This is a genomic window from Moritella sp. F3 (assembly GCF_015082335.1).
Taxonomy (GTDB): Bacteria; Pseudomonadota; Gammaproteobacteria; order Enterobacterales; family Moritellaceae; genus Moritella.
The window spans coordinates 115,344-171,242 of the sequence record NZ_BLRL01000010.1 but is presented as its reverse complement, the minus strand read 5'-3'; the positions used below and the strand labels follow the sequence as shown (position 1 = coordinate 171,242).

At 41.1% G+C, this 55,899-nt stretch carries 53 protein-coding genes, 1 rRNA gene and 1 riboswitch (1 of these 55 cut by a window edge); of the genes, 17 read left to right on the top strand and 37 right to left on the bottom strand.

Annotated features, from left to right (window positions below; all coding sequences use genetic code 11):
- Positions 1 to 67, bottom strand: a 16S ribosomal RNA gene (locus tag JFU56_RS16405); the annotation flags it as partial.
- Between the two features lie 547 nt (positions 68 to 614).
- Here JFU56_RS16405 and JFU56_RS16400 point away from each other — a divergent pair.
- The gene (locus JFU56_RS16400) at positions 615 to 2,549 is read left to right on the top strand and encodes a methyl-accepting chemotaxis protein (RefSeq protein WP_242065988.1); all 1,935 of its coding nucleotides are present in this window, start codon (positions 615 to 617) and stop codon (positions 2,547 to 2,549) included.
- 41 nt (positions 2,550 to 2,590) lie between these two features.
- Here the strand turns inward: JFU56_RS16400 and JFU56_RS16395 are convergent, their stop codons facing one another.
- The 4 genes from JFU56_RS16395 to JFU56_RS16380 all read right to left on the bottom strand — a co-directional run bounded on the left by JFU56_RS16395 (position 2,591) and on the right by JFU56_RS16380 (position 5,806).
- Positions 2,591 to 3,127, bottom strand: coding sequence for a DUF924 family protein (locus tag JFU56_RS16395; RefSeq protein WP_198438342.1), 537 nt, complete (start codon positions 3,125 to 3,127; stop codon positions 2,591 to 2,593).
- 178 nt (positions 3,128 to 3,305) lie between these two features.
- Positions 3,306 to 4,049 (bottom strand): hypothetical protein, encoded by a 744-nt coding sequence (locus tag JFU56_RS16390; protein ID WP_198438341.1) that lies wholly within the window; start codon positions 4,047 to 4,049, stop codon positions 3,306 to 3,308.
- Positions 4,050 to 4,295: 246 nt separating this feature from the next.
- Positions 4,296 to 5,519 carry an HlyD family secretion protein gene (locus JFU56_RS16385; RefSeq protein WP_198438340.1) on the bottom strand — a complete coding sequence of 408 codons (1,224 nt, stop codon included), beginning with the start codon at positions 5,517 to 5,519 and terminating at the stop codon, positions 4,296 to 4,298.
- The gene (locus JFU56_RS16380; RefSeq protein ID WP_198438351.1) at positions 5,513 to 5,806 is read right to left on the bottom strand and encodes an MFS transporter; all 294 of its coding nucleotides are present in this window, start codon (positions 5,804 to 5,806) and stop codon (positions 5,513 to 5,515) included. Before JFU56_RS16380 ends, JFU56_RS16385 begins: the two co-directional genes overlap by 7 nt.
- A gap of 269 nt (positions 5,807 to 6,075) precedes the next feature.
- On the opposite strand from JFU56_RS16380, the gene JFU56_RS16375 reads away from it, so the two are divergent.
- Complete coding sequence (locus tag JFU56_RS16375; protein ID WP_198438339.1) at positions 6,076 to 7,278, top strand: GAF domain-containing sensor histidine kinase; 1,203 nt, start codon at positions 6,076 to 6,078, stop codon at positions 7,276 to 7,278.
- Entirely contained in the window at positions 7,271 to 7,864 is a 594-nt protein-coding gene (locus tag JFU56_RS16370) for a response regulator transcription factor (protein WP_198438338.1), read from the top strand. The genes JFU56_RS16375 and JFU56_RS16370 overlap by 8 nt, the downstream gene beginning before the upstream one ends.
- A gap of 228 nt (positions 7,865 to 8,092) precedes the next feature.
- On the opposite strand, the gene JFU56_RS16365 is transcribed toward JFU56_RS16370, so the two are convergent.
- The 10 genes from JFU56_RS16365 to rluD form a co-directional block, all read right to left on the bottom strand.
- Entirely contained in the window at positions 8,093 to 9,448 is a 1,356-nt protein-coding gene (locus JFU56_RS16365; protein ID WP_198438337.1) for a BatD family protein, read from the bottom strand.
- The gene (locus JFU56_RS16360; protein ID WP_242065987.1) at positions 9,445 to 11,112 is read right to left on the bottom strand and encodes a VWA domain-containing protein; all 1,668 of its coding nucleotides are present in this window, start codon (positions 11,110 to 11,112) and stop codon (positions 9,445 to 9,447) included. Before JFU56_RS16360 ends, JFU56_RS16365 begins: the two co-directional genes overlap by 4 nt.
- Positions 11,113 to 11,174: 62 nt before the next feature.
- Positions 11,175 to 12,299 (bottom strand): VWA domain-containing protein, encoded by a 1,125-nt coding sequence (locus tag JFU56_RS16355; protein ID WP_198438335.1) that lies wholly within the window; start codon positions 12,297 to 12,299, stop codon positions 11,175 to 11,177.
- A complete protein-coding gene (locus JFU56_RS16350) occupies positions 12,277 to 12,870 on the bottom strand; it encodes a DUF4381 domain-containing protein (RefSeq protein ID WP_242065986.1) in 594 nt (197 codons plus the stop codon). The genes JFU56_RS16355 and JFU56_RS16350 overlap by 23 nt, the downstream gene beginning before the upstream one ends.
- A complete protein-coding gene (locus JFU56_RS16345) occupies positions 12,867 to 13,874 on the bottom strand; it encodes a DUF58 domain-containing protein (RefSeq protein WP_198438334.1) in 1,008 nt (335 codons plus the stop codon). Before JFU56_RS16345 ends, JFU56_RS16350 begins: the two co-directional genes overlap by 4 nt.
- 4 nt (positions 13,875 to 13,878) lie before the next feature.
- On the bottom strand, positions 13,879 to 14,934 hold the full coding sequence (locus JFU56_RS16340; RefSeq protein ID WP_198438333.1) for a MoxR family ATPase: 1,056 nt from the start codon (positions 14,932 to 14,934) through the stop codon (positions 13,879 to 13,881).
- 174 nt (positions 14,935 to 15,108) lie between these two features.
- Positions 15,109 to 16,656, bottom strand: a complete 1,548-nt coding sequence (locus JFU56_RS16335) for a sodium:alanine symporter family protein (protein WP_242065985.1) — start codon at positions 16,654 to 16,656, stop codon at positions 15,109 to 15,111.
- A gap of 125 nt (positions 16,657 to 16,781) precedes the next feature.
- Positions 16,782 to 16,877: riboswitch (glycine riboswitch) on the bottom strand.
- A gap of 296 nt (positions 16,878 to 17,173) precedes the next feature.
- Complete coding sequence (gene clpB / locus JFU56_RS16330) at positions 17,174 to 19,747, bottom strand: ATP-dependent chaperone ClpB (protein WP_198438332.1); 2,574 nt, start codon at positions 19,745 to 19,747, stop codon at positions 17,174 to 17,176.
- 166 nt (positions 19,748 to 19,913) lie between these two features.
- Positions 19,914 to 20,669 carry a peptidoglycan editing factor PgeF gene (gene pgeF, locus JFU56_RS16325; RefSeq protein WP_198438348.1) on the bottom strand — a complete coding sequence of 252 codons (756 nt, stop codon included), beginning with the start codon at positions 20,667 to 20,669 and terminating at the stop codon, positions 19,914 to 19,916.
- Positions 20,670 to 20,675: 6 nt separating this feature from the next.
- Complete coding sequence (gene rluD, locus JFU56_RS16320; protein WP_198438331.1) at positions 20,676 to 21,656, bottom strand: 23S rRNA pseudouridine(1911/1915/1917) synthase RluD; 981 nt, start codon at positions 21,654 to 21,656, stop codon at positions 20,676 to 20,678.
- 137 nt (positions 21,657 to 21,793) lie between these two features.
- Between rluD and bamD the strand changes: the two genes are divergently transcribed.
- Entirely contained in the window at positions 21,794 to 22,531 is a 738-nt protein-coding gene (gene bamD, locus JFU56_RS16315; protein WP_198438330.1) for an outer membrane protein assembly factor BamD, read from the top strand.
- Positions 22,532 to 22,685: 154 nt separating this feature from the next.
- Here the strand turns inward: bamD and hemE are convergent, their stop codons facing one another.
- The gene (hemE, locus tag JFU56_RS16310) at positions 22,686 to 23,750 is read right to left on the bottom strand and encodes a uroporphyrinogen decarboxylase (protein ID WP_198438329.1); all 1,065 of its coding nucleotides are present in this window, start codon (positions 23,748 to 23,750) and stop codon (positions 22,686 to 22,688) included.
- Between the two features lie 517 nt (positions 23,751 to 24,267).
- On the opposite strand from hemE, the gene rsd reads away from it, so the two are divergent.
- On the top strand, positions 24,268 to 24,756 hold the full coding sequence (rsd, locus tag JFU56_RS16305) for a sigma D regulator (protein WP_198438328.1): 489 nt from the start codon (positions 24,268 to 24,270) through the stop codon (positions 24,754 to 24,756).
- A gap of 180 nt (positions 24,757 to 24,936) precedes the next feature.
- On the opposite strand, the gene fkpA is transcribed toward rsd, so the two are convergent.
- Positions 24,937 to 25,680 (bottom strand): FKBP-type peptidyl-prolyl cis-trans isomerase, encoded by a 744-nt coding sequence (gene fkpA / locus JFU56_RS16300; RefSeq protein WP_019441399.1) that lies wholly within the window; start codon positions 25,678 to 25,680, stop codon positions 24,937 to 24,939.
- 274 nt (positions 25,681 to 25,954) lie between these two features.
- Between fkpA and JFU56_RS16295 the strand changes: the two genes are divergently transcribed.
- Entirely contained in the window at positions 25,955 to 26,176 is a 222-nt protein-coding gene (locus JFU56_RS16295; RefSeq protein ID WP_101064090.1) for a SlyX family protein, read from the top strand.
- A gap of 105 nt (positions 26,177 to 26,281) precedes the next feature.
- Here the strand turns inward: JFU56_RS16295 and JFU56_RS16290 are convergent, their stop codons facing one another.
- From JFU56_RS16290 to JFU56_RS16280, 3 genes are all read right to left on the bottom strand, one after another.
- Positions 26,282 to 26,848, bottom strand: a complete 567-nt coding sequence (locus JFU56_RS16290) for a VC2662 family protein (RefSeq protein WP_198438327.1) — start codon at positions 26,846 to 26,848, stop codon at positions 26,282 to 26,284.
- 401 nt (positions 26,849 to 27,249) lie between these two features.
- Positions 27,250 to 27,822 carry a peptidylprolyl isomerase gene (gene slyD, locus JFU56_RS16285; protein WP_198438326.1) on the bottom strand — a complete coding sequence of 191 codons (573 nt, stop codon included), beginning with the start codon at positions 27,820 to 27,822 and terminating at the stop codon, positions 27,250 to 27,252.
- 55 nt (positions 27,823 to 27,877) lie between these two features.
- Positions 27,878 to 28,084 (bottom strand): YheV family putative zinc ribbon protein, encoded by a 207-nt coding sequence (locus tag JFU56_RS16280; protein WP_017222587.1) that lies wholly within the window; start codon positions 28,082 to 28,084, stop codon positions 27,878 to 27,880.
- Positions 28,085 to 28,274: 190 nt separating this feature from the next.
- Here JFU56_RS16280 and JFU56_RS16275 point away from each other — a divergent pair, with 190 nt between their 5' ends.
- Entirely contained in the window at positions 28,275 to 30,188 is a 1,914-nt protein-coding gene (locus JFU56_RS16275) for an ABC transporter ATP-binding protein (RefSeq protein WP_198438325.1), read from the top strand.
- A gap of 82 nt (positions 30,189 to 30,270) precedes the next feature.
- Here the strand turns inward: JFU56_RS16275 and JFU56_RS16270 are convergent, their stop codons facing one another.
- The 7 genes from JFU56_RS16270 to JFU56_RS16240 form a co-directional block, all read right to left on the bottom strand.
- Entirely contained in the window at positions 30,271 to 30,630 is a 360-nt protein-coding gene (locus JFU56_RS16270) for a nuclear transport factor 2 family protein (RefSeq protein WP_198438324.1), read from the bottom strand.
- Between the two features lie 88 nt (positions 30,631 to 30,718).
- A complete protein-coding gene (locus JFU56_RS16265; RefSeq protein WP_198438323.1) occupies positions 30,719 to 32,080 on the bottom strand; it encodes a lipopolysaccharide assembly protein LapB in 1,362 nt (453 codons plus the stop codon).
- Entirely contained in the window at positions 32,067 to 32,771 is a 705-nt protein-coding gene (locus tag JFU56_RS16260) for an energy transducer TonB (RefSeq protein WP_198438322.1), read from the bottom strand. Before JFU56_RS16260 ends, JFU56_RS16265 begins: the two co-directional genes overlap by 14 nt.
- Positions 32,743 to 33,144, bottom strand: a complete 402-nt coding sequence (locus JFU56_RS16255; protein WP_198438321.1) for a biopolymer transporter ExbD — start codon at positions 33,142 to 33,144, stop codon at positions 32,743 to 32,745. Before JFU56_RS16255 ends, JFU56_RS16260 begins: the two co-directional genes overlap by 29 nt.
- Positions 33,145 to 33,651 (bottom strand): MotA/TolQ/ExbB proton channel family protein, encoded by a 507-nt coding sequence (locus JFU56_RS16250; protein ID WP_198438320.1) that lies wholly within the window; start codon positions 33,649 to 33,651, stop codon positions 33,145 to 33,147.
- Positions 33,652 to 33,653: 2 nt separating this feature from the next.
- Positions 33,654 to 35,084, bottom strand: coding sequence for a MotA/TolQ/ExbB proton channel family protein (locus tag JFU56_RS16245; RefSeq protein ID WP_198438319.1), 1,431 nt, complete (start codon positions 35,082 to 35,084; stop codon positions 33,654 to 33,656).
- Positions 35,084 to 35,881, bottom strand: a complete 798-nt coding sequence (locus tag JFU56_RS16240; protein ID WP_198438318.1) for a DUF3450 domain-containing protein — start codon at positions 35,879 to 35,881, stop codon at positions 35,084 to 35,086. Before JFU56_RS16240 ends, JFU56_RS16245 begins: the two co-directional genes overlap by 1 nt.
- A 211-nt stretch (positions 35,882 to 36,092) precedes the next feature.
- Here JFU56_RS16240 and JFU56_RS16235 point away from each other — a divergent pair, with 211 nt between their 5' ends.
- Together JFU56_RS16235 and JFU56_RS16230 are read left to right on the top strand one after the other, a co-directional pair.
- Positions 36,093 to 36,320 carry a YheU family protein gene (locus tag JFU56_RS16235; protein ID WP_101064100.1) on the top strand — a complete coding sequence of 76 codons (228 nt, stop codon included), beginning with the start codon at positions 36,093 to 36,095 and terminating at the stop codon, positions 36,318 to 36,320.
- An 86-nt stretch (positions 36,321 to 36,406) separates the two neighbouring features.
- Complete coding sequence (locus JFU56_RS16230; protein WP_019441387.1) at positions 36,407 to 37,276, top strand: phosphoribulokinase; 870 nt, start codon at positions 36,407 to 36,409, stop codon at positions 37,274 to 37,276.
- Positions 37,277 to 37,353: 77 nt separating this feature from the next.
- Here the strand turns inward: JFU56_RS16230 and JFU56_RS16225 are convergent, their stop codons facing one another.
- Together JFU56_RS16225 and JFU56_RS16220 are read right to left on the bottom strand one after the other, a co-directional pair.
- Positions 37,354 to 38,253: a lysine exporter LysO family protein gene (locus JFU56_RS16225; RefSeq protein ID WP_198438317.1), complete on the bottom strand. Its 900-nt coding sequence runs from the start codon at positions 38,251 to 38,253 to the stop codon at positions 37,354 to 37,356.
- An 89-nt stretch (positions 38,254 to 38,342) separates the two neighbouring features.
- Complete coding sequence (locus JFU56_RS16220; protein WP_198438316.1) at positions 38,343 to 39,308, bottom strand: bifunctional precorrin-2 dehydrogenase/sirohydrochlorin ferrochelatase; 966 nt, start codon at positions 39,306 to 39,308, stop codon at positions 38,343 to 38,345.
- 196 nt (positions 39,309 to 39,504) lie between these two features.
- On the opposite strand from JFU56_RS16220, the gene JFU56_RS16215 reads away from it, so the two are divergent.
- Positions 39,505 to 40,092, top strand: coding sequence for a super-infection exclusion protein B (locus JFU56_RS16215; protein WP_198438315.1), 588 nt, complete (start codon positions 39,505 to 39,507; stop codon positions 40,090 to 40,092).
- Between the two features lie 255 nt (positions 40,093 to 40,347).
- A complete protein-coding gene (gene ribA / locus JFU56_RS16210) occupies positions 40,348 to 40,956 on the top strand; it encodes a GTP cyclohydrolase II (RefSeq protein ID WP_198438314.1) in 609 nt (202 codons plus the stop codon).
- A 114-nt stretch (positions 40,957 to 41,070) separates the two neighbouring features.
- Here ribA and JFU56_RS16205 read toward each other — a convergent pair whose 3' ends face one another.
- The 7 genes from JFU56_RS16205 to JFU56_RS16175 form a co-directional block, all read right to left on the bottom strand.
- The gene (locus JFU56_RS16205; protein WP_198438313.1) at positions 41,071 to 41,535 is read right to left on the bottom strand and encodes a methylglyoxal synthase; all 465 of its coding nucleotides are present in this window, start codon (positions 41,533 to 41,535) and stop codon (positions 41,071 to 41,073) included.
- A 177-nt stretch (positions 41,536 to 41,712) separates the two neighbouring features.
- Positions 41,713 to 42,450 carry an aldehyde dehydrogenase family protein gene (locus JFU56_RS16200; RefSeq protein WP_198438312.1) on the bottom strand — a complete coding sequence of 246 codons (738 nt, stop codon included), beginning with the start codon at positions 42,448 to 42,450 and terminating at the stop codon, positions 41,713 to 41,715.
- Positions 42,451 to 42,481: 31 nt separating this feature from the next.
- Positions 42,482 to 45,598, bottom strand: coding sequence for a bifunctional proline dehydrogenase/L-glutamate gamma-semialdehyde dehydrogenase PutA (gene putA, locus JFU56_RS16195; RefSeq protein WP_198438311.1), 3,117 nt, complete (start codon positions 45,596 to 45,598; stop codon positions 42,482 to 42,484).
- Between the two features lie 185 nt (positions 45,599 to 45,783).
- A complete protein-coding gene (locus JFU56_RS16190) occupies positions 45,784 to 46,248 on the bottom strand; it encodes a YbaN family protein (RefSeq protein ID WP_198438310.1) in 465 nt (154 codons plus the stop codon).
- A gap of 124 nt (positions 46,249 to 46,372) precedes the next feature.
- Entirely contained in the window at positions 46,373 to 46,987 is a 615-nt protein-coding gene (locus tag JFU56_RS16185; protein WP_198438309.1) for a trimeric intracellular cation channel family protein, read from the bottom strand.
- 256 nt (positions 46,988 to 47,243) lie between these two features.
- Positions 47,244 to 48,635: a hypothetical protein gene (locus tag JFU56_RS16180; RefSeq protein WP_198438308.1), complete on the bottom strand. Its 1,392-nt coding sequence runs from the start codon at positions 48,633 to 48,635 to the stop codon at positions 47,244 to 47,246.
- A 193-nt stretch (positions 48,636 to 48,828) separates the two neighbouring features.
- Positions 48,829 to 49,407 carry a cache domain-containing protein gene (locus JFU56_RS16175; RefSeq protein ID WP_198438307.1) on the bottom strand — a complete coding sequence of 193 codons (579 nt, stop codon included), beginning with the start codon at positions 49,405 to 49,407 and terminating at the stop codon, positions 48,829 to 48,831.
- A gap of 321 nt (positions 49,408 to 49,728) precedes the next feature.
- Here JFU56_RS16175 and JFU56_RS16170 point away from each other — a divergent pair, with 321 nt between their 5' ends.
- The 6 genes from JFU56_RS16170 to JFU56_RS16145 are packed head-to-tail and all read left to right on the top strand — an operon-like array spanning position 49,729 to position 55,083.
- Positions 49,729 to 50,778 carry an ABC transporter substrate-binding protein gene (locus tag JFU56_RS16170; RefSeq protein WP_198438306.1) on the top strand — a complete coding sequence of 350 codons (1,050 nt, stop codon included), beginning with the start codon at positions 49,729 to 49,731 and terminating at the stop codon, positions 50,776 to 50,778.
- 59 nt (positions 50,779 to 50,837) lie between these two features.
- Positions 50,838 to 51,728 (top strand): alkaline phosphatase family protein, encoded by an 891-nt coding sequence (locus JFU56_RS16165; protein WP_198438305.1) that lies wholly within the window; start codon positions 50,838 to 50,840, stop codon positions 51,726 to 51,728.
- On the top strand, positions 51,725 to 52,618 hold the full coding sequence (locus JFU56_RS16160; protein WP_198438304.1) for an ABC transporter permease subunit: 894 nt from the start codon (positions 51,725 to 51,727) through the stop codon (positions 52,616 to 52,618). Before JFU56_RS16165 ends, JFU56_RS16160 begins: the two co-directional genes overlap by 4 nt.
- Positions 52,605 to 53,393 (top strand): ABC transporter permease, encoded by a 789-nt coding sequence (locus JFU56_RS16155; RefSeq protein ID WP_198438303.1) that lies wholly within the window; start codon positions 52,605 to 52,607, stop codon positions 53,391 to 53,393. Before JFU56_RS16160 ends, JFU56_RS16155 begins: the two co-directional genes overlap by 14 nt.
- The gene (locus JFU56_RS16150) at positions 53,393 to 54,409 is read left to right on the top strand and encodes an ABC transporter ATP-binding protein (RefSeq protein WP_198438302.1); all 1,017 of its coding nucleotides are present in this window, start codon (positions 53,393 to 53,395) and stop codon (positions 54,407 to 54,409) included. Before JFU56_RS16155 ends, JFU56_RS16150 begins: the two co-directional genes overlap by 1 nt.
- An 11-nt stretch (positions 54,410 to 54,420) precedes the next feature.
- The gene (locus tag JFU56_RS16145) at positions 54,421 to 55,083 is read left to right on the top strand and encodes an HAD family phosphatase (RefSeq protein WP_198438301.1); all 663 of its coding nucleotides are present in this window, start codon (positions 54,421 to 54,423) and stop codon (positions 55,081 to 55,083) included.
- A 120-nt stretch (positions 55,084 to 55,203) separates the two neighbouring features.
- On the opposite strand, the gene JFU56_RS16140 is transcribed toward JFU56_RS16145, so the two are convergent.
- Positions 55,204 to 55,899: the 3' portion of an acyl-CoA desaturase gene (locus JFU56_RS16140; RefSeq protein ID WP_198438300.1), read on the bottom strand. It continues 435 nt past the right edge of the window; 696 of the gene's 1,131 nt are visible here — the last part of the coding sequence; its start codon lies beyond the right edge, outside the window; its stop codon occupies positions 55,204 to 55,206.

The following is a 55,899-nucleotide window of genomic DNA, read 5'->3' as shown; positions in this document are numbered from 1 at the left end:
GCTCGACTTGCATGTGTTAAGCCTACCGCCAGCGTTCAATCTGAGCCATGATCAAACTCTTCAATTAAAAGTTTTTTTGACTGACTGCCTAAGCAGTCAAGTCGGCTCAATGAATTCTGTACTTCAACAACAAACCGAGGTTTGTTGTTTATAAAACCAAATCTTTCGATTTAATTTAATGTTCACAATTACATTGATATAATATTTGGTCATTATATCTCTGCAAGTGCTCACACAGATTGCTTGAATAAATTGTTAAAGAGCATACTGAACGGCTGTCGCCGTGTCAGTGGGAGCGATTATAGAGAAACTGATTTCATTGGCAAGTGTTTATCTGAACTTTATGACAGTTTCATTCAATTCGACTAAAAAACACTCAAAACGTAACTTTAAAAGACATTCCTCTCGTTTTAAATGGTGCTAACAACCGTCATGTTAGAAAACAATGCCCGTGAATCACCAATCTAGGCGCTATATAATGATAAATACACCCGTTAACTTACCTTATTACTCCAAAGATGAAGAAACAGCGCCTAATTTAACGCAGCAGTCATATAATTGTCATCTTACGCTCTTACACTGCAGTGCATTAATAGTTAAGCTTAATTAGGATTATGACATTGCGTATCACAACCTTTTCTCGAATCAGCTCCCTTACTTTAATCTGCCTTTCACTCTTAATGACCTATACCCTTTATGGTAGCCACCAGCAGCTCAATCGTCTTGACCTGCAAAATTCGATGTTTGCTAAAATGAAAGAACAAGTCACCATTAAACTCAATCATTCCATCTCTGATTATCTACAACAAGGGAATGCAGCTGATTTACAGCAATCAGAGCAACTTATAGGTCAATTGATTGGTTCACTCGATCAACTGGCCCGTGCGATTAATACGACAGCGCTACACAAGCAGCTCAATCAATTTGCAACGTTAGTAGAAGGTCCATTACGCTCATCGGGTAAATTTGCTTCAGACCACTTCCAGCTACTAAATTTCAACGAAAAAGAATTAACTGATAACTTATCACTATTAAAGCGCCAGTTATTACAACATGACATGCCATTACGCCAACAAGATTTAATCCTTATTAGTGATATTCAAGCGAGTCTTGCGCATTTAACCAATCAGCGTCAACGTTACTTTAATCAGTTGCAAGCATCACAATGGCAAGAGCTTCTGTTAGTAGTAGAAGAAAGTGCAGCGCTTATTAATGAACTATCGCAATTTGGCCGTTATGACTCTAGTAATGATCAAGTAATTGAAGACGACAACTTTCTTGATGACGAGGAAGGTGAAGAAACCTTATTTATAGTGGATATCACTAACGAGCTGCAAAGCCTTATCAATCGTTATCCAAAAGAATTATTAAATACCAAAACAGTGATTTCAGAACAAACAAATAACCAACAGCTTGTATTAGCTGCGATCAATAATATCCAATCGGCTATTTTGGCATTAGAAAAACCAGTCAATGATTATGCTAATGGCCAACGCCAAAATACCTATCTATACCTGGCAATTATCGCACTGAGCTTAATTCTATTTGGTATCGGTTTGTTTTATGCAGAAAAATATTGGGTTGTAAAACCACTCATCACATTAGATAAAGCCCTCGCCTCTTTAGTAGAAAGCAATACCCGAGAACGCCTAACCTTTGCTGACAATAATAGTGAGATAGGTTTAATTGCCCTCCATTTCAACCAATTACTCGATAATATCAATCAAGAGAAACTCACCAAACTAACTCAAATAGAGCAAGTAACCCAAGCGTTAAATTTACTGCAAGATGATTTTCAATCCATCAGTCAATATACGCAAGCGAGTAGCTCTGCCATTAGTGATATCTCTATTGGCGTATCAGAAATTAATTCGCTCGCGCAAAAAGTCGATGCGGATACCCAGTCTGTGCATAACCTGACACAACAGACGAATCAGCAAATGTATAAAGCCGCCAGTCAGATCACCGATTTTAGCTTAGCGACCGAACAAACCAAGCAAGCGGGTAGTGCCAGCTTAAAAGCCATCAAAACATTAAATACAAATATGGAAAATGTTGAGACGATCGTGACATCGATTCATCGGATCGCCGATCAAACCAACTTATTAGCCCTCAATGCCGCCATTGAAGCTGCACGAGCAGGTGAGAAAGGACGTGGATTTGCCGTCGTCGCCGATGAAGTACGCAACTTATCGAAACAAACTCAGCAAGCGCTAGAACAAATTAGTAATTTTCTTGGTCAATTACATCACTCCAGTCAATCACTCGAAGATGAAATTGATCATATTGCAAAACGTTGCCACCAGCAGTTAACAAATGCACAAGAAATGCATGCAGAGATAAACGCGGTTATCCAACAGTCAGAGCAATCACAACAAAATGCCGCGAATAGTAGTCAAAATACCCGCCAGCAAGTCAGCCATATTAGTACGGTGAATACGCAGATGACTGCACTACAAAGCCACAGTGAAGAGACTCGTCATAAAACTCAATCTGCGCAACAACAGGTCTCGACACAAGTGCAGAAAATATTAACTATTTTTTCCTAAACAAAGGCTCACATTATAATTTAAATACAATAAGTTAAACGTTAGAAACTTGAACCAGGTGTTGCAAGAAAGTCGAGTTCAGCGGCTGTCGACTCTCGCCCTAGAATGGTATTACGGTGTGGATAACGACCAAAGCGGTCAATAATCACTTGGTGCTTTAATTCAAAATCAAGGTTCGACTGAATATCATTACCTTTATATAGAAATACCGCTTGTTGATGAATGACAGCTGATTCGCTATGCATAAAAGGCATATACAAAAAACTGCATTGCAACTGCGAAAGTTCTCTATCAGCACCGCAAGCAACCGCTTCTTGGGCAAGTACTAAGGCCATATTATCGGCAGAAAATGCTCTTGGCGTATCACGGAACATATTTCGAGAAAACTGATCCAAAATGATAATTTCAGCTAATCTTCCTTCGGCACTACGGCGCCAATGAAATAATTCCCCCGCAATAGCACGTTGATGCAATTCGCTAAAACGAGCCAAAATAGTTTGATCAAATGCAACATCTTTAACCCACCACTTAGCTGGATTAATCTCTTCAAACCAAAATTTAATTACATCTTTATACATACTTAAGTCCATCTCCAATGATCCCACCAATTGAGTATAGGTTAACGTGAATCACTGAGCCCAATCATTATCAACATCTGGCTCTCAGTTTTAACATTTAAGTATTACTTTTTCATTTATTATGAGCAGATCATAAATTTGCAGTCTAAAGGCCTTACTTTGAATCACTTAGACATGACTAAAATTTAATATTCCAGCCCATTACCACGCCATGCGTCACCGTATCATAGCCATAATGAATACCGTCACCACTAAAGCCTGGCTCATTACCATTATCGTAATCAACCCACACTGCTTTATAGGCTAAATGCAGTTCTGACCACTCGTTAATCGCATAACGAACACCGGTATTCACCTGTCCAGTAAACTTGGTATCCGTCCCAGCGCCTGCATCAACTAAAGTTTCAAATATCCAATCTTTGGCAAGTACTTTACGATAGCGAACACCAACAACATAATCGACCCAGTCAACACTTGGATTCACAATATTTGTATCAGTATCAAGGGTTATATCCCACCAGCGAATACCAGCCATGTAATCTATGGTGCCAAAATCATACTCATAACGCTTAAAGCCCTTGGCCTCAAATACACCTTGATGTAATAAACCATTTGTCGGTGATGCATCTAAGTTCATAAAGGCATAATCAAAGGAGTAACCCCAACCACTGTTATGCAGACCTTCAGTGTGCACCATACCGCCCATTTTTAATTTCGAAAAAATATCGTTAGTACTTAAATTAAGTGGCTTATCAAAAGATCCTAGCTGCGTCGAACCGTCAATATTCGTTAATTGACCGTACAACTCGACATTAAAATCCCACGATGACACTTCAGTAGCTGATATATCTGTATCGGCAGCAATGGCTTGCAAAGGAAGAAAAGCACAACATAGCACTATTGATTTAATCGCTGTATTCATCAAAATAACCTCAATATTTATAATGAGGTAATTGTCTAATTTTACGAAAGTGATAACGACTCGTAATTTTCCCAGTAATAAGTAAAACTAATAGCAAGTTTGATATAGACCCTATTCACAGCAGTCCCTTATCGTAAAACCATGTAGACACTGTGAATACCCACAAACAAAAAAACCGCATACCAAAGGCACACGGTTTAAATCGTTATTCAGATAAAGACGACCCTCTGATTATGGCATCAAATGTTACATCGAATAGAAGTAGTATATTTGTGATTTCATGCGGATAATAATACCACGGATCACATCAAGGAAGCCGAGGAATGCAATCGGCTTAGCACCACTGATCCAAGCGAGACCCACGGCGCCAACTGGGATGTCATAATCCTCAGTTTCAATTAGCTTTAAACGTACAAAATGATGTTTATTCATTACGTTCTGCCCTGTGGTCGCGCGAACAGGAGTCTCTTTTGCCAGTAATGAACCTTGTGCTTCACCAGTTGCTTCTATGATCCCTTCCACTTCGGCAGCAAAAATATGACCAGGATAAACAGCGGAGGAAAACTCAGCCCCTTGGCCCACTTTTATATTACGAATAGCTTGATGATTAACACGCATTAACACATATTTTTCATTGGTATACATTTGAATACGCGGCAACGCACCTATGTATTGACCTTCCCGAATAATAAAATTAGTTAAGTAACCATCTGCCGGCGCATAAACACGGGTATTATCTAAATTCCACTGCGCTTGTGCATACACTTCCGTTTGATTTGCGACATCCGCTTTACGGCTATTTACGGCATGGCCGGACTTGAGCGTATTAAGCTGCGCTTGCTGCGCATTTAATATCAATTTTTCTGCTTGTGAACGTAATACCGTTAATTTGGCGCTAGCAACTTGCACTGCCGTTTTTTGCTCATCTAACTTACTTTCTGTAATGGTAAACGCAGCGACTTTATTCTGATCAATATAGCGCTGTAATGTCGTGCTTTTCCAATTAAGGTCTGCTTCGATTTCAACTTGCTCATCGAGGTTAATTTTAATCTCTTTATTGGCAATTGCATATTTAGATTCATTAATACGTACGTCATCAAGTGATGATGATAAAGCAACTTCAGCGCTCTGCACCTGCGCCGCGGCTTTATTTAATGCAATCTGATAAACCTGATCTTCAAGTTCATAGATAAGCTGGCCTTTAGTCACCTGTTGATTAGGCTTTACATGAATCGCTTTAATATTACCAGTTACCTGCGTTGAACCTGGACGTAATTGAATATGCGGGGACTGCACTAACGAACCACCCGATAAGTCCATTGGAGTATAGGTAATTAAGCCTACCCAGACGAATAATAACCACGCAGAACCACCAATATAAGCAAAAGCTTTAGAATACAGATTCCATGGCATACCAATTAAGCGTAATAAATAGATCAGTAATGCCCAGACAGCTAAACCTTCTAACATGATTTATTCTCCTCTGACTTCCAAATATCACGCACTTTAGCAATGGCTTGCTCTGCATCTACAAACGCAACGATGACTGCTAATACCCATACCCAATGCCAAATAAAGCCAATCCAAGTTAATGTGGTTATCAGTGTCAATTGTTGATGGCTATTCTTATGAGCCTGTTGAATCGGCACCTCGTGGAACTTCCAAAAGCCAATCCCTGCAGCAGCGACCGTTGCAATAAGAACAACAGCAGCAACAATATGTAATCCAGTGTCAAAGCCAGTGCCTACAAAAGGCATAGATATTAAACTCACAGGTTTATTCCTCGATTAATGATTCCCGAATCAGACGATCAGGAACAAATTATCTTTGCGTATAAATGGTCGTAGCAAAGAAAATATTTCGAGGTAGATTATATTCGCGCAGGGTAAGTAAAAGGTACTCGTAGAATTGCTAGATATCGGCATATTTCACATTTATTGATAGCTAAATCACAGATATCAGGCTAATAATATATTTATCTAATTCAGCCAATTGCAAATAGCTAACATTCAATGAGGGCAATAACATGCGTGAACCACCAATAATTGACAAAGCAGACTTAAGCATTGAGCAATTTACCATTGAAATGTCAAATTGGTTATTAGAAAACGATACCGCAGATTTAGCCAATGCGATTGAGTTTGCACTCAGCGCTTTTATGCCATACATTCAAACACAACGCATGTCGTTAGTACGCTTAACACCAGACAATCGTTTTGAAGGAGCACTCGCAGTGGCTGCTCCGGGTTATAAACCAGTTTCTTTACCGGCTCATGGACTCTACTCACCTTACTTAGCACAAATCAGTAAAGGGGAAATAATTATTGCCGAGGGTAATATGGCCGATATTATCCAACATGATGAGCTGCTAATCAAAGAAATGCAGGGGATAATTGCGCACGTTGTTGTGCCCTTTCGCGTTAAAGGTCGTATTTGGGGTGGCATCACAGCAAGCCGTTATCTAGAACCAATACACTGGGATAAAGATTATATCTCTAGGATACGTAGTTTTGGCCAGATCCTAGCGTCAACCTATGAACGTTATGCCTATTGGGAAAAGCTACAACATAAAAATCAACAACTCGAACTATTATCGCGCCATTTGATGGATAACCAAGAGAATGAACGTCGCATGTTATCCCGCGAGCTACATGACAATTTTTCACAGCGGATGGCACTACTCACCATTAAAGCATCGCGATTATCCAATACCTTAATTACCGACAGTGAAAAACAATCCGCTAATATTCTCCACAACGAGATCCAAGGGTTGGCGAAAGACATGCAAGCGCTATCACGCTCTTTACACCCCGCTATTTTAGAAGATCTAGGGTTGTTAACGGCATTAAAATCAGAGTGCAGACGTCTATCAACCATTAAAGATATTGATATTCAAACGCTATTTGATCCGCTCCCAGCGTTAAATAAAGAACTGTCCTTAAATCTATACCGAATTTTACAAGAAACACTCAACAACGTCGCCAAGCATGCTCAAGCATCAGCAGTGTTTGTGTCCCTGCAATACAGCGATACCGACCTGCACTTTCAAATTATTGATGATGGCATTGGCTGCGATTTAAATTTAAATCAAAATAACGGGAGTATTGGATTAATTAGTATTCGGGAGCGTGCGCAGCTATTTAATGGCACTGCAGTATTCAACTCTCCTGGAGATGGCGGTTTTATCGTCGATATAATGATCCCTGCTATAAAGGAATATTATGAGTAATATAGTTTTAGCCGATGACCATTTAATCGTGGCACAAGGCATCGCCAGTATTTTACAACCTGAGCATCGCATTCTCGCTATTGCCAAAAATGGCATAGAGTTAGTGGAGCTCGTTAAGCAACATGAACCTGATTTAGTTATCACCGATATCAGCATGCCAGACATGACTGGCATTGCCGCGATAGCCGCATTAAAGCGTATCAATAAAACCGTAAAGATAATTTGTCTCACTATGCATGAAGAGCAAGAATATGCCGAAAGTGCGATAGCCGCAGGCGCGCAAGGCTACGTATTAAAACATGAAGCGAGCGAAAGCTTAGTTGAAGCGGTAAACCAAGTATTAAAAGGCGAGACTTATCTTTCAACCTCAGTAACAGTGAACACTGAAAAGCCTCAATTATCCTCTCGTCAAATCAGCGTTTTACGATTATTAGCACAAGGTAAATCGGCACGCCAAGTTGCTGATGAATTATTTATTTCGCCACGAACCGTCGAGTTTCATAAGTACTCCATGATGAAATTGATCAGTGCTAAAACCAGTGCTGAGTTGATCCAATACGCGATTAATCACGGCTTGATGGACTAATCCCCAGCATCGTTATGCGAAGCACTAAAATTGATTCACGTATAAAAAAACCAGCACTTATCTGCTGGTTTTTTTGTATATTTTCATAACCAAAACAAAATGTAATTTAATTACAAGTGTGGTTGTTAAATTACGTAATTAAATTACAGGTAAACAGGCGGAAATTTAAATGATTAATAAACAACAACTTAATAAATTGAAATGATAATCACACTGATAACATTATCATTACTTTTTACGTATCGCTAGCCACAAGGCTAAAAACAGCCTCTGTTGTTTGATAGAATGTGACTGCCATCTCGATCTCGCGCCATATTGCCATTCAGACCACGCAGCAATGAGCTGGCCAGTGCTATCACCTTCATGATGACCTTTACAGTTGCCTTCCGAACTACCGCTATTTGGTTGTGAACCTTGTGGTTTAAACGCTGGATCAGCACGATAAGATCCTCGAGATCCAGGCTGGCGTAATTGCGTATTGCCACTGTATTTATAATGCTGATTGTATAAATCACGCGTGCACAACGGCCATTGTTGACGATAAACGTTAACGATAAACATCAACCAATAAGGCAGTTTGGCATGCTGATATTGTTGCCATAAACGGTAGGCTGTATAAATAACCAGTCCCCCTATAATAAGACAACTTAATATCCAAATCCGATAAGCACGGACAAAACTAGCAGGTGTATGCTGTACCGACCATTGCCCGCCAGACACAGTTAAAGGCTGTAGAGTTTGCGTTTCAGTATTCCACCACAACAGACTTAAGGCGGGTAAATCCAATTGGCCATTTTTCTGAATAATATAAGTGTGGATAATGGTTTTACTGGCGTAAAAACCATCGCGGTTCTGACTATCTTGCGCATTATCTTTATCACGATAAGATTGCACACGATCAGATTGAAAAGGGGTAAAGTCAGGTAGCAACATAATACTAGTATCTCTGCCCGCTATCGTCACAGTTCGCGTGATCGCGTCCCCGACTTTTAATTCACTATTAACTTCAATATTCCACTCTTGGCTAAACGTCAACTCCGGGGCTGCAACCCAATTTACATCTTCGCTTAACCGAGCATCAGGTAAAGCCACATTAAAGCTCAACGGCGTAGTGAGAATATGCCCGGTTACTTTTTCTCCCGGCGCACTAGCAATACTCACACTCACAGGAATAGCAGGCACGATATATTCGCCACTCAGTTGCGGGTAAAGTGTTAACTGCCACTCTTGTATTGACCAAGTGATACCTTTTTCACGTTGAGCATAATTATTCGCTAATTTATTACGTTGCAACACTAAGCTATTATCGACACTAAAGGGACTGATGTACGTCCCTGCCGCAAACCAACGGTCAGTTTTAACCTGAATATATAAATCAACTTGCTGGCGAGGGGCAAACTCAGAGCCAATAATATCAAGAGATTTAAGAGTGCCATCAAGATTTTCTGACGAAGGTTCGATCCATGCCTTAATTTGTAATTTATTTTGCTGTAACAAATCTTGCACTGTCATCGCTTGAACAACATGAACCATACCCAACTGCAAAACCAAGCAACAAATAACCGTATAAATAAATCGCATCATAGTCTCCCTTGCGTTTGTAACTGTTGAGAAAACTTAGTCATGAGAAAACGTTCGGGGTCGCCTTGGACACGCTTCATCCATGCTTGATTAAGTGCGTCATCTTGCAATAGTTGTTCGGCGTTATAACTTTCCTTAATGAGCTGTTCTTTTCTCACCACTTTCTCGGCACCATCGCTTGTTTGTGGCTGGTCACCTAATTCTTTTGATGCTTCATTTTCGTTATTTGTTTGGCTTTCACTCATGCGATTAATATCATCAATAATTTTTTGTACGATCACTAGATTATGTGCAGCCTGCAGATAGTCTGGATTTTCTTTTACTATCTGCTTAAACAAATTTCGAGCCGCGATATACTCACGTGATTGTGCCAAAGCATTGGCGGCTCCAAATTGTGCGATAGGGTTATCTACGCGCATAAAGTAGCGACGAGCAAGGTCAAATTCTTCGGCAAAATAATAGGCCGAAGCTTTCCACATCGGATCATCAAAACGCACAGCTGCTTGTGCATAATCCTCTCGGTTAAAATAATATTGTCCTTGCTGATCTGCAGTCATCCATAAATCAGCAAAACGCCATCGTGGTTGCAGATCTTCTTTGACTGGATTTTCAGGTGTCGTATTTGAGATGGCAGTGTTAGCAAATGCTGAAGGTGCTGGAAAATAAGTTAAAACAAACAACAGTAATACCGACTGCAGGCTCCAATTAATAGTCCAGCCACGACGGAACCACAGCAAAAATAATAGCGCTAATAAAAACACTAAGTTGTAGCCCATATCAGCCCAAGGTTGGGCGTTGTCATTACTCAGTAACATAAATTGCTGGATATTATCTTGTATCCATTCAACATCGCTATTATCAGTAGATATAGCATGGTAGTAACCACTTGCACTTTTTGCTAACGATTTTAATGCATCAGCCTCAAAAGGGACTGATACAGCTTGTTCATTATTCCCAACACCTAAGACTAGTAACAAGGGCGGGCTTTGCTTTGAATTTAAACTGGAATTCGCATTAGTGGTATTTGTATTGGCACTTATATTGTAATTATTGTTAATAGAGGCATTAAAATAATCAACAAAGCGTGCTTTTGTCTCACTGCCTAACCCATCAGTAATCAGTAACACAGAACTCGGATTACCTTTACTACGTTCTGCAGCTAACAGCGTATCTATATTCGCTAAACTATATTCAGCAAACTTACCTTGTCGTGGCATAATCTTAGGCGATACAGCTTGCAATAATGGCGTAAAAACATCATTGTCGCGTGTTAATGACATTGCGGTATGTGCACTCCCTGCGTAGACCACCAGCGCAGTACTGCCTCCCTCACGTAGAGCCAATAGATCACTGATTTTTTGTTTTGCTCGCACAAGTCGACTCGGTTGAATGTCTTGTTGCTGCATAGACTCAGATACATCTAAAACAATCACCAACGGTGCTGTATCCTCACCAAAAGGGGATGCTTGACGTAACCAACTCGGTCCAGCCGCAATGATAATTGCCAGCACCACCAGCAAGCCCCATAATTTTAACGGTAATAATTTTTTCCAACCTTGCTCACCAACGGTTAATGCCGCTAATAAATGTGGTGGAAAATCTTTAATCACCGATGCCTGCATTTTTTTTTGTCTAAAATTCATCACAAAAAATAAAATAAATGGCACGAAGGCCAGTAACCATAACGGCCTTATAAAGTGAAAGTTTTGCCATATCATGGAAAAATACATTAGCCTTCTCCTCGCTTATTCAGCAACAAACCACGTTTAGATTGTTGCTTGCTAAGATAGTAACTGCGCCATATCACTAAGCTATAAAGAATAAAATACAGGCTAATTGCTAAAGCGATAGGAGCATAGTGAACACTTACTTTAGGTCGATAGCTAAAACTCGCAAACTGACTCGGCTCTAGCGTGCTTATCTCAGCATAAACTCGATTTAGCTCGACAGAAGATATGGCCTGAAAAGCTTGTCCGCCAGTGATGTCTGCAACACCATCAATCACGGCCATATCGAGTGCTTGTTCACCAAAGGTACGAGGATCGCCAATAGCAATCATGTGGATTTTAATACCACGACTCGCTGCTATTTTTGCCGCCTCTAACGGCGGAACCAAACTATCGGTATCATTACCATCGGTTAATACAATCACTACTTTTTGTTTCTCTACGATAGGCTTAGCTGCAGTACTCTTATTTACAGCAAGGCTGACACTGTTACTGGTATTTTCTTGAGGGAGAGCTGATGTTATCGATTCATCGGTCATGACTTTTATCGCTAAGCCTAATGCATCACCAAGGTGAGTACTTTGACCAGCCATAGCTACTTCCGACTCATTTAACAAACCGAGCCACGCTTGATGATCGGCGGTAAATGGCGCTTGTAAATACGCGGCATCACCAAACAAAATTAATCCTAAACGATCACCACTACGTTGCTGTGAAAATTCAGCCAATACATTTTTTACCGCCGTTAAACGTGAAATACTGTCGCTACCAGGAACACTAAAATCTCGGCTATCCATCGAACCAGATAAATCGACGACCACCATCAAATCACGGCCAAACTGTGAACGTATTTGTGGTTCACCCAGCCACATCGGTTTTGCCATCGCAACAACCAGCAATAACCACACCAGCGATAATGCGATACGTTGCCATATTTTAGGTTCTAGCTTCACCGCCCCTGTATTAGGCTGCTCTCCAGATAAACTCACGAGCTGACTAAAAAACGGCACCTGCAACGCTGACTGTTTTATTTTATAGGCTGGCGAAAATCGTTGAACAAACCAAGGTAATGGCAACAATAAAAATAACCACGGATAACTGAACTCAATCACGCTTGTTGCGAACATGCTCATTTCCTCCTATTTCAGTACCCAGCTCACTACCTAATTCTGCATCATCAATATGTAATTTTAGCCAGCGCTGCGCCGATAATATCAATACCTGATTATGTGCAGCAGACCACTCACTTAACGCTAGTGGTAAATACAGCGCTTGTTGCCATAACTCCCCTATCGCGGAATCAAACTCGGTATTGTCTTGTGTACAGCTATCTAAAAACACTAAAAACGCAGCACCTTGTAATTGACGAGCCGTTAATGAGCGTTTTGGGTAGGCTTGCAAGCAGGCTTGTTGTAATAATTGATGAATAAATCGAGGTGTATGTAAACAGTCACTTACATCACAAGTCAGTAATTTAGACTGTAGTTTTTTCCGGTAGCGATTACGCCAATACTTCTGCCATGCTAAAAGTAAATAACGACCAATAAATAATACCAGTACTAAACCAACAACTAGCCAACCCCACGTTTGAGGCAAAAAACAGATCTGTTCAGGGATATTAATTTGTACCATGTCGCGTAATAGTAAGTTACCGAATGCATCGCCGACTAAATTTGCATTATCAACATCTACCATCATTCCGACTCACTCTTTTTATGATTCATATGGAAAGCAGACTTAAATTGATTAATCTCACTGCCGTCAGTACCAATATCGATTATCGAAAGCGTAGACAATTGCAGAGCTTGTTGTAATAAATTTTGCTTAGCCAAAAAAGCAGCTTGATAAGCATGCTGTAAAGCGTTTTTATTACGCTGTAATTGTTGATTAGAAAGCTGTAATTGATGATGACCATCACTGGTAATCAGTGAATCGATATTTATTAGACTCTGCTCAAGGGGATCACTAATATGCACAGCGATAACATCATTATGCTGCTGCAGCGCACGTAACCGATTGGCACACTCTTCATCAAATCCATACCAATCGCTGATAATGACAAATGTTTTTGACTTTGACTGCAATGCTTGCAACGTCGCTAACATATCGGTCAAACGTATCCTTGGCACATCAACCTCCACAAGGCCGACTTGTAGTTGGTGATTAACAGTATGCAATTGCTGAATAAATTGCAGCGCTAATGTATTAGTGCGCTGTGGTTTAAAATGGAAGCTCGCCTGATCATTAAAAATGTAACCACCAACACGGTCTGCATCAGCAAGTACACGCCATAGACATAGTGCAGCAAGATTCGCCGCGACGACTGATTTCATCGTCTGCTGTGAACTAAAAAACATGGACTGGCGCTGATCAACACACAGCCAAATCTGCCGCTCTTTTTCCTCACTGTAAGCGCGCACATGTGGTTTTCCAGTTCTTAACGTGACTTTCCAATCTAAATTTTTAACATCATCGCCATTATTATAATGGCGTAACTCTTCAAAATTTAATCCTCGCCCGCGTAAGCGTGATTCATGTAAACCCGAAAAAATACTACAACGCCCCTGATTGGGAGAAAAACTAAAACCAGCTGTTTGCGCTTTAATTTTTAATAACTCATTTAAATCAGTGTATATACGCGGATCATCATGCAGCGAACCGTCTGATTTATCCGTTGTTGAAAACCATGTATTCCAAGCCATAGCACTACCCTATCATCACGTGTTCAAGGATCTCGTCAATTACCTTAACGGTGGTGATTCGCTCGCTAATGGCCGCATAACTTAGTACTAAACGATGCCCTAATACCAAATGTACCATCGCGCGTACATCATCCGGGTCGACATAATCACGTCCCGCTAGCCACGCATGTGCTCGGGCGCCACGATCAAGGGCAATACTGGCTCTCGGGCTTGCACCTACAGCTAACCATTGCGGGAATTGAGCATGGTTATAATCGCCTACTCCCCGTGTTGCCATCACCAGGTTAACAACATAGCTTTTTATCAAGGGGGAAATATAGATCCGAGAAACTTCTTGTTGCGCGACAATAATATGTTCAGGTCGAATCATCAATTCGGGGATTGAGGGACTGTTTTTGATAATACCTTGATGCTGAGATCCAGCCTGATCCTTTGGTTCGCTATCTTTAAACACATGATTATCACTCGATATGCTCATTAACTCTTCTTCGCGCACTAAATCAATAATCGCTAGCTCAGATTTCGCATCGGGATAATCAACATTCACTTTCAACATAAAGCGATCCATTTGCGCTTCAGGTAACGGATAAGTCCCCTCTTGTTCCACTGGATTTTGAGTCGCTAACACCATGAATAAATTCGGCAATTGACGCGTTTCACCAGCCGACGTAACTGAGTTTTCAGCCATCGCTTCTAGCAATGCAGATTGTACTTTTGCTGGCGCTCGGTTAATTTCATCGGCGAGGATCAAATTATTAAAAATAGGACCAGGTTGGAATGTAAGGCTGTGCTTGCCCTCAACATCACGGTAAATTTCAGCGCCAGTTACATCAGATGGTAATAAATCAGGCGTGAATTGCACACGTCCAAAATCAGCATTCATTGCATCAGCAAGTGCTTTAATTGAACGCGTTTTAGCAGTACCAGGTAAACCTTCGAGTAGTACATGACCACGGGTTAATAAACCAATCAGCAAGGCTTTGACCACATCGTCTTGGCCAACGACAGATTGATTAACGGTATCAGATAATTGTTTAAATACTTGCTGGGAAAGGCTCATAACAGTCTCATGTTCTACGCAGAATGATAGACAGTTATGATATGAGGTTAATGACAGAGGTAACACCGTAATACTACTGATCGTGAGTTTATATCGGTGATAATGTATTGAGCGGCAATAAGCCAGATCGGCCTATCACTGCTCAATAGCAACGCAATCGAAACGCCATAGCTGTTATGCGGTTTGCTCACTCAAGGTTAATTTATCAAAGAATAATCGTGTTTCTTCAATCACAACATGACGTAAACCAATCAAACCAATTAAGTTGGGGATCGCCATTAGACCATTCACAATATCAGCCAAGATCCAAATCAGATCCAGATGTAAGAACGCGCCACCAGCAACCAATAAAATATAACCATACTTGTACGGTTTAATGCCTTTTTGGCCAAACAGATATTGCACACAACGTTCGCCATAATAATTCCAACCGAGGATAGTCGTGAAAGCAAAGAACACTAGCCCTAAGGTAATCACATATTGACCAATTAACGGGGATAGTCCTTGCTCGAACGCTAATGTGGTCATCGCTGCGCCGGAAGTATCACCACTCCATACGCCTGTTAGCACTAACGTCAGTCCAGTCATGGTACAAATAATGATGGTATCGAAGAAAGTACCCGTCATTGAGATCAAGCCCTGTTTGACACAAGAATCAGTCTTTGCTGCAGCCGCCGCTATTGGCGCGCTACCTAAACCCGATTCATTGGAAAACACACCTCGCGCTACGCCACTTTGAATAGCTAACATAACAGTAGCCCCTAAGAAACCACCCGTTGCCGCTGTTGGTGTGAACGCACTGCTGATAACGAGAGCTATCGCATCAGGTACTGCACTGATATTAAATAACAGCACCAACAATGACGCGAACACATAACATACTGCCATAAAGGGCACTGTGCGCTGGGCAATCGCTGAAATTGAGTTAATGCCACCTAACGTCACCATTGCCACTAATACTGTCAGTACCGCAGCAGATAACCACACTGGTACATTAAACGAGATCTGCACAGCTTCAGTGATCGCATTCACTTGCGGGAAAGTACCTATACCAAAACAAGCGACGCCAATACCAAAGAGGGCAAATGCTTTGGCTAAAAAATGATTACCTAAGCCATGCTCAAGATAATACATCGGGCCACCCGCCATTTGACCTTTTTCATCGACAACACGGTACTTCACCGCTAATAAACATTCGGCATATTTGGTTGCCATACCAAAAAAGGCCGCCATCCACATCCAAAATAAAGCCCCCGGTCCACCCATTTTAATCGCCGTGGCAACACCGACAATATTACCGGTACCGATAGTGGCAGAAAGCGCAGTGCATAATGCCGCAAAGCTACTGATGTCACCTTGCTTGTGACTCTTCTGGACGCCATCGCTTTTATCCCCTGAAAACAGATATTTTAGTGCTAATGGTAATTTTGTGATTTGTAAAAACCCTAAACGCAGTGTCAGATAAATACCAGTGCCGACCAGGAGTAATAACAATGGTGGGCCCCAAATAAAATGATCGATGCTTTGCAGCATATTTTGCAGGGGTTGTGATAAAAAATTAATGATAGATTGCAGTAATGTTGATAGCAGTGACGAAGACTGCTGCGTTAAATCGGCCGTGTCTGCTAATGCTGATACAGATAGTGTCGGTGCTAATAATGCTGATGTTGATATTTCTGTGAATAGTTCTGTGAATAGTGCTGTTAATTGTAAATAGTGCATTAAAAATCATTCCTCAAGAATGTGAATCTGAGGAGGATGTAATTATTCAAGATGGGTATACGGAGCAGAAAAACCACAGCATAAGCCGAGGCGAAAAGCAGACGTGAAAGTACGCAAAAAAAATAATCCTATCCTCTGTCCTTTGTACCTGAGAGTTTCAACGACATTGTCGCTTTGCTCCTTCGGCGTCCAATTTAATGGATCTCTCCAGAGGCTCGTCCAGTAACAGTCCATGCTTTTTCTTGCGAAATAAAGCGCCTGAAAGATTTACTTCTTCGGCGGGCTATAAAGCCACTCTCCTGCTACCTTCATCCGAACTTAGTGTGGATATATCACAACATAAAATGCTATGAACAAATAAATATTAGCACGGAATACTTCAATAAAAACACATAATATAGTGTGAATGATTAACAATTAATCTGTAGACAAAAAAAAGCCCTGAAACTCAGGACTCTTTCATCATAATTAACTCGTTAATCAGTTATCGAATGACATTTTCACGATTAAGCCATGCTTATTGGCTAACGCATAACTCATCATCAACAACTGTTACTTTCACAGCTTTACCCGGAACGATACTACCGGCCAAAATAGCATTGGCCAGTCGATTTTCAACCTGTTTTTGCAATACCCGTTTCAGCGGCCGCGCCCCAAATAAAGGATCGAATCCGGCTTCAGCTAATTTAGCCAATGCACCCGCGGTAATCGATAAGCTATAACCCAACTGTTTTAATCTCGCCTCTAACGATTTTAATTGGATCGCGGCAATTTTTTCAATGTGATTACGCCCCAATGGATGGAATACCACAGTGTCATCAATGCGGTTAATAAATTCAGGACGGAAGCTTTGGCCAAGTAACTCTAACAAGGCTGCTTTTATGCCTTCCTGATCGTGGGTCGCGTATTTTTCCTGAATAATATCCGAGCCTAAATTAGACGTCATGATAATCACGGTATTACGGAAATCAACTGTACGCCCCTGACCATCCGTTAAGCGGCCGTCATCCAATACCTGCAATAAGATATTAAAAATATCTGGATGGGCTTTTTCAACTTCATCCAACAAGATCACCGAGTACGGTTTACGGCGCACCGCTTCAGTAAGGTAACCCCCTTCTTCGTAACCCACATAACCGGGAGGGGCGCCAATTAAACGAGCCACTGAATGCTTCTCCATAAACTCCGACATATCGATGCGGATCATCGCGTGGTCAGAATCAAAGATAAAATCAGCCAAGGCTTTACATACTTCGGTTTTACCGACACCCGTTGGTCCCATGAATAAGAACGAACCCATCGGACGATTTGGATCGGCTAAACCAGCACGACTACGACGGATCGCATTAGAAATAACACTAATCGCTTCTTCTTGACCGATAACACGTTGGTGTAAATTAGCTTCCATCGCCAATAATTTTTCTTTTTCGCCTTCCAACATGCGATTAACCGGAATACCAGTCCAACGCGATAGAATATCTGCGATTTCAGCCTCGCCGACCTTATGTTTTAACAAGGTCATATCTTGCATTTCAGCCTGCGCCGCCAGATCCAACTGTTTTTCTAACATCGGGATCGTGCCGTATTGCAGTTCTGACATTTTATTTAAATCGCTAGCACGTCGCGCCATATCCAGCTCTACGCGGGCTTTATCTAACGCCGATTTAATGTGTTTGGTACCAGATAGTGCTGCTTTTTCGGTGCGCCATATTTCATCTAAATCATTAAATTTATCTTGTTTGTCAGCCAATTCATCTGCCAATGTCGATAAGCGTTTCATACTGGCAGCATCATCTTCTTTTTCCAGTGCTTGCTGCTCAATCTTGAGCTGAATGATACGACGCTCTAGCTTATCTAACGCTTCTGGTTTTGAATCCATTTGTAGACGAATAGACGACGCCGCTTCATCAATCAGATCAATGGCTTTATCGGGTAATTGACGGTCAGAAATATAACGGTGTGACAAGGTTGCCGCCGCGACAATAGCCGGATCGGTAATATCAACATTGTGATGCAATTCATAACGTGATTTTAACCCGCGTAAAATGGCGATGGTATCTTCAACGCTTGGCTCTTCAATTAGAACTTTTTGGAAACGACGTTCCAGTGCAGCATCTTTTTCAATATATTGACGGTACTCATCTAAAGTAGTCGCGCCCATGCAATGCAGTTCACCACGGGCTAGCGCAGGTTTAAGCATATTACCTGCATCCATCGCACCGTCACCTTTACCCGCGCCGATCATGGTATGTAATTCATCAATGAACAAGATAGTCTGGCCTTCCGTTTGCGCCAACTCTTTGATCACCGATTTCAAGCGTTCTTCAAATTCGCCACGGTATTTAGCGCCAGCAACTAACGCGCCCATATCCAACGATAATACCCGTTTGTTTTTCAGTCCTTCAGGCACTTCTCCGTTAACAATACGTTGCGCCAACCCTTCAGCAATGGCTGTTTTACCCACCCCTGGTTCACCGATTAAAACGGGATTGTTTTTAGTGCGACGCTGCAATACTTGGATCGCACGACGGATCTCATCATCACGGCCAATAACTGGATCTAATTTCCCCACTTCGGCACGCTCAGTCAGATCGAGTGTGTATTTGCTTAATGCTTCACGCTGCTCTTCAGCACCTTGATTATCCACTTTTTCGCCACCGCGGATCACATCAATCGCTTCTTCAACTTGTTTTCGTGTGCCACCTGCTTTACGCAGTAATTCACCTAAACGGCCTTTATCTTCAACCGCTGCCAGTACAAACATCTCGGAAGAAATAAATTTATCTTTGCGTTTTTGGGAAAATTTATCACACAAATTTAAAAGCATATTTAATGCTGACGATAGTTGAATATCACCTTGTGTGCCTTGCACTTGCGGTAAACGTTCTAATTCATCAGCTAATTGCCAACGTAATGAATTGGCATCTATCGCTGCCGCCGTGAGTAAGGGACGAATAGAGCTATGATCTTGATTTAATAACGCGGTCATTAAATGAATAGGTTCGATAAATTGATTATCTTTACCCAAAGCAAGTGACTGCGCATCAGAAATAGCCATTTGGAATTTAGAAGTGAGTTGATCTAAGCGCATAACGATGTCCTATCGATGTAGAGCAAAAGCGAATGCAGCAAGGCTGCTATAGTCGCGATGTATAATTATGTAATGAGATTATCTAATGGCTACAATTATAGTCGTTTAATTGTCTTGGGGATATGCTCTAAAGCACTAAAAGCCATAGTTATTATCTGGGGATTATTTATTGTGATTCAAGGTAAATCAAACTTGCCTGGCGACCTGTTTGGCTATCTCTTCGATATGAATAGAATAAATCAGTTTCACGGTAAGTACAGTAATCACCACCGTAAATGTCTGCAGGATTAACAGCTAACGCGTGTAAACGTTGACGTGCTAATAAATACAGGTCAGCTAACCATTTATCACCATCGGCAATAAAAGCGCTGCTTGCTTGCGGATCATGCGTAATAAAAGCATCACGTACCTCACTACCAACTTGGAAATGTACCTGGCTAATTGCTGGGCCTAACCACACTAACAAATCTTGAGGGTCTGCAGATAGTTTCGCAAGGGTGTTTTCAATCACGCCATCCAATAAACCACGCCAACCAGCATGAATAGCCGCGACTTGCGACCCTGCTTTATCGCAAATTAATAGCGGTAAGCAGTCTGCCGTCATCACTAAACAAACTTGCCCCGTCATCATAGTCACAGACGCATCAGCCGCCGGAAGTTGTGCAGGATTGTGAGATTGCCCCACTAAACGAACAACGTCGGTACTGTGCGTTTGATTCAACCAATATGGCTGTTGTGGCAAACCAGCAGCGGTCATTAACAGCTGCCTATTTTGCCACACCAACGCGCTATCATCCTGTACATGCAACCCTAAATTAAGGCCGCCATAGGGAGGATGACTCACACCACCCAAACGGGTAGTGCTTAATGCTTTCACATTATGAGGTGCTGGCCAATTGGCTTGTATCAGACGAGGCATAATCAATGATTAACTAATGAAATCATCAACCATGTTTAACGCAGTATCTTCACGTAGGATATGAATAAGTGTATTCATATCAGACGGACGTTCTGCGCGCCACATCATCATCTCACCCGTTACTGGGTGTTCTAATTTCAACATACGTGCGTGTAGCGCCTGACGACCGAAACCGCGTAATGCTAATACTAACGTATCAGTTGCATTGCCCGGTGGCTTTGGACGACCAGCATACACAGCATCACCAACGATTGGGTGTGTAATGTGTGTCATGTGAACACGAATTTGATGAGTACGGCCTGATTCAAGACGTAATCTTAATAACGTATGTGCACGATATTTTTCGGCAACACGGTAATGCGTTTTAGCTGGTTTACCCAGTGGACGAACTGCCATGTGTGTACGTTTAGTTGCGTGACGACCGATTGGCTCATCAACAAAACCACCCGCCGTCATAGTACCAGATACAACCGCTTCATATTCACGTGTGATTTTACGTGCTTGTAGCGCTGTCACTAAATGCGTTTGTGCTGGAATTGTTTTCGCAATAACCATCAAACCCGTTGTATCTTTATCCAGACGGTGAACAATACCAGCGCGTGGTACGTCAATGATGTCAGGGTAATGGAATAGCAATGCATTTAGCACTGTGCCATCTGGGTTACCAGCACCAGGATGTACAACAAAACCAGCAGGCTTGTTGATCACTAGAATATCATCATCTTCATAAACGATATCAAGTGGCAGGTCTTGTGGTTCGAAACGAACTTCTTCTTCCACTTCTGCGTTTAAGATAATTTTATCGCCGTATTGCATTTTTTCGCGTGCTTTAACGACAACTTTACCGTTTAGGTTAACAAATCCTGCAAGAATCCATTCTTTCAGACGTGAACGAGAATAATCTTGGAACATCTCGGCTAAAACTTGGTCTAAACGTTGACCGACTTGGTGTTCTGCAACAACGGCAGAAAGTTCTATATGTTGGCTCATAGGTAGCAGGGACCCTCTTCGGTCCTAATTTTCAGTATAATTACAGGATTCAGGCTATTTTAGCCTTTTATTTTGCTGTAGCATATTGGCTACATAACTATTTTTCGCATTAAGCAATTTGGAATAAATCCAACCTAATGAAAAAATCAATAAAATTAGCAATAAGTTTATCGCTCGCACTCGTTGTGGCTACCGGCTGCTCTTCAAAATCAGAGCCTAACGTGCCAGACAAACCAGCCATCGAGCTTTACAGCATAGCGCAACAGTCGTTACAAGCGGGTAATTTTGTATCCGCAATTGAAACGCTTGAAGCCCTTGATACGCGTTATCCATTTGGCCCGCACACAGTGCAAGTGCAACTAGACTTGATCTATGCTTACTACAAGAATAGTGACACAGCACAGGCATTAGCCAATATAGATCGCTTTATTCGCTTAAATCCAAGCCATAAAGACATAGACTATGTCTATTATATGCGTGGACTTACCAATATGGGCGCGGATTATAACCTATTTCATGCCATCTTTAATATAGATCGTTCAGATCGAGACCCAAGTTATGCCAATGCGGCCTTTAATGACTTCTCTCGTCTAATCCAACGCTACCCAGAAAGTGAGTATGTGGCTGATGCACAAAAACGTGCGATCGCGATTAAAAGTCGTCTAGCGCGCTATGAATTATCAGCCGCTGAATATTACATGAAACGTAAGGCTTATATCGCTGCGATCCAACGTTCACAACACATTATCGATAACTTTGCCGATACAGAATCACGTACCGGCGCGTTAAAGGTAATGATTAAAGCCTACGATATTTTAGAACAGCCAACGCTAAAAGCGAACGCTGAAAAGATTTTAGCGGCCAATGCTGAGTAATATCTGACGCATTTTGTTGATGATAATAAAGTCTAAAATTAAAATATAAAAAAACGGCGTCTATGTAAATAGACGCCGTTTTTGTTTTAATTCACGCATAAAGTGCACCACTAAAGAGTTAACTTTGGCGGTGCACGACTAAACCGCGTGATCTTTATTTATGATATTGCTTACTTAGTTCACCAACAGCGTCGATGAATACACCTGCTTTTTCAGGTTCAACATCTAAATGGATACCGTGACCTAAATTCATCACGTGACCATTGCCTTCGCCAAAACCAGATAAGATCGTGCTTACTTCTTCACGAATACGTTCAGGTGATGCATAAAGCATTGAAGGGTCCATGTTACCTTGAAGTGCAACTTTATCACCAACACGTGCTTTTGCTTCAGCGATATCAATTGTCCAATCAAGACCAATCGCGTCACAACCTGTTGCTGCGATCTGTTCGATCCATTGACCACCGTTCTTGGTGAATAAGGTTACTGGTACTTTGCGGCCATCGTTGAAACGCGTTAAGCCATCAACAATTTTGTGCATGTACTGCAGTGAGAAATCTTTGTAATCACGTGGAGACAATACGCCACCCCAAGTATCAAATACCATCACAGATTGTGCACCAGCAGCAATTTGCGCATTCAGGTAAGTGATCACTGAATCAGCTAATTTATCTAATAATAAATGTAACGTTTGCGGTTCAGCAAAGCCCATTTTTTTAATCTTAGTAAACGTTTTTGTACCGCTACCTTCAACCATGTAAGTTGCCAGCGTCCAAGGACTACCAGAAAAACCAATTAATGGCACTGAACCATCAAGGTTTTTACGGATAGTACGCACTGCATTCATAACATATTGCAGTTCACCTTCTGGATCTGGGTGACCAATTTTATCTACATCTGCTTTACACGTGATCGGGCGTTCAAATTTAGGACCTTCACCTTCTGAGAAATACAGACCTAAACCCATCGCATCAGGAATCGTTAAGATGTCTGAAAACAGAATCGCCGCATCAAGTGGAAAACGGCGTAATGGTTGTAGCGTTACTTCACAAGCAAGTTCTGCATTTTTACACAGTGACATAAAATCACCCGCTTCAGCGCGCGTTGCTTTATATTCTGGTAAATAACGGCCTGCTTGGCGCATCATCCATACTGGTGTTTGGTCTACCGATTCTTTGGCTAACGCACGTAAATAACGATCATTCTTTAACTCGCTCATATCCTTTCCTGAATTGCGGCTCTAATATGCCGTGATTGTAACATTATTCAACAAGTGACAAAATATTTGACGCCACTTTCATGACTAATTTACCAACAAGTTGATCCTAACAGGGCATTCACCGCCAAAATATAAGGTTAGACGTAACAGTTCATGGTTAAACGAAGAAAAAAACAACAAATTTGCAACGCGACTTACTGCGTTATTAGCAAATCAATTTAACTGCATTAAATAATGGTAATTCATTTACATAATTAACCTTAAGTTAATCAGAGACATCAATCACAATTATTTAACAAGCATGCTGAACAAAACCAAAAATCAGTCATAACAAATACTTATGTGCTATCATTAGTCTTACAACAGTTTTTAAGCCGTAACAACTCTTTAGTAGAGATATCTGTTATTGCAGCGCTAATTAATCAGGTTTGACCAGATAAAATAGTATTGACGTATTACGGTAAAAAATTTAGTAATAGGACACCTTAGTTTTTTAAGGGTACATGGAGTAAGTCATATGTTAACCAAATTAGAACAAGCGCAACAAGCTTGGGGCGGTACGCACAACGCCATTGATCATTGGCTCGAAGAGCGACAAGAACTGATTGTCGATTATTGTAAACTCGAAGGCTTACCCCCGTTTAAAAAAACAGCCGCATTGCCCAGTAAAGATGAACTACAAGCCTTCTGCCAGATTTTAATCGATTATTTATCGACTGGTCACTTCGAAGTTTACGATCAAATCGTTTCTCAATGTGCCGAAAACAGCACTAAAAGCCTATCCCTTGCTCAGGAAATCCAACCGAAGATCGTATTAACAACTGAAGCCTTAGTTGAATTTAATGATAAATACGCGGATGGAAATCAAGACGATGACGCCTTAATTAAATCTTTAGATAATGACATGTCAAAAGTTGGTGAGTTATTAGAACAGCGTTTTGAATTAGAAGACCAACTGCTATATGTACTTGCAACCTATCATCGCGAAGTCGTAGACGCTGAATAATCGCTGCGAATAAATTAAAGAACAAATAGAACATAAATAAAAAGACTAAAATAATAGCCAGCCAATAAAAAACCCATTCACATGCTTACATATGAATGGGTTTTGTCTTTGTAACCTAAAAAACAACCGATAGAAATACAATAACTGAATTGCTCAGCTATCGTATTTTAATACGTCTAATTATTTTTCTTGGCCAGCAATTTCAAGTAATTCAACTTCAAATACGAGTGTTGAATTTGGTGGGATATCTGCGCCAGCACCTTGTGCGCCGTAACCTAATTCAGATGGGATGTATAATTTATATTTACTGCCCACATTCATTAGTGCTACACCTTCAGTCCAACCAGGAATTACACGGTTAAGTGCAAACGTTGCTGGTTCGCCACGTTCAACAGAACTATCAAATACTTTGCCATCTAACAGTGAGCCTGTGTAATGCACAGTTACTGTATCGCTTGGCTTAGCTACATCACCAGTACCCGCTGTTAGTACTTCGTATTGAAGACCAGAGTCCGTTGTTGTGATGCCTTCTTTTTTGCCATTTTCAGCAAAGAAGTTCACTGCGTCTGCTTGTGCTTTTTCACTTTCTACACGTGCAGCTTCAGTTGATAGCGTATTCATTTTTTCGTCATATGCTTTTAATACAGCTTGTAATTCTTCATCAGATAACTGTGTCGTTTCATTTAACGCATCAGTGATACCTTGCACGATGATTGTTTTATCTAATGGTGCACCTAGCTCTTCTTGACGCTTAAGTGGTGCAACTAAGTTACGTGCAACGATTGATCCGATTGCATAAGCTGCTTGTTGATCTTCGCTGTATGCCTTAATGTCTGTTGCTTTATCTGCTTGTGCTTCTTGACCACATGCTGCTAACAGAGATACCGCTGAAGCGAGTACCGTTATTTTAAAAAATTTTTTCATCGAAATACCTAATTAAATAATGCAGTGAAATGTCACAACTACGTTCTTAGTTATACATACCTAAACTACTTCTAAGTTACTTATTCCTAACCGACTAGTTATCATAACTATTTGATGCTTCCATACAAGATATTAACAACTATAAATGCAAAAAATGATAAATCACTCTACTTTACTTAGTTTTACATCTTATCTAGGCTAGTATTTCAGCTCAAATAAATCGACATTACATGTTAAACTTAGTTCATAAAATTAATCCATCGCGGAAAAAAACATGGAAATTCAGCAATTAGAAGAGCGTGTTGAAAACTTAGAAATGAAACTTAGTTTTCAAGATGACACCATCGAACAATTAAATAACGCTATTATTGATCAACAAAAAATACTTGAAGATCAGAAAGTACAGCTGACGTTTTTAATTAGCCGCATCAAAACAATGCAAGTGGGAAGTGGTCTAGCAAGTGAAGCAGACGAAACACCACCACCGCATTATTAATCCGGCGATTGACCGAATCAAATAAAAAAATGGCGCTGCTTTAAACTAAAGTAACGCCATTTTTATTTCAAATTAATCACCAGGATGCAATAATTTAAAATCAACTTACAGTGCAAAGTTTACGAATGGGAAACAAGGAAAAAAACCATTTTCAGCACAATTGATTAACCCAACCTGAACACCTTTAATGTCAGATGTCATATTAAATAAACCGACTTGCACTACTGAATTACTCGACAAGTTAGCCACACCAACATCAACCATGGTGTAACCCTCTGAATAGTTCACCGCACTGATATTTGCACCGGTCACATTATTCGTCACATTAATAAAACCAAGATTAGCACCGGTATCATTGCCGTTATGCCAGTTTAGCAAGCCAAATGATGCACCGGTAAATTCACCGTGAACGCGGTTTGCACCAAGTAACCCCCAGTTAACCCCCGTAACATCTGTCGCTTCAGATAAACCTAACAGCGCAAAGTCCACACCAGTAACACTGACTGCCGCACCATGAAAAACAGTTAAACGAGCACCTTTTACTTCATTTGAAGCTGGCGCACTAAAACCATTTATTGATGAAAACATGACTGGTGCACTCTCTGCCATTGCTGCAGACGACATCATCGTCAAGCCCAATCCAGCACAAACGTTAACTATATTTTTATTCATAATAAGTCCCTTTTTTACATTATTCAGAATTAAGGTATTGCAGCTCTTTATCAATAAACGCTTAAAGCACGTCAAATAAGTACAATTTAATTTCAATATGGTCCATAGACATAGTCTACAAATATAGTACATAAACAGAGTATTACACCTAAATACATGATAATAACTAACATCAAAAGCATTAATCAGACAGTAAGCAAGAAGGTAGTAAATGCGGTATAGCTCTGCGCTAGTTTAGATATCATTCTGAAAGTACTTTGGGATAATTTAGGAATCGTTCAGATATAATTGGGTATGATCAAATAGGGTTAAAATAGCCGGTTATACAGCCAAAAAAAATGCCCGTCACTGTGACTGGCATTCTATATTTAATTAAACTGATAACTCAGCATCACTAATGATTAGTGACCGCCGCAGCAACCGTCTTTTTTCTCTTCTTTTGCGTCGTCAGAACCACAACAGCCACCTTCGTGATCATGGTCGTGTCCGTGGTCATGACCACAGCCTTCAGCGCCATGGATGTGACCATGTTCTAATTCTTCTTCAGTCGCTTCACGGATACCGATAACTTCACCATTAAATTGCAGTGTACGACCTGCAAATGGGTGATTTGCATCAACAACAATAATGTCATCTTCAACAGCAGTTACGATAACGGTACGGTGACCCGCATCAGTTTCAGCACTAAATGCCATACCAGCTTCAACGCCTTCAACGCCTTCGAATAGCTCTGCAGGTACTTCTTGTACTAGCTCAGGATCGTAGATGCCGTAGCCTTGTTCAGGTTCAACTTTAACGTCAAAATCGTCACCTACTTTAAGACCTTCAAGCTCAGCTTCAAGACCCGGAACAAGGTAACCAGAACCCATTAAGAATTCTAGTGGAGATGAATCACGCGTATCATCGATAAGTTCACCTTTATCATCTGTTACGGCGAAGTGTAGTACTACAACTGAGTTTGCTTCAATAAACATATTTATTCTCTATTTCTAAATTAACTATTACAGTTTCCTTTAAGCAAGGTCATTATTAGTCTTGCTTAAAGACCCCTATCATTTGTTCGAAATCGCGGGTGGCGGTATTCACCTCTCCTTCTGCTTGCGCTTGAGTATAGCCACAACTGACACATTCAATTGTTTCTACCCCATTCACTTGAAATAGCTGTATCACATCTATTTCATTGCACGTCGGGCACTTAGCGCCGGCGACAAAGCGTCTTTTCTTCCGTTCAACCACTGCAACCTCCTAGTCTTTTCACGAGCTTAAAGCAGCTTAACAATCCGTTTCAATAAACTGATATTAAGTCTCTTAGCATCGTTTGACTAAGAGTGTACTTTATTCTTAGTACAAATTTCAAAGTTTAACATTTTAAAATGGGCGTAAATCCGCTAAAATCGCCGCAATTATAGTTACTAATAGCCCTCATATGATCATAGCTAGCGATATTGAACTTCTGCGTGGTGGCAAGCCACTTATTACAAATACCAGTGCCAAAATCAACCCAGGTCAAAAAGTTGGCTTAGTCGGTAAGAACGGCTGTGGTAAATCCAGTTTATTTGCCCTTATCCGCCACGAAATCAGTTTGGATAACGGCAGCCTAACCTATCCAACAGGTTGGCAAGTATCAAGTGTGAAACAGGAAACCCCTGCACTCGATCGCAGCGCCCATGATTACGTGTTAGATGGTGATATTGAATTCCGTCAATTAGAAGCGGATCTAGCTCAAGCTGAAGCAGCAGATAACGGCAACAAGATTGCTGAGATCCACGGTAAACTCGATGCGATTGGTGCGTACAGCATTAACGCGCGCTGTTCTGAACTGTTATCAGGCTTAGGCTTTAGTGAAGACAAACAGCAACTGCCAGTACAGAGTTTCTCGGGTGGTTGGCGCATGCGTTTAAACTTAGCCCAAGCACTGTTATGCCGTTCTGACTTATTACTCCTCGATGAACCAACCAACCACTTGGATTTGGATGCGGTTATCTGGTTAGAGAAATGGTTAAAACAGTATGACGGTACATTAATGTTGATCTCGCATGATCGCGATTTCCTCGATGCGATTATTACTAAGATCATTCACGTTGAAGACCAAAAGCTAAACGAATACACAGGTGACTACACCTCATTCGAAAAACAACGTGCAGAGAAACTATCACAACAGCAGTCTATGTTTGAAAAGCAACAGCGTGAAGTTGCCCACATGCAAAGTTACATCGACCGTTTCCGTTACAAAGCATCAAAAGCCAAACAAGCACAAAGTCGTATTAAAGCGATGGAGCGTATGGAGCTGATTTCAGCGGCCAATGCTGATTCACAATTTAGCTTTAGTTTCTTAGAACCTGATGCACTGCCACTGCCGTTGTTAACAATGGAAAACGTGTGCGCAGGTTATGGCGATACCCTTATTCTTGATAACATTAAGTTGAATCTAGTACCGGGTAGCCGTATTGGTTTATTGGGTCGTAACGGCGCCGGTAAATCAACATTAATTAAATTACTGTCTGCTGAGATGGCGCCACTAAAAGGCTCGTTAGAAGTTAATCCGAATTCAAAAATCGGTTACTTTGCCCAGCACCAATTAGAATTTTTACGCTTAGACGATACGCCATTACAGCACATGGTTCGTCTAGCACCCGATAAAACAGAATTAGAACTGCGTAAATACTTAGGTGGTTTTGGTTTCATCGGTGAAAAAGCATTAGATATCGTACGTCCATTTTCAGGTGGTGAAAAAGCACGTTTGGTATTGGCCCTTATCGTATGGCAAAAACCGAACCTGTTACTACTCGATGAGCCAACCAACCACTTGGATTTAGAAATGCGTCACGCGCTGTCAGTAGCCCTACAAGGCTTTGAAGGCGCTATGATTGTAGTATCGCATGATCGTCACTTATTACGCTCTACGACCGATGAGCTGTACTTGGTACACGATAAGAAGGTATTACCGTTTGACGGTGACTTGGATGATTACCATACCTGGTTAGCAGAACAGCAAAAAGTTGAGAAGCAAGCAACGCAAGTGGTTAATACCAGCGCCAACAGTGCACAAGGTAAGAAAGATCAAAAGCGTAAAGCGGCGGAATTACGCAAGCAGACTCAGCCAGTGCGTAAAAACATTGAAAAGCTCGACAAGCAACTTGAAACTTTAGGTGACAAGTTAACTGCCGTTGAAGCCCAGCTTAGTGAAACCAGTATCTACGAAGATCAAAATAAAGCCAAGCTGAAAACCGCATTAAGCGAGCAAGCGAAGTTTGTTGTGGCGATTGAAGAAGCTGAAACCACATGGATGGAATTAAACGAAGAGCTTGAAGAGATGATCGAAGCAAGCGAACAAGCTTAAACGATCCTGTAACCGTAACTATATCCTAAATAGGGGCTGAGTTTGTATCAGCCTCTATTTTTATTTACCCAAACAAACTTTATCAAAACAAATTTTTCCATTGTTCGGTATCAACAAACCAGCGTTCCTCATAAATTTTGTCACCTTCAAATTGGAACAAAACAGATAATTGTGACGCTGCAACTTTATCGGATTTCCACTCCACAATTGAGACAACTTCATTACCCGTTTCAATCTGACGCAATTCAGTGATTTCAAAACCCGGTGGCAACAAACCGCCTAGATTATTTAGCGCCTTACGAAATGTCCGTCGTCCTCTGAGAATATCTTCCTGCCCAGGCATCACAAATGTCATATCATCTGTGTAATCAAGAATTAAAGCATCAAAGTCACCTTTACCTACAAACTCCCAACCACGCTGTACTATGTTCGATAAATTCATTATGACGACCTTCTAAAGGTTTTATATCATTTAACTATAGAGGGCGTTTTGTTACTCGGCACTAGCCATAATGGGATAAAAGTGTGATCTAAAGCTGCTCTAACCACCCTTCACTGTAACCTTGATATTGCTTAGTCTGCAGTAGCAGTAAATTATCTTTCGCTTGGACTTTCTTACCTTGTTCAATTTGACTAACTGCTAATAAAAAACGCCATTTATCGGTTGTTAATAGCGTCTTTTCATCCGTAGTTTTAATATCCACATCTTGCAGCAAATCAACATATGCTGATTCAGCTTCGGACCAGCGAGCTTCTAAATACAATAACTGCGCTTGCTGTTGATCGTGCTTAGCTAATTTAATGCCAGCGCGTTTAGCTTGGGCTAACACATCCAGCGCTTTGCTGCGTTCACGCGCCATTAACCACGCATCACTCAAACCTTTAAAATAAGCTAAATCGAGCGGTAATAATTTTTTATCCGCGCCTTCAATATACACATCAGCCGCTAATCTCGGTTGTTGCTGCTGGAGATATAGCGAGGCTAATACCCGATAACCTTGTGCGGTAAGCAGGCCTTGATTACGGGTGATCGCCAATGTCGATAACGCCGCTTTATTCTGCTCTAGACTAAGGTAGCTATACGCCAAACGTTCCCAATAGTCTTTTGATTGAGGAAAATCGACTACGGCTATTTGCAGGTTTTTATTGAGCTGTTTTGTGTGTTCTAGACGCTGCAATAATGCCAGGAGTAATTGCAGGTAAGATTCTTTTTTCGGCGCTAGCTTATAAGCACGTTTTGACGGCGCTAAAGCAGCGGTTAGCTTGTCTTGTAAATAATACCCTTGCGCTAATAGCGCAGCATTACTGGCTTGTTGATCCTTGGTGATCTTGTAAATTTCACGTTGTTTATCATCAAGCTTGTCCACCAGCGAAAACCACGCATTAAGATGTTGAGTGACGAGTGCCCACGATTTTGTATTGGGGGTTTTATTCGCGCTTGCAGCTAGCTGCGCTGCTAACTGTTGGAATGTTAGTTGCTGTTCAAGTTCTAACGGTAAACTGAGCAGTCGAGAGACGACCTGATAGCTCTCCGTATAACTTCCCTTACTCAACAACACTTGTAGGTGTAAATTACTGGCCAGCAATTGGCGTTCAGCCGAATGCTCAAGTTGCTGCTGATAAAATTCAGCAATATCATTAGTTAAAATTTTATTCGATTCAGCCTTGGCTTTATTTTGCTTATCGTCCTGCGTAGACATCTTCGTGAACGCTGTGGTTAAGGTAACATAACGACTATAAACAGACGGTGGTACTTGCGCTTGTGCTGATGGTAACGACAATAGCATCAATGTTAAAATTGATGCTGATAGTAGCAGCTGCCCCGAAAAAAGTGATGACTGTAATGATAAAAATAGCGACGATCTAAGCTGCTTCATTCTAATTAAGTTCAAAGACCATTCTCCATTTTTTCCATACTTCAGTACCTGCAGGCGCTTTTTCAAACTGCCAGCGGCGCACTGATTTACGCGACACTTTACCGAAATAACCACGGGGGCTTTCTTCGATGATGTTGATCTCTTCACTGCGGCCTTCATCATTAATCAAGATATGTAACAGCACATAACCTTCAATTTTCAGCCGTTTGGCTTTATACGGGTATTGCGGGTTAGTTTTACGTAATACTTTAGCAAAGCCGATTTCAGGCTCGCCAATCACGGCTTGCTCGACATTCGCGACTGCAACAGGTATCACGTCAGCTTGCGGTTGAATATGGCTAGTCACATCAACCAATTGCGGCGATACATCAAAAGTCGGTACCGATAACGCTGGCAAAGTAATACTGCTGTTTAAATTAATATCAGGTGCATCAAAACTTGGTTGCACCGCTTGTGGCAGTGTCGCCATTTCTTGCTGTGGTTTTGGTTCGGGGATCACTTCTAGCTCAGGGCTAATTTCCTGCTCTTCAACACTTGAATCAGTAAATTGACGAAAGTCGATCGCAATAGGCTCTTGTACAGGGGGATTATTGCTGCCAACCGTTAACGAATAAATTAATCCCGCTAAACTGATATTCACAACGACTGCTAGCCCAAACGCTAGTAGCCAGTGGCCCCTACTGCCTCGCTGTTGCGACTGCAACATTGTCCACCCCAGCTAATCTGACTTGATCTAGTACTTCAATTAAACGACCAGTATCGACACTGCGATCAGCATTCAACATCACCGAGGTATGATCGCCACCACTTAATGTTTTCACTCGACTACGTAATTTACGAATATCAACAGGCTCGCCTTCAACCCACACGCCATTTTCGGCATCAATAGACACGACTAAACTCACCGCGCCTTGCATATCATTGGTCGCGCCATCGGGGCGTTTAATATCAATCGCATTCATCTTGTTAAACGATGCGGTAACTAAAAAGAAGATAAGTAAAATAAACACCATATCAATCATAGGTGTTAAATCGACAGTGAGCGCGTCACTGTTGTTTCGACTAAATCGAGTTCTCATTTAAATCCCTTTCACAACTAATTTTTGCGCCAAGTCCAAGGTCAACAAGTTCGCTCGTTTGTTCAAACTATGACAAAAAAACAACCCCGATAAACCCGTTACTAACCCCGCTAAGGTGGTTAATAACGCTTGGGCAATACCACTGCTAAATAGCTCAGATACCCCAAGGCTGTCAGACAATACCGAGAAATTATCAATCATGCCATCAACTGTACCAAGTAACCCTAATAGCGGTAATACCCCAGTTAAGGTTTTAATAAATATAAGTTTGCGCGTAAGCTGGCTTTGTAATTCGGAAATAAAACCATCACGCACCGCCACTGCTAATAAGTGTGATTGACCTTGCCATTCTCTCCACTCTGCTTGGTAATGCTTAGAGAGTCCTGGATATTGAAAAACATACTGTAAATAACAACGGGCTATCGTCCACCACATCACCACCGACAGCAGCATAATGACCCAAAATATCAGCGATGCATCATGAAGAAATTCAATAAACGCCGACATGATTATGAATTACCAGCTGTTTGTTGGTGATGAATTACGACTTGTGCAGTCTGTGATTCATTAACACATAAATTAAGACGTTGTTGACGCTGCGCTAATAAACCTGCACTTTGATGCTCAATCACATGGACAATACTGTCACTTTTACTGGTGAGTAAACTGTGCAATAACATTAATGGCACGGCCGCAATCAAACCAAATTTAGTAGTTAACAAGGCTTGTGAAATACCACTCGATAATACTTGAGGGTCACTATTGCCATAAGCCGTGATAGCTTGAAAAGTTTCAATCATCCCCGCTACGGTGCCTAGCAGCCCTAATAACGGTGCAATCGTTGCCAATACAGCTAACGATCCTAAGCCTTTATGACATTCTGGTAATTCAGCCAAAATGGCTTCATCAAGAAAACGGGCTAATTCATCTGCGTTGCTATTCTCGTGGCGGTCAGAAACACCAATAATACGACCCAATGAATTATCAGTTAGTTTATCTAAATTCTGCTTTTGCGCTTTAATTTTCTTGGCTTCACCAGATAGCACCCATAAACGGAATAAACCGATAACCATACCGATAACGCCAACGGCGACAATAATGAAACCGATAATACCGGCATCAGAAAATATCTGCCACCACACGCGCTCTTCTGTCGCACGTTGCAGTAAACCTCCAGCAGAAGGATCTATTAACGTACTAACAAAGCCATCTTGTACTTGCGAAAACCCAGCAATACGTGCGCTGATATCCGCCGAGTTTGACGGTAATAATTGATAACTTTCACTCGCGGGTTGATACAGCAATGGTCCTTGCGCGGTAAATGCTGTAAACCCAGCAATTTGGGTCACGGCTAATGTTTCTTTACGGCCATCCGCCATTGTGACAGATATCTCAGCGGTCGTGACTTTACTGCTTGCTACCATTTGCTCGGTAAACAGTAGCCATAAATTTTTAATCGCCGCTAAATCTGGTTCATAATTGGCTTCGCTATAAGGAGATAATTGCGTTGAACGTCCTGATAGTGTCGCACTTAATGGGCTTTTATTTAATTGCCCGCGTAGATCTTGGCTAGCACCGCGAAACTCACTGAACACTTTATCCAAATCTGATTTCTCACTATTGGCGAGTTTACGCTTAGCTAAGATCTGTTTGTTGTTACTCGCAATCGCATCTTGTAACTGCGCCATTTTTTGCTGTAAGGCTTGATTACGCTGCGTTTGCTCGGCTAAGTTTGCTTTTTGTGTTGTTAAGTTCGCTTTGAAACGCGTTAATGCGGCGTTATCTATTTGCGTTTCTGCCACATTACTTTGTTTAACTTGTTTTAACAGTTCATCTAATGGCGTTGCGTTAACATCTAACATCAGCAAAGTAAAAACAAGAAAAACATAAGCACTAAAACGCAGCGAGAAAGTCGTTAAGGCTGTGAGAAGTCGAGCCATTATAGTGCCCCCTGCAGTGGTATTTCTATATCCGTATTGAGTGATGCTTCTAACAAGGGCAACGCCAGTAAGGTAGGTACCGTTTTATTATCTGCAACGGCATAAGCTTGTTTCACTTTCGGTAACCAGGATTCAGGTAAGGTTAACCAAGTACGAGTGCTGTTATCCCAATACCCAGCAGTATGCTGATCGGGCGTAAGATAATACAAAGCAACACGGCCAACACGAATAAGTTGCACGGTTCTGTCGGCATCACTTAACGGCAATTGCGCTTGCCATGTTTCGATGGTATCGCCGTATTCGGTTTCGATTTGATAAGCTTCTAAAATGCGGCGGTATTTATCGGCAATCGTAATATTAGGGTTGTCTAATAAGCGATTAAGTTCGGCTAAACGTAATTGACGTTCTTGCCATAAGAAGGGAATATCTTGTTGCACAAACAGGGTAAGTACTTGTACCATCTGCTGCATTAATGGCGTCAATTCCATCCGCGTTTCACGTACGCTCGCCATGTTATTTTCTAAACTGGTTAATAGTTTCAGCTGCTGCGCGACTTGTTTTTCAAGCTGATTGGTATAAGCCGTGAGCACTGCATTTTCACGTAATAAACCGCGATATTCAGCGACGGTTTCACTGGTTTTTTCATCTAATTCAGCAATGTTATTTTGCGTACGCTGTGCTTGTGTCTGTGATTGTTGCTTGCTGCTGATTATATTATCAAGCTCGCTGGTTGCTTGAGCTGGCATCATTAATGCCCCTGCAAGTAACCCGATTGACCAAATTGCTGAATAGTTCATGTTATTCCACTGTTTATTCCGTGATAATTAAATATGTTAGCCGTAATAATTAAATCTGATGATCAAGTACGATATTCTGGGCTAACGAATATACACAACACTAACCTAAATGAGAATCATTATATTTAAGCTAATCGTATTTAGCAATCAAATCGAATATATATGTTAATATTGTACAAATTACTGGTAACCACACTGCAGAGCGAAAATAATGATCATTCCCTATAAGCAATTAGATAAAGATACACTAAATACCCTTATAGAACACTTCGTGTTACGAGAAGGTACTGATTATGGCACCCTCGAGATGTCGATGTCAGAAAAAGTTTGTCAGGTGACCAAGCAACTTGAAACAGGCGATGTGGTCATCGTTTACTCTGAATTACATGACAGCGTTAACATCTTGCCAAAGAGCGAAGTTCTTAAAAACCCACAATAATTGTGCGAATGTTATACTTGATCTAAGACCATTTAACTCGTATAACATAGCACTCATTCATTTAATTCAACTAGTTGGTCGATACAATGTCAGCAAAACATCCTATTATTGCTGTGACAGGTTCATCAGGCGCCGGTACTTCTACCACTAGCTTGGCCTTTGCTCACATGTTCCGTCAAGAAAACATCAAAGCCTCTTTTATTGAAGGTGACAGTTTTCATCGCTACACCCGTCCTGAAATGGATGTTGCGATACGTAAAGCCCGTGAACAAGGCCGACACATTAGTTATTTTGGCCCCGAAGCTAATGATTTTGAGTTACTCGAAAACTTCTTTCAAGACTACGGGCGTGATGGCAGTGGTAAATACCGTCGCTACCTGCATACCTTTGATGAAGCCGTGCCGTATAATTTAATGCCAGGTACATTTACCCCGTGGCAAGAAATTGATGCTGGTACTGATATCTTATTCTATGAAGGTCTACACGGCGGTGTAGCAACCAAAGATAACGACGTGGCGAAACACGTTGATCTACTGATCGGCATGGTGCCGATTGTTAACTTAGAATGGATCCAAAAGTTAGTCCGCGATACTGAAGACCGTGGCCACTCTCGTGAAGCCGTCACAGATTCTATTGTCCGTTCGATGGATGACTACATTAATTTCATTACTCCGCAGTTTTCACGCACGCACATTAACTTCCAGCGTGTACCGTTAGTAGATACCTCTAATCCATTTAGTGCGACGACGATCCCAACGCTAGATGAAAGTTTGGTGGTGATCCGTTTTCAAAGCGTGAAGAATGTCGATTTCCCCTATTTACTGACCATGATTGATGGTTCGTTTATTTCTGGTATCAATACCCTCGTTGTTCCGGGTGGGAAAATGGCGCTAGCGATGGAGCTTATCTGCGCCCCGCTGATCCGCCAGTTATTAGTCGAAGGTAAGATTAGCTAATCTAGAAAGTAGAATATAAAAAGTAACAAATAGGAAGAAAAGGGGGATGCAGTCATACAGCATCCCCCTTTTTGTTATTAAAGCGCTAAGAACAAACTAATAAATAAGGGTGACGCTAGGCTTAATATAAAGCCACTGACAATAGCCAAAGGTACATAACCATTACCACCAGACTTTTGGATCATCGGCAGCGTAAAGTCCATTGCCGTCGCTCCAGCATAACCAATCGCAGTTGATGGGTGTAAGCGGATCAGAGATGGAATAATTAAAATAGCCACCAGCTCACGACCCAAATCGATAATAAATGCCGCGCCACCAAATACCGGCGATAAACCATCGGTGATCAAAATACCAGATAATGAATACCAACCAAAACCAGATGCTAACGCCAAACCATTACTTAATGGTATATCCAATAAAAATGCCGCTAATAAACCGCCAACCCAAGAACTCGTCATCATCACTAACGCGATCTTAATGCCCCAGCTATTGAGTAATATTTCTCTTAATTTCATGCCACTATTACGCAACTGACAACCAATTAACAGCAATAACAATACCAAAGCACCTTCGGTGATGGCATCAATATCAATCAGTTCTGCAGACACAAACAAACCGGCAATAAAACCTGCTGCAATGACAAAAATTAGCTGTACCGATTCTAAAATAAGGTGCCATTTACTTAGTGTCTCACCATCACCTTCCACTGTTTTCGATAAGCGTTTGTCTAGTCCCCACAAAGCCAATAAATTAGCACCAGATACACAAGCCAACACAGTAAAACTGTATAAACCTATGTTCTGAATATTTTGCGCAAAGTTATCCAAATGCGACAAACTAATGCCCATAAAAAATAAGATCACGTACACCATTTTACTGGTGGCAGAGTTAACCCAATGAATATGTTTCTGCTGCGTTAGCGCAACAAAATAGCCCAATACGAGGGGCACGATGACAATCAAAAATCCAGAATACATCTAACGTCTGTCCATGTTTATTAGTGGCCACAATTAAGCAGCAGTTATTAATCGATAGTTATAAGGCAATAGTTATTAAGCAATCATAATTAGGCGACAACACTCACCGCGTTTAGCGACTCATGAAGCATCTCAAACTGCGTGCTATCATTTATCAACAAACACACACGTTCACCTTGCTGCTGGCGCATTTGCGCTTGTGCAGCAAAATCAGCACTTAATGTCGGATAGCGTTCGGCATCACGACGGCATAATTCAATAAACTCAGCCATGCTGTCATGACCGCCGTCCACATATAAAATCACATCTGCTTGTTGCATCAAACGCAGCGCACGTAAACGTAATAGATCCGTTTCATCTGGTAGCTGAATTAAATAAATATCACCAGCAACATCACCCTGTGGGGTTGCTAATTGCAGGTCAAATTCTTGCTGTAATTGCGCTTTATCAGTGGCGAGTGATACTGCTTTAGAGCTAAAGAAGCGTTCCCAGAAACGGCGGCGCTCAGTCACACTATTAAATTGTTGTTTCACACGATCACGTTGCTCACCAGAGAATGCGCCAAGTAATCCCAGCGTTTCTGGTAATAAAGCTTCGAGTTTTTCACGTAAATAACGGATCAATACTGGCGCAGTGCCACCACTAGAGATCGCGATTTGCAACGGAGAGCGGTCGATAATAGAAGGCGTGATAAATTCACATAACTCTTGTTGATCGGCCACGTTAACTAATAAGTTACGTTCGCAGCAATCTTGCCATACTTGCTTATTCAGCACGGTGTTATCGGTTGTTACCCACACCATCGCATAACCACCAGTAAAGTCGTCAAGGTAATGACTGCTGTAACCATCGATGATAGCCATGATTTTGGCACCGTCACTATTACTGTCATGACCACAATAACGCTGCAGGGTGTCATTTAAGCGTGGTGATAAAACCGTGACCTTGGCGCCAGCACTCAATAGTAAGTCAACTTTTCGACTTGCGACTTCACCGCCACCAACGACCAGTACGTTTTTATTATTTACATCCATAAAAATTGGCAAATACTGCATGTTACATCCATTTAAAAGTGCATAAACAGTGGTTAGTATACGGCGCAACCTGCTGATAGTCATCAACATCACGACTATAGAAAATAATTAATTTAGTGGCACAGAAAATGCTTACATTACAGATTGAGTGAAATAGTAGTAATAATGTCACGCGTCAGACAATTTTTTGACTCCGGTCATCAGGAGAAGGTTTATCATGCACGAACTTAAACAGTATATTCAAAATTACAAACAGATAAACATTGCCACCACGTGGTTACTGCTTGCTGCGACATTGGTATTACTATTGCCAACCACTGCACTGTCGGTATCAGGTTTAGAACAATGGGTTACCCAATACCGTGGTTATATTTCGATTATCGTGATTTCTGCGATTGCTTATTTTATTGCCTTATTTCTCGTTCAAGCTGGACAATCAGTGATCGATAAAAAATCAGACAACGAAACCATGTTTAAGATAAACACCATGGTCAAGGTAATGAACACGTCAGAACAAGCGGTCATCCGTGAATTTATTTTCCAAAAGAAAGACATTATTTCTCTGCCATTAGAAATGGCTGCAGTCGCGAATTTAGTCGAAAACTGCATTTTAGTTCCAGCATTAAACAGCCAGGAAATTATTGGTACTGGCAGCAAAATTAAATTATGTATCAATATTAAAGCACGGCCATTACTGGATCATAAAGCCCTTGGTTTCCCAGAAGGGAAAATGACAGAGCTACAAGCAAAAGCATTGAAATCAGCACGACCAGCATTTGCCAAAGAGTTTTACGTTCGTCACTAAAGCTAAAGCGTGACGAATTAACCTGACGCAAGGCCACGAACGTGCACGAAAACGACACTGTAAACTCAACTATAAAACACACGGCAAAGTACATAATCTATCGAACTTTGCCGTGATCATTACAGCGAATGATAATTATCCCGTCTTTTTACAATTCTCTATTCAGATTGCAGCCATAAACGCGTAAACTAGCCCAAAGTAATCCCATTTAGACGTTCATTGTGCTCAGTAGCGATGAATAGTAAGAGGTAACCCGTGTCTATTAAATTTATCGCATCTTCAAAACTACCTACACCTTTTGGTACTTTCACCATGCACGGCTTCGAAGACTCAGAAACAGGTAAAGAGCATGTTGCGCTTACCTATGGTGAGTTAACGAGCGATGAAGTCATTCTAGGACGTATCCATTCTGAATGTTTAACCGGTGACGCACTGTTTAGTTTACGTTGTGATTGTGGTTTCCAACTTGAAACGGCAATGAAAAATATTACTGAAGCAGGCTCAGGTTTTATTCTTTACCTACGTCAAGAAGGCCGTGGTATTGGTCTGTTAAACAAGATCCGTGCGTATAATTTACAAGATGCAGGCGCCAATACAGTTGAAGCGAATGAACAGTTAGGCTTTGCTGCTGATTTACGTAATTATGCAATGTGCGAACCTATGCTTGCTCATCTTGGTGTTAACAAAGTGAAGTTAATGACCAATAACCCAAAAAAATTAGCGGCGATGGAAGAATACGGCGTGAATGTCGTGGCACGTGAGCCATTACAAGTGGGTAAAAATATGCATAACGAGCATTATTTAAAAACCAAAGCAGACGAGCTTGGCCATATGATGACTGAAAAGCATTTCAAAGAAGATTAAGACTTTTTGTATCTATAAAGATTAGACGAAATAACAGCAGCCATTGGCTGCTGTTATACGTTTTACACCATTATTTAAAATAACCGTTTAAAATAAAGATGATTAACAGCCACGTTAAAGCTCGCTTGTGCGCTCAGCTAGATAACCTTCATAATCTGGAATTTCATGCTCATACTTACTGCTAGTATGAATTGAGTCGATAATGAAATCTGCGGTCGCAGGGTTGGTTGCTACAGGAATATTCCATACTGCCGCTAAACGTAATAATGCTTTTACATCGGGATCGTGTGGTACCGCATTCATCGGATCCCAGAAGAAGATCATCATATCAATCTCGCCTTCTGCAATCATGGCACCAAGCTGTTGGTCACCGCCCATTGGGCCGCTGAACAGTGCTTTCACTGGCAGTTCAACATGTTTAGTTAATAACGTTGCCGTGGTACCAGTACCGAACAGGTGATGTTTTTTCAAGATATCTGCACGTGCTTTTGACCAAGCAATTAAATCAGACTTCATGTGATCATGGGCTACAAGCGCGATACGTTTGTTAACTGCCATGCAACGGGTAATTTTTTGCATCAGTGACCTACTGTTAATTTAAAACAATTGAAGATAATGAGGCTGATGATACTACTAAACAAGCGGATATACACGGATGGGAGTCCCAGTTCAGGCTCAGGAATGAGTACCTGAACTGGGTTATTGGTATTACTGTATTTATTACACGATTAACGACGCTTGTCATTAGACTCGTAATTAATGGTCGCCGCCACCAAGTTCTAACAAGGTCGCGTTACCACCAACAGCAGTAATATTGATCGTACGTGTGCGCTCGGTAATAAAACGCAGGATAAAGTGAGTATCCGTGACATACGCTAATGCACTGCCGCTGACTTCAGCAACTAATTGCGCCAATAAACCATCACGCGTTGATAGCGTGCGGTTAATCGTTTGCGCCGTTTTATCATCACCAGTAAAAGCAACACCCGCTACTTTTGGTGATTCAATCAGTGCCGTCAGCTCACTTTCTTCTGCGCCTTGCACAACAAGATCAGGAACACCTGCTGCGTGTAACGTATTAAGTAATACAAACTGCAATGCTTGTTGTGCTTGCGGCAGTGCTAATACCAAGGTATTACCTGCTAACAAGGCTGCACTGATATGACCAACAATGGCATTAATCGTGCTGCTTTGCTCTGCGTCTGTCGCCGCAACAACAAATAAACCACGTCCAGCACTGTAAAGTTCATTCACTTCACCTGTCGGTCCTGGCATTAATTTTTCATCGCCGATAAGCGTGATAGCTTGGTGTTTTTGGTATTTAGCCATTTCACCAGCAAGTTTACCCAGTGCCGCTTCTTGGCTAATAATATCAACCCATTTGCCAATCAACTCTGCACGAGCGATCACACCAAGATCATTCCAACTTGCCCATGCACAAAGGCCAGTTTCAATCAGCTGCTGCGTCTGTACTACTTTATTTTTTACAACCATGGTTTAACTCCTTAATTTACAGTGGCGCAGCTTAAGCGCTAACAACTTGCTTAGTGAAACGATAGAGGTAATGTGGACCACCTGCTTTTGGACCCGTACCTGATAACCCTTGTCCACCGAATGGTTGTACACCAACAACAGCACCAACTTGGTCGCGGTTGATGTAGCAGTTACCCACTCGAACTTGGCGTTCGATATCAGTGTAGCTGCGTTCATTACGACTGTGGATCCCCATGGTTAAACCAAAACCAGTGGCATTGATTTCGCTAATCACCTTGCTTAAGTCAGCCGCTTTATAACGCACGATATGTAAAATAGGACCGAACTGTTCATTTTCTAGTTGGTTAATACTGTCAATTTCAAATGCGATAGGCGCAATAAAGTCACCAAAATTACATTCATCACTCAACGTCACTTCACCAACCACTTTGCTTGTGCCGCGCATTTTATCAATGTGCGCTTGTAGTTTTTTCTTCGCCAGTAAATCAATCACTGGACCCACATCGGTATGATGTTGCTGTGGCAGACCAACATGCAATTCTTGCATTGCGCCTTTAATCAACGTGGTAATACGGTCAGCAATATCTTCTTGTACAAACAATACGCGTAGTGCTGAACAGCGTTGACCCGCAGAGGCAAATGCAGATCGCATCACATCGCGAACAACTTGCTCTGGCAGCGCCGTACTATCAACGATCATGGTATTTTGACCACCCGTTTCAGCAATCAACGTCGCCACGTTAGTGTCACGCTTCGCTAATGCACGGTTAATCACTTGCGCTGTTTCTGTTGAACCAGTAAACACTACACCCGCAATACGTTCGTCAGCAGTCAATAATGAACCAACCGTCGCACCGCTACCAGGCAGTAAATGCACAGCTTCTTTTGGTAGACCAGCTTCTAACATCAGTTCCATCGTACGTGCCGCAATCAAGCTAGTTTGCTCTGCAGGCTTAGCGATCACGGTATTACCCGCCACTAACGCTGCTGCAACTTGACCAAGGAAAATCGCTAATGGGAAGTTCCAAGGGCTAATACAAACAAATACACCTTGTCCCTGACGTGTTACTTGCTGGGCAATACCATCAAAACGTACTTGGTTTTTAGCTACCGAGAAATTTTCAGTGGCTTGCATTGCATAGTAACGACAGAAATCGACCGCTTCACGCACTTCATCTAAGCTATCGTGAATCGTTTTACCGGCTTCTTTATGGCATAACGCCACTAATTCTGCTAAATTTTCTTCTAATAAATCAGCGACTTTATTTAAATATTCAGCACGCTGCGCAACAGGTACAGCAGACCATGTTGGGAAGAAATCAGCGGCAGTATCAAGTGCAGTTGTTACTTCTGCAGGTGTTGACCACAATACTTGACCGACATGAATACGGCGATCGTAAGGGGCGCTAACTGGCTTCGCATTCTCTAATTCAGTGGTGATCACTTGACCATTAACCACTGGCGCTGCTTGCCATGTTTTTTGCATCTGTAAAGTCAGTTCATTATTAAACGGTTTGATCTCACTGATAATATCAACGTTAATGTTGCATGAATTTTTACGCCCTGCAAAAATTTTCGTTGGCAATGGGATCAAACTATTATGAAAAGTAGGACGACTTTCTAAGGTATCAACCGGATGTTCTGTTAATTCACTAATAGGGCAATCAGCATCAACTAAACGGTGTACGAACGAGCTGTTCGCGCCATTTTCTAATAAACGACGTACCAAGTATGGCAGTAAGTCTTTGTGGCTACCGACTGGTGCGTAGATACGTACATCCACACCATATATTTCTAATGCGTGGTTATAGAGTGCATCACCCATACCGTGTAGACGTTGGAACTCATAGTCTTTATGTTCAGCCATTGTCGCAATTGCTGATACGGTGTGCGCATTATGACTCGCAAACTGTGGATAGATACAGCCGCGAATTTGCTCGCTTAATAAGAAACGAGCACAGGCAAGATAGGCAACATCTGTCGCTTCTTTACGTGTATAAACCGGGTATGCATCAAAGCCATTTTGCTGTGATAATTTAAGTTCTGTATCCCAATAAGCGCCTTTTACTAAACGTAATGGAATCACATCACCCTGCTCTTTCGCTAATGCAGCAAGCCAAATCAATGTTGGCAACGCACGTTTAGAATAAGCTTGTACAACGATACCGAATTTACCCCAACCTTGCAGTTTCGGGTTACGGTACAGTTTTTCAAACAAGGCTAATGATAGTTCTAAACGATCAGCTTCTTCCGCATCGATAGTAATACCGACATCTAAATCACGTGCACGTAATAATAACTCTAATACAGTGTCGTGCATTTCCGTCATCACACGCGCTTCGTTAGCGACTTCATAACGAGGATGCAATGCCGATAATTTAATTGATACCGTTGGCGCAGGCGTTTTATCGTTGGCATATTTGTTTTTACCAACCGCTTCTACCGCTTTAATGTAATCATTAAAATATTTCTTGGCGTCATCAGTCGTTAAGGCTGATTCACCTAACATATCGAATGAGTAGGTAAAGCCTTTATCGCGTTGTGGGCGGCCATTTTTTTGTGCTTCAGCAATGTCACGACCCAATACAAATTGATGTCCCATGATCTTCATGGCTTGGTTCATTGCTTGACGAATGATCGGTTCTGATACTTTATTGACTAAACGGCTAATGGTATTACCCGCTGATTTAGTGTCTTTACGATCCATGCTGACGACTTTACCAGTCAGTAATAGTCCCCATGTCGATGCATTCACAAAGGTCGAATCAGAATTTTTTAAATGTGATTTCCAATCTGCTACGCTTAATTTGTCACGGATTAATGCATCCGCTGTTGCCGCATCAGGAATACGCATCAAGGCTTCAGCAAGACACATCAACAAGATACCTTCTTTGGTATCTAGGCTGTATTCCAATAACAAGGCATCAATCATTTGAATAGCTTGTTTATCAGCGCGCACGCGTTCGATTAACACAGTTGCATTGGTGGTGATCTGAGATTTCTCTTCTGCAGATGGGCGGGCCATTGGTAGCAATTCTGCTAACCATTTTGACTCATCAACCATATATAAAGGAGATATTAACTGCCAAAGTTCATCCATAGGACGATCTATAAACGACGGAGAAAGTGCATCTAACGCTTTAAACATACCAAGGGCCTCTTAACTTACGAAATTTAATGCTGCGAGAGTGTTACATTAAAGATACGAAAATAATATGAGTTAGTTAGCAGAAATAGAAAGAAAATGCGTTTTATATAAAATAATTAGTACTTCACTTCAGTTTATGCGGATATTTAAGCCAAAATGCCATATAAAAATAATAAAACTGGTGATTATGGTAAGCGTTGTAAGGATAGAAGGTGACGGCTAACAAGACAAGCCGTGATCACTAATAGTATTTTCACATACCAGATAGGGGCAAAATAGATCGCTAACAACATCGCCAACCACATACTCGAGAGTGAACTCAGTAACTGCTTTTTACTGATGCCTTTACGCAATAAATAGTTAGTTAAGTAAGGACCAAGATAATGATGGTTAAACAACCATAATTGTAGTTTGCGTGAAGAACGACTAAAGCAAGCAGCGGCTAATAATAAAAATGGCACCGTTGGTAGCAGTGGTAAGAAAATACCAAGCACACCTAAAGTAACAGCAAGACAACCCGCCAAAAGTAATAGTGCACGCCACGGTTGCGAGACTAAATAACTTTCAACCACGATCGGTTCATCAACAAGCAGTTCATTAGCAACATGATTAGATTGATTTATATTTTGCTTGGCTGTTGGTTTAGTCATGATAGTTTTCGCCACCTTTGTTATCTAAAAATATACATATAGCACCATAACCCAACGATGTCAGATCATAAAGCTGCACAAGCATTAAACTCTCACCGTATGATTATTTTAATTCACGATACCATCATTTTAATAATAGAAATGCCGGGAAATGGATTCTTTTAACCACGATATACCAACGTACAGCGACGATAAATATCATACAACTCAGCGCAGCTACTATCGTATCGACAGCTAAGTTCACCAACAAGATATACAAACAACAGCCTAAAATAATCGGCGTAGCGTACAGTTCGGTATTATTAAATAAGGTTTGCCGATGAGCGAGAATATCCCGTAATACCCCACCAAAAATAGCGGTGACAATACCCATAGACACTGCCACATAAGCAGCATAACCACCGCTGTATAACTGTTGGGTGACAAGTACTGAAAATAGCGATACGCCAATAGTATCAAACATAATGATCAGTTTATTAAGGCGGTTTTTACGGATATGGGTAATAGTGAAAAAGCCAATAACGGCACTGAGTAATGCGGTCCAGAAATAACTCGGATCGCGGATCCAAAAAATAGTTTCCGCCGATAAAATAAGATCCCTCAAGGTGCCACCGCCTAACGCCGTGATCCAACCTAGCATCATGATACTGACTATATCTTTACCCCGATTAGATTCAACCAATACACCACTGAGTGCGAACGCGACAATGCATATCATTTCTAGGCTATAGACCAACATCTGCAACTCCTTGTCGCGCTAAACTCACTATTTGAATATCTTAATATCACAACAAATCAAGTCTTCAGTCTACCTAGTTATTTCATTCATTGGCAACCATAACGGCAACTATTTTCGTCGAATTACGCGATCTATTCATCCTTCCTGTCATCGATTATAATGACAAAAAACAACAACACCCCAGCAGGCTGAGGTGTTGTGAGCATTAATAACTTACAAGGGGTTTTGTAAATAACCAGTATTTACATTGTGCGTATTAACGATTGAGCAAAGTATAAGTGTTCGTGTATTTGGTTTTATTATTTTGCACCGTATCCGCAGGCGACAACACAACAGAAACCAAATCTGAGGCTGCATGTTCATACATGAACAATGTTTGTAAATCAGTCGTTAGTGTATCAGCCGATAATACCGCTATAGTCAAATTAATAGCACCCAGCTCCGGATCGTCTAAGTTAGCCAACGCAAGGTTTGGAATAACCACATCTTCACCACTTGCAACTTCGCTATAAATAACATGGTTTAATGTGTTCGAACTGTTATAAAGAATGTCATATTCACTCCTTTGTAAACGCGTTAATGTAGAATCAATACCCTGTGCTTGAAACACAAAATTGGAAGCCACTGTATTAATTGCAGGATCGTTATCACTGATGATTAACTCTGTTGGTAATTGCACGTCTAACGTGGTGGATAATGTACCATTATGTTTGAAGTTCCAATTTAGTGTTGTTGTACCTGTAGCGCTGTAACTCCAACTCATTTCGGTGTCTACGTAAGCAAAATCAGTTGTCACACCCGTAGCCGTAACAAATGTTGCATCAATCCATGGATAACTATAATCACCTTGATTTAACCGTACCGATAGCGTATCGAGCTCATCATTATTTAATCCAATAGTCCAATTATACGTAGAAAAAGCAACACCAGATAAAGGCACTGGATCCTTATATTGAACTGATGTTAGCGTTGGTACAAACACATAGTCAACTAATGAACCGTTATTATAGGCGCGTACAAGTACATCTTCACTATCAAATGCACTGACTTCTTTACTCGTCGCAATATCGGCTGCAAGCTCACTCTGTGATGAGTTAAAAGCATAAGCATTCGCGGTAATAGCAGTGGTATGCACCGAAGCATAACCAGTATCTAGTTTTGCGGCTTTATCCGTAGTATAACAAGACACATCACCTTGATTTCGGTTCACTTCAATAAGAATATCACCCAGTAATGCTTTCTGGATGGACAATACTTTATAGTATTTATCTTCAGTACTCGGCGAGTCAATAATAGATAAATAACCGCCATCCTCTATATCATTTTTAGCAACATTTAATACACCAACATCACTAACCGAGTCTGATAAATCTTCTACAAAATTACCATCCTCATCATAAATTTTTACCGTGACATCTTTGGCTACCCTTGCATATGTTTCTTTGCCTGCCGTCTGACCGTCAACATCAAACAGAGTACAACTAGCAGTACCTGTACCTTCATCTCGTTCAACTAATTGCACAAACTGAAACGCATACTTAGTGATTGGTGTAGAACCGGAATCTGAATTACTACTATCACCGCCACCACTGCCGCAGCCAGATAGCATTACACTTGCCACTAGTGAAGTTATTACTAATTTTCTCATCTTCTATTCCTTGCTCACACCGTCAAAATATTGGTAATTTCGTTTTACGTGCAATAATAAGGCCAATCCTAATACTAACGGGGACAAGATGTAGAGCGATATTGATTAATGCAGTAGAAAAGTCGATGTCAGAAACAACAAAACCCCAGCAAACTGAGGTTTTTTGATGACAATATAACGTTGAAATATCGGTCTAGTATGATGTCATCATATTGAAAATAGACGTATCGACGTCGAGGATATAAACACCTTCACCATAGATCCAGCCCCAAGGTTTAAAGTATTGGCTATAAGAGATTTTCTTTTGCTCCGTACCGTCGGCATTAAAGTGGTAAAAATAATGCGAGTAGCCCCCATTTTGACGATATACAGCCTCTTTATACAATAATTGATATAACTTAACACCATTGATATCACGAGCTTCTTTGACGTTCTGATTCCGCATCGTCGCATTATTCACTGATTCTAAAAGTAGATAATCATCATTAAATACAAAAATGTAATTTTTATTTACTTGGTTAATCTGATGAATTTCGTCGATCGCTTGTTGCTGTGCTTGAGCCAAACTCAAGTCACCGTCAAGGTAACGTTGATAATAACCGTTAATGAGAGTGCCGATAAAATGAATGCGGGGTTCCAATGCACATCGACGTTGATCGATTACATTATTACGGACATATAAAAAATAACTCGTGCTTAACCCTATAAATAATAAAGATAAACTTACAGCTATTAATAGCAGTTTTTTTTCTAGTGATATTGCTTTTGACATTAATTAACTTAATGAACATTCACATCCTTATTAGTTCAACCTTCTGTTGCTAATGGACGAGCGATCATACAGGACAAAAATACAAATCGAAACCGCAAAAATACGAATGGTCATACCTACCACAAAAGTACCGCTTGCCAGCTCATTATGCTAATAAATAATACTCATATTTAAGATAAGTTACTTATTAAAATAAAAAATAATCATTATTACAGTTTAATTAAGCTGTCATTAAAACGTCATAAAAATGCATAAAAGCTGTCACATAAAAAACATAACATGCACAGCGTACTTACTCACCTGCCTAGGAAGATAGAGATAATGAAAACATTACTAACCAGTACTACATTAATCGCAAGTTTGATGACTACAGTTGTAAATGCCAATGATAATCTTGATTCAGTGATTAGCGCAGCAAAAAAAGAAGGGGCTGTATACAGTGTCGGCATGCCAGATAGCTGGGCGAACTGGAAAGGAACTTGGGCTGACTTGGGCGAGCTCTATGGCTTAAAACACCAAGATACAGATATGAGTTCGGCACAAGAAATTGCTAAATTCTCAGCTGAAAAAACCAATGCAACTGCAGATATTGGTGACGTAGGTTTTGCATTTGCGCGTGTAGCTGTAAAAAAAGGCGTAACACAAGCTTATAAACCAACAACTTGGGACAGCATTCCTAACTGGGCTAAAGATAAAGACGGTCATTGGGCTCTCGCTTACACGGGTACTATCTCATTTATTTCCAATAACAATTTAGTTAAAAATCCACCTAAATCATGGGACGATATTCTCAAAGGTGATTACCGCGTTACTGTCGGTGATGTCGGTATCGCATCACAAGCGAACAACGCTGTATTAGCGGCAGCCTTTGCACTGGGTGGCAGCGAAAAAAATATCAAACCAGCAGTCACATTCTTCTCTAAGCTTGCCAAGCAAGGTCGTTTATCACTTAATGATCCTGGCTTAGCTAATCTTGAAAAAGGCGAAGTTGAAGTGGCTATTCTTTGGGACTTTAATGCCTTGAACTATCGCGATCAAATCGACCGCAGCCGTTTCACAGTATCAATTCCACAAGATGGTTCAGTGATATCTGGTTACACCACTATTATCAACAAATATGCTCAAAATCCGAATGCGGCAAAACTGGCGCGTGAATATATTTTCAGTGATAAAGGCCAAATTAATTTAGCGCAAGGTTATGCACGTCCAATCCGTGACAACGTAACACTACCAGCTGAAATCCAAGCGCAACTATTACCAAATGAACAATACAACAATGTACATTCGGTCACTGATTTTAAAGCCTGGGAAAAAACAGCACGTAAACTACCGCGCCAATGGCAAGAAAATGTACTTCTGCATATCCAGTAAAAACGAACTCTTTCATATTAACTAAAAATACTATTTCACATCCACTAAAAGAGCAGCTAATGAACAATAAAGTCATTCTTGTTGTTCTCGATGGTCTTAATCATCAAGTAGCCCATGATTGCATGGGTTACTTGAATGCATTAATAGAGCAAGATCGAGCAACACTTTATCCGGTTATCAGTGAATTACCATCAATGTCTCGCCCACTGTATGAATGTTTATTAACAGGGGTTACACCTGCACAAAGCGGCATAGTGAATAATGATATTGTCCGCCTGTCACATCATAGCAGCGTATTTAGTTTAGCGAAGAAAGCATCATTAACCACAGCAGCTGCGGCTTATCATTGGATGAGTGAGCTATATAACATCGCCCCTTACAATGCCGTGCGCGATCGCTTTACTGACGCTCCAAGCCTAAATATTCAGCATGGTTGTTTCTATCATATGGACCACTACCCTGATGAAATGGTGTTTCTAGATGCTGAAAATTTGCGTCAACAACACAACCCTGATTTTTTACTTATTCACCCGATGAACATCGATGATGCTGGCCATAAATTTGGTTTAGATTCGAGCCAATATCGTAATACCGCGCGCCGGGCCGATATCATCTTATCTAACTATGTTGATGTTTGGTTAGACGCAGGGTATCAGATCCTTATCACCAGTGATCACGGCATGAACAATGATAAATCCCACGGCGGTATATTACCCGAAGAACGCGCAGTGCCTTTGTTTGTTATCGGTGACGGCTTTAGCCACCAACCAACTGCGATGAAACAAACCGAGTTATGTGGCAACGTTTGCCAACTATTAGGATTGGTCGACCATGGTAAATCTTATAATTCAGCGCTATTAAACAAGCAACCTGAACTTATTCGCCAACAGCCCTGCACTATCGACACAAACACGAATAGCCAAGTAGAAAAGAGTGTAAATAGTCTATGAACACTATTTCAGTTCCCGCAGTGGAAACCTCAAACATCAAGTCAACTCGCAAACTATTGCGATTAACTAAATTTAAACCGGCATTAGTCTTATTGCCGTTTGCACTGCTGTTTTTTATGTTTCAAATTGCCCCTATGCTGTGGGTATTATTCAATAGTTTCATTTATGAAGATGAATTTAGCCTAGAAAATTATCAAGAAATTTTTGATTCCGCTTTTATTCTACAAGGTTTCAGTAACAGCTTGTGGCTAGCGGTCACCTCAAGCCTTATCGCTATTATCATTGCGGCATTATTTGTGTCTTCATTACGTCGTTTTGATTCTCGCGCTCGAGACTTGATCGTTTCATTTACCAACATGACCGCTAACTTTAGCGGTGTGCCATTGGCGTTTGCCTTTATTATTATTCTCGGTTTTAACGGCGCATTGACGTTATTGCTGAAAAAGTACGGCATTATTGATGATTTTAATTTGTATGGTCAGTGGGGATTACTGGCTATTTATATCTATTTTCAAGTGCCACTTGCGACCTTACTACTCTACCCTGCATTCGATGCCCTGAGTGATGACTGGCAAGCCGCATCATCTTTGCTTGGTGCTAAAAATTGGCAGTTCTGGCGTTACATCGGTCTACCGGTATTATCACCAGCCTTGCTTGGCACCTTTATCATCTTAATTGCCAATGCCATGGGCGCTTATGCCAGTATCTACGCGTTAACATCGGGGAACTACAATGTCATTACTGTGCGCATTGCCAGTCTCGTCTCCGGCGATATCTTCCTTGAACCGAACCTAGCGGCCGCGATTTCAGTATTACTTATTTTATTACTGGCGTTCATTACGCTTATAAACCAACTACTTATTAGTCGGAGTTACCATGCAAAACGCTAATTCTTCGCTGTTCCATAAAGTCATTGTTTATAGCACGATAGCAGTATTGATCATTCCGATCCTCGCTACGTTTGTATATTCAATTTCATCGAGCTGGGGCGCAACTATCTTACCAAACGGCTTTACGACTGATTGGTATAGCCAGTTATGGCAAGACCCGCGCTTTATCGCTGCATTTGGTCGCTCACTGCTTGTTTGTATTAGTGCGTTACTATTAAGTGCCCTGTTGATCATTCCAGCCATTTTTGTGGTGTTTTATTATTTCCCTAAATTAAATGGCTTGATGAATATCCTGATCTTATTACCTTTTGCGGTACCGCCAGTGGTGTCGTCTGTCGGTTTACTGCAAATATATGCAGACAGTTCAATACAAATTGTTGGTACGCCGTGGATCTTAATCGGTACTTATTTCACGATTGCCCTGCCGTTCATGTATCGCGCCATTGCTAATAGTTTTGAAGCGATTAATTTAGCTGACCTGATGGATGCAGCGCACTTACTGGGCGCGAGCACGGCTCAAGCCTTCTTCCTGATTATTTTGCCTAACTTGAAGAAAGGACTGCTCGCGTCGCTGTTTTTATCTTTCTCGTTCTTATTGGGTGAATTTGTATTTTCGAACATTTTGGTGGGGACGCGTTATGAAACCCTGCAAATCTATTTATATAACATGCGTCAAACCAGTGGTCATTTCACGTCTGCATTAGTCATGACTTATTTCGCCTTTATTTTCCTTTTCACTTGGTTGGCCAGCCGTATTAGCCGAGGAGCTCAATAATGAGTTTTGTTACTGTAAAAAATCTACAAAAAAGCTTTGGTAGTAATACCGTATTTTCTGACATTAACTTCCACATCGCCCAAGGTGAATTTGTTACCTTACTCGGTCCGAGTGGCTGTGGTAAATCAACCTTGTTACGTAGCCTCGCCGGACTTAATAGTGTCGATACTGGTGAAATATGGGTTGGAGAGCAAAACATTACCGACTTAGCACCGCAGAAAAGAGATATCGGCATGGTGTTTCAGTCGTATGCTTTATTTCCTAATATGACCGTAGCGAATAACATCGCCTTCGGTTTAAAAATGAAAAAACTGCATAAAGATGAGATTGCGAAACAAGTGGCACGCGTCATTGAATTAGTTGAATTAAAAGGTAAAGAAAACCAGCACCCACACCAGTTATCAGGTGGACAAAGACAACGTGTCGCCTTAGCGCGTGCATTAGTCGTACAGCCAAATATTTTATTACTTGATGAACCCCTGTCAGCGTTGGATGCCCGTATCCGTAAACATTTACGCCAACAAATATGTGATATTCAAAAAGAACTTAACCTGACGACAGTATTTGTAACCCATGATCAAGAAGAGGCTATGACCATGTCTGATCGTATCTTTTTGATGAATGAAGGCTCGATTGTACAACAAGGCAGTGCCGAACAAATTTATACTCAGCCCCACAATGAATTTGTGGCCGGATTCATGGGTAATTATAATTTATTATCAGCGCAGCAAGCGCAAGATGTACTTGGGGTGAGCATTAAAAATAAATTAGCTATCCGCCCTGAATCAATTTATGTACGTGAATCAGGCCGTGATTATGGTGCGCATATTTCTCGCCCAACTCAAGGTGTCATTAAAAACCACCAATTATTGGGAAATGTGATCCGTTATCAGGTCGATGTAAAAGGCTGTGATATTACCGTCGATTTATTAAATCGTTCATCAGAACGCTTATTCGCGACGGGTACACCGCTAGAACTATTGTTTAACCTAAACGAATTACAACAGGTCAGTTAAGAGAGCCTCCTATGAGCCAACCACTGTATATTTTTGATTTAGACGAAACGTTAATTGGTGCTGATAGCGCCATGTTATGGCATCAATTTTTAGTCGAGAAAGGTATCGTCACCGACAGCAATTTTTTAGCTGAAGATAAACGCTTAATGGGCCTTTATTCTGCCGGTGAATTGGATATGCCAGAATACCTTAATTTTGCCATGGCACCGCTTGCACATTTGACTACACAGCAAGTTGATAGCTTGGTTGATGAATGTGTCGAAACATACATTATGCCGACCGTATTCCCACAAGCACAACAACTGCTAGAACAACTAAAAAAAGATAATATAACCACGGTATTAATCTCAGCAACGGTGAGTTTTATTGTTAAAAAAGTAGCGATAAAACTAGGTGTTGAGCATGCGATGGGGATTGATATGCAGATAGAAGATGACTGCTACACGGCTAATATTCTTGGTGTTGCCAGTTACCGTCATGGTAAAGTCATCCGGTTACAATCTTGGTTGGCAGAACAAACCGCAATCTATACCGACAGCTACTTTTATACTGATTCGATTAACGATCTGCCGTTATGCTTATTTAGCCAATATCCGCATGTTGTTAACCCTTGCCCACAATTAGCCCAGCATGCACAAGTTCAAAACTGGCCACAATTGTCGTGGCACCAGTAAGTAGTTAGATGACAGAATGAATAAATAGCTAAAATTTGATGACACAAAAAAGCCTGACTGTAGTTAACCGTCAGGCTTTTTTATTTCTATTATTTCTATTATTTCTATTAGCTTAGCTGATTAAAATCGTGGATACAGCGCCGCTTTCTTACCTGTCACTTTACCCACAGGGAATGAGAAATAAATAACCCGTTGTACGACCGAAGCATACTGGCTAAAGAAACTACCAGTGTTATAAGCAATGCCGTATTTAGCCGCAATAACTTGCACTTCTTTCGACATTTCAACATAACGATGTGCAGGTACTTCTGGAAATAAATGATGCTCTACCTGGCAGCTTAAATGACCTGTTAAAATATGGAACCATTTAGGGCCAGTTAAATTTGCTGAACCTAATATTTGACGATAATACCAATGCCCACGCGATTCATTTTCACATTCTTTTTCGGTGAAGGTATACACTTCTGTTGGAAAGTGACCACAGAAAATAATAGTTGAAGTCCAAAAGTTACGCAGTAAATTAGCCGCTAAATTACCCAGCAATACCATCACAAAAAATGGACCAGCTAAGAGTGGGAAGATAACGTAATCTTTCAGAATTTGACGCGTTGATTTGCTATAGAATACTTTCTTTAATTGCTCAACATCAACGTGTGATTCACGACCCGCTTTTTTCTTACCAAAGAATACCCGTTCACCAGCCATTTCATGGAATGCGATCCCCCATTGAAATAAAGTACTGAGCACCAGGTAAGTACCAAACTGCCATGTATTACGTAGACGCCAAGAAAAATCATCACTTAAGCGTAGTAATCC

Coding starts and splice junctions, on each gene's coding strand:
- JFU56_RS16400 (WP_242065988.1), top strand. CDS start 615: ATGACATTGCGTATCACAACCTTTTCTCGAATCAGCTCCCTTACTTTA.
- JFU56_RS16395 (WP_198438342.1), bottom strand. CDS start 3,127: ATGTATAAAGATGTAATTAAATTTTGGTTTGAAGAGATTAATCCAGCT.
- JFU56_RS16390 (WP_198438341.1), bottom strand. CDS start 4,049: ATGAATACAGCGATTAAATCAATAGTGCTATGTTGTGCTTTTCTTCCT.
- JFU56_RS16385 (WP_198438340.1), bottom strand. CDS start 5,519: ATGTTAGAAGGTTTAGCTGTCTGGGCATTACTGATCTATTTATTACGC.
- JFU56_RS16380 (WP_198438351.1), bottom strand. CDS start 5,806: ATGCCTTTTGTAGGCACTGGCTTTGACACTGGATTACATATTGTTGCT.
- JFU56_RS16375 (WP_198438339.1), top strand. CDS start 6,076: ATGCGTGAACCACCAATAATTGACAAAGCAGACTTAAGCATTGAGCAA.
- JFU56_RS16370 (WP_198438338.1), top strand. CDS start 7,271: ATGAGTAATATAGTTTTAGCCGATGACCATTTAATCGTGGCACAAGGC.
- JFU56_RS16365 (WP_198438337.1), bottom strand. CDS start 9,448: ATGATGCGATTTATTTATACGGTTATTTGTTGCTTGGTTTTGCAGTTG.
- JFU56_RS16355 (WP_198438335.1), bottom strand. CDS start 12,299: ATGTTCGCAACAAGCGTGATTGAGTTCAGTTATCCGTGGTTATTTTTA.
- JFU56_RS16350 (WP_242065986.1), bottom strand. CDS start 12,870: ATGATGGTAGATGTTGATAATGCAAATTTAGTCGGCGATGCATTCGGT.
- JFU56_RS16345 (WP_198438334.1), bottom strand. CDS start 13,874: ATGGCTTGGAATACATGGTTTTCAACAACGGATAAATCAGACGGTTCG.
- JFU56_RS16340 (WP_198438333.1), bottom strand. CDS start 14,934: ATGAGCCTTTCCCAGCAAGTATTTAAACAATTATCTGATACCGTTAAT.
- JFU56_RS16335 (WP_242065985.1), bottom strand. CDS start 16,656: ATGCACTATTTACAATTAACAGCACTATTCACAGAACTATTCACAGAA.
- clpB (WP_198438332.1), bottom strand. CDS start 19,747: ATGCGCTTAGATCAACTCACTTCTAAATTCCAAATGGCTATTTCTGAT.
- rluD (WP_198438331.1), bottom strand. CDS start 21,656: ATGAGCCAACATATAGAACTTTCTGCCGTTGTTGCAGAACACCAAGTC.
- bamD (WP_198438330.1), top strand. CDS start 21,794: ATGAAAAAATCAATAAAATTAGCAATAAGTTTATCGCTCGCACTCGTT.
- hemE (WP_198438329.1), bottom strand. CDS start 23,750: ATGAGCGAGTTAAAGAATGATCGTTATTTACGTGCGTTAGCCAAAGAA.
- rsd (WP_198438328.1), top strand. CDS start 24,268: ATGTTAACCAAATTAGAACAAGCGCAACAAGCTTGGGGCGGTACGCAC.
- fkpA (WP_019441399.1), bottom strand. CDS start 25,680: ATGAAAAAATTTTTTAAAATAACGGTACTCGCTTCAGCGGTATCTCTG.
- JFU56_RS16295 (WP_101064090.1), top strand. CDS start 25,955: ATGGAAATTCAGCAATTAGAAGAGCGTGTTGAAAACTTAGAAATGAAA.
- JFU56_RS16290 (WP_198438327.1), bottom strand. CDS start 26,848: ATGAATAAAAATATAGTTAACGTTTGTGCTGGATTGGGCTTGACGATG.
- slyD (WP_198438326.1), bottom strand. CDS start 27,822: ATGTTTATTGAAGCAAACTCAGTTGTAGTACTACACTTCGCCGTAACA.
- JFU56_RS16275 (WP_198438325.1), top strand. CDS start 28,275: ATGATCATAGCTAGCGATATTGAACTTCTGCGTGGTGGCAAGCCACTT.
- JFU56_RS16270 (WP_198438324.1), bottom strand. CDS start 30,630: ATGAATTTATCGAACATAGTACAGCGTGGTTGGGAGTTTGTAGGTAAA.
- JFU56_RS16260 (WP_198438322.1), bottom strand. CDS start 32,771: ATGTTGCAGTCGCAACAGCGAGGCAGTAGGGGCCACTGGCTACTAGCG.
- JFU56_RS16255 (WP_198438321.1), bottom strand. CDS start 33,144: ATGAGAACTCGATTTAGTCGAAACAACAGTGACGCGCTCACTGTCGAT.
- JFU56_RS16250 (WP_198438320.1), bottom strand. CDS start 33,651: ATGTCGGCGTTTATTGAATTTCTTCATGATGCATCGCTGATATTTTGG.
- JFU56_RS16245 (WP_198438319.1), bottom strand. CDS start 35,084: ATGGCTCGACTTCTCACAGCCTTAACGACTTTCTCGCTGCGTTTTAGT.
- JFU56_RS16240 (WP_198438318.1), bottom strand. CDS start 35,881: ATGAACTATTCAGCAATTTGGTCAATCGGGTTACTTGCAGGGGCATTA.
- JFU56_RS16235 (WP_101064100.1), top strand. CDS start 36,093: ATGATCATTCCCTATAAGCAATTAGATAAAGATACACTAAATACCCTT.
- JFU56_RS16230 (WP_019441387.1), top strand. CDS start 36,407: ATGTCAGCAAAACATCCTATTATTGCTGTGACAGGTTCATCAGGCGCC.
- JFU56_RS16225 (WP_198438317.1), bottom strand. CDS start 38,253: ATGTATTCTGGATTTTTGATTGTCATCGTGCCCCTCGTATTGGGCTAT.
- JFU56_RS16220 (WP_198438316.1), bottom strand. CDS start 39,308: ATGCAGTATTTGCCAATTTTTATGGATGTAAATAATAAAAACGTACTG.
- JFU56_RS16215 (WP_198438315.1), top strand. CDS start 39,505: ATGCACGAACTTAAACAGTATATTCAAAATTACAAACAGATAAACATT.
- JFU56_RS16205 (WP_198438313.1), bottom strand. CDS start 41,535: ATGCAAAAAATTACCCGTTGCATGGCAGTTAACAAACGTATCGCGCTT.
- JFU56_RS16200 (WP_198438312.1), bottom strand. CDS start 42,450: ATGGTTGTAAAAAATAAAGTAGTACAGACGCAGCAGCTGATTGAAACT.
- putA (WP_198438311.1), bottom strand. CDS start 45,598: ATGTTTAAAGCGTTAGATGCACTTTCTCCGTCGTTTATAGATCGTCCT.
- JFU56_RS16190 (WP_198438310.1), bottom strand. CDS start 46,248: ATGACTAAACCAACAGCCAAGCAAAATATAAATCAATCTAATCATGTT.
- JFU56_RS16185 (WP_198438309.1), bottom strand. CDS start 46,987: ATGTTGGTCTATAGCCTAGAAATGATATGCATTGTCGCGTTCGCACTC.
- JFU56_RS16180 (WP_198438308.1), bottom strand. CDS start 48,635: ATGAGAAAATTAGTAATAACTTCACTAGTGGCAAGTGTAATGCTATCT.
- JFU56_RS16175 (WP_198438307.1), bottom strand. CDS start 49,407: ATGTCAAAAGCAATATCACTAGAAAAAAAACTGCTATTAATAGCTGTA.
- JFU56_RS16170 (WP_198438306.1), top strand. CDS start 49,729: ATGAAAACATTACTAACCAGTACTACATTAATCGCAAGTTTGATGACT.
- JFU56_RS16165 (WP_198438305.1), top strand. CDS start 50,838: ATGAACAATAAAGTCATTCTTGTTGTTCTCGATGGTCTTAATCATCAA.
- JFU56_RS16160 (WP_198438304.1), top strand. CDS start 51,725: ATGAACACTATTTCAGTTCCCGCAGTGGAAACCTCAAACATCAAGTCA.
- JFU56_RS16155 (WP_198438303.1), top strand. CDS start 52,605: ATGCAAAACGCTAATTCTTCGCTGTTCCATAAAGTCATTGTTTATAGC.
- JFU56_RS16150 (WP_198438302.1), top strand. CDS start 53,393: ATGAGTTTTGTTACTGTAAAAAATCTACAAAAAAGCTTTGGTAGTAAT.
- JFU56_RS16145 (WP_198438301.1), top strand. CDS start 54,421: ATGAGCCAACCACTGTATATTTTTGATTTAGACGAAACGTTAATTGGT.